This is a genomic window from Salegentibacter sp. 24, assembly GCF_004362395.1.
In the GTDB taxonomy this organism is placed as follows: domain Bacteria; phylum Bacteroidota; class Bacteroidia; order Flavobacteriales; family Flavobacteriaceae; genus Salegentibacter.
This window is the reverse complement of record NZ_SNWE01000006.1, coordinates 115,344-173,014: the sequence shown is the minus strand read 5'-3', so window position 1 is coordinate 173,014 and position 57,671 is coordinate 115,344. Positions and strand designations below refer to the sequence as shown.

General features: G+C 36.0%; 52 protein-coding genes (2 of these 52 cut by a window edge). 31 read left to right on the top strand and 21 right to left on the bottom strand.

Annotated features, from left to right (window positions below; translation table 11 throughout):
• The 3 genes in view from DET49_RS06180 to DET49_RS06170 are tightly spaced (at most 6 nt apart) and all read left to right on the top strand, a layout consistent with a single transcriptional unit that may run on beyond the window.
• Window positions 1–429: the 3' end of an MMPL family transporter gene (locus DET49_RS06180; RefSeq protein ID WP_133547224.1), read on the top strand. The gene continues 2,547 nt to the left of window position 1, outside the view; the window shows 429 of its 2,976 coding nt (coding positions 2,548–2,976); its start codon lies off the left edge, out of view; the stop codon is at window positions 427–429.
• 6 nt (window positions 430–435) lie between these two features.
• Window positions 436–2,097, top strand: coding sequence for a C45 family autoproteolytic acyltransferase/hydolase (locus DET49_RS06175; protein ID WP_133547223.1), 1,662 nt, complete (start codon window positions 436–438; stop codon window positions 2,095–2,097).
• The gene (locus DET49_RS06170) at window positions 2,098–3,354 is read left to right on the top strand and encodes a phenylacetate--CoA ligase family protein (RefSeq protein WP_133547222.1); all 1,257 of its coding nucleotides are present in this window, start codon (window positions 2,098–2,100) and stop codon (window positions 3,352–3,354) included.
• Between the two features lie 44 nt (window positions 3,355–3,398).
• Here DET49_RS06170 and DET49_RS06165 read toward each other — a convergent pair whose 3' ends face one another.
• Both DET49_RS06165 and DET49_RS06160 read right to left on the bottom strand, forming a co-directional pair.
• Entirely contained in the window at window positions 3,399–4,148 is a 750-nt protein-coding gene (locus DET49_RS06165; protein WP_133547221.1) for a C40 family peptidase, read from the bottom strand.
• Window positions 4,149–4,166: 18 nt separating this feature from the next.
• Window positions 4,167–5,348, bottom strand: coding sequence for an acetyl-CoA C-acyltransferase (locus DET49_RS06160; protein WP_133547251.1), 1,182 nt, complete (start codon window positions 5,346–5,348; stop codon window positions 4,167–4,169).
• 115 nt (window positions 5,349–5,463) lie between these two features.
• On the opposite strand from DET49_RS06160, the gene DET49_RS06155 reads away from it, so the two are divergent.
• A complete protein-coding gene (locus tag DET49_RS06155; protein WP_133547220.1) occupies window positions 5,464–7,509 on the top strand; it encodes an HD family phosphohydrolase in 2,046 nt (681 codons plus the stop codon).
• A 2-nt stretch (window positions 7,510–7,511) separates the two neighbouring features.
• On the opposite strand, the gene DET49_RS06150 is transcribed toward DET49_RS06155, so the two are convergent.
• Complete coding sequence (locus DET49_RS06150) at window positions 7,512–7,961, bottom strand: transcription elongation factor (RefSeq protein ID WP_133547219.1); 450 nt, start codon at window positions 7,959–7,961, stop codon at window positions 7,512–7,514.
• A 187-nt stretch (window positions 7,962–8,148) separates the two neighbouring features.
• On the opposite strand from DET49_RS06150, the gene DET49_RS06145 reads away from it, so the two are divergent.
• Window positions 8,149–8,802: a hypothetical protein gene (locus tag DET49_RS06145; RefSeq protein ID WP_133547218.1), complete on the top strand. Its 654-nt coding sequence runs from the start codon at window positions 8,149–8,151 to the stop codon at window positions 8,800–8,802.
• Between the two features lie 2 nt (window positions 8,803–8,804).
• Complete coding sequence (locus DET49_RS06140) at window positions 8,805–9,539, top strand: DUF3307 domain-containing protein (RefSeq protein WP_133547217.1); 735 nt, start codon at window positions 8,805–8,807, stop codon at window positions 9,537–9,539.
• On the opposite strand, the gene DET49_RS06135 is transcribed toward DET49_RS06140, so the two are convergent.
• Entirely contained in the window at window positions 9,516–9,923 is a 408-nt protein-coding gene (locus tag DET49_RS06135) for a glyoxalase (protein WP_133547216.1), read from the bottom strand. The two genes, DET49_RS06140 and DET49_RS06135, sit on opposite strands and share 24 nt — an antisense overlap.
• 185 nt (window positions 9,924–10,108) lie before the next feature.
• Between DET49_RS06135 and DET49_RS06130 the strand changes: the two genes are divergently transcribed.
• From DET49_RS06130 to DET49_RS06115, 4 genes are all read left to right on the top strand, one after another.
• Window positions 10,109–11,467: an NAD-dependent succinate-semialdehyde dehydrogenase gene (locus DET49_RS06130; RefSeq protein WP_133547215.1), complete on the top strand. Its 1,359-nt coding sequence runs from the start codon at window positions 10,109–10,111 to the stop codon at window positions 11,465–11,467.
• A gap of 9 nt (window positions 11,468–11,476) precedes the next feature.
• Entirely contained in the window at window positions 11,477–12,352 is an 876-nt protein-coding gene (locus DET49_RS06125; RefSeq protein WP_133547214.1) for a DUF72 domain-containing protein, read from the top strand.
• Window position 12,353: 1 nt separating this feature from the next.
• Complete coding sequence (locus tag DET49_RS06120) at window positions 12,354–12,767, top strand: NUDIX domain-containing protein (protein ID WP_133547213.1); 414 nt, start codon at window positions 12,354–12,356, stop codon at window positions 12,765–12,767.
• 125 nt (window positions 12,768–12,892) lie between these two features.
• Window positions 12,893–13,288, top strand: coding sequence for an acyl-CoA thioesterase (locus DET49_RS06115; RefSeq protein WP_133547212.1), 396 nt, complete (start codon window positions 12,893–12,895; stop codon window positions 13,286–13,288).
• Here the strand turns inward: DET49_RS06115 and DET49_RS06110 are convergent.
• The 6 genes from DET49_RS06110 to tsaD form a co-directional block, all read right to left on the bottom strand.
• Window positions 13,285–14,169, bottom strand: coding sequence for a class I SAM-dependent methyltransferase (locus DET49_RS06110; RefSeq protein WP_243729545.1), 885 nt, complete (start codon window positions 14,167–14,169; stop codon window positions 13,285–13,287). The genes DET49_RS06115 and DET49_RS06110 overlap by 4 nt on opposite strands.
• Window positions 14,170–14,472: 303 nt before the next feature.
• A complete protein-coding gene (locus tag DET49_RS06105) occupies window positions 14,473–15,561 on the bottom strand; it encodes an AI-2E family transporter (RefSeq protein ID WP_133547210.1) in 1,089 nt (362 codons plus the stop codon).
• A 12-nt stretch (window positions 15,562–15,573) separates the two neighbouring features.
• Entirely contained in the window at window positions 15,574–16,095 is a 522-nt protein-coding gene (locus tag DET49_RS06100) for a TrmH family RNA methyltransferase (RefSeq protein ID WP_133547209.1), read from the bottom strand.
• The gene (locus DET49_RS06095; protein ID WP_243729544.1) at window positions 16,095–16,688 is read right to left on the bottom strand and encodes a DUF4159 domain-containing protein; all 594 of its coding nucleotides are present in this window, start codon (window positions 16,686–16,688) and stop codon (window positions 16,095–16,097) included. Before DET49_RS06095 ends, DET49_RS06100 begins: the two co-directional genes overlap by 1 nt.
• Before the next feature lie 75 nt (window positions 16,689–16,763).
• On the bottom strand, window positions 16,764–17,474 hold the full coding sequence (locus DET49_RS06090; protein ID WP_133547207.1) for a 16S rRNA (uracil(1498)-N(3))-methyltransferase: 711 nt from the start codon (window positions 17,472–17,474) through the stop codon (window positions 16,764–16,766).
• 3 nt (window positions 17,475–17,477) lie between these two features.
• Window positions 17,478–18,500 (bottom strand): tRNA (adenosine(37)-N6)-threonylcarbamoyltransferase complex transferase subunit TsaD, encoded by a 1,023-nt coding sequence (gene tsaD, locus DET49_RS06085; protein ID WP_133547206.1) that lies wholly within the window; start codon window positions 18,498–18,500, stop codon window positions 17,478–17,480.
• A 162-nt stretch (window positions 18,501–18,662) separates the two neighbouring features.
• Here tsaD and DET49_RS06080 point away from each other — a divergent pair, with 162 nt between their 5' ends.
• The 4 genes from DET49_RS06080 (at window position 18,663) to DET49_RS06065 (ending at window position 25,333) form a co-directional block, all read left to right on the top strand.
• Window positions 18,663–23,000, top strand: a complete 4,338-nt coding sequence (locus DET49_RS06080) for a translocation/assembly module TamB domain-containing protein (protein WP_133547205.1) — start codon at window positions 18,663–18,665, stop codon at window positions 22,998–23,000.
• A gap of 78 nt (window positions 23,001–23,078) precedes the next feature.
• The gene (gene pfkA / locus DET49_RS06075; protein ID WP_133547204.1) at window positions 23,079–24,065 is read left to right on the top strand and encodes a 6-phosphofructokinase; all 987 of its coding nucleotides are present in this window, start codon (window positions 23,079–23,081) and stop codon (window positions 24,063–24,065) included.
• Between the two features lie 3 nt (window positions 24,066–24,068).
• Window positions 24,069–24,434, top strand: a complete 366-nt coding sequence (locus tag DET49_RS06070; protein ID WP_133547203.1) for a methylglyoxal synthase — start codon at window positions 24,069–24,071, stop codon at window positions 24,432–24,434.
• A gap of 17 nt (window positions 24,435–24,451) precedes the next feature.
• Entirely contained in the window at window positions 24,452–25,333 is an 882-nt protein-coding gene (locus tag DET49_RS06065; RefSeq protein WP_133547202.1) for a hypothetical protein, read from the top strand.
• Here the strand turns inward: DET49_RS06065 and DET49_RS06060 are convergent.
• Both DET49_RS06060 and DET49_RS06055 read right to left on the bottom strand, forming a co-directional pair.
• Window positions 25,330–25,713 carry a RidA family protein gene (locus DET49_RS06060; RefSeq protein ID WP_133547201.1) on the bottom strand — a complete coding sequence of 128 codons (384 nt, stop codon included), beginning with the start codon at window positions 25,711–25,713 and terminating at the stop codon, window positions 25,330–25,332. The genes DET49_RS06065 and DET49_RS06060 overlap by 4 nt on opposite strands.
• 17 nt (window positions 25,714–25,730) lie before the next feature.
• Complete coding sequence (locus DET49_RS06055) at window positions 25,731–28,457, bottom strand: putative LPS assembly protein LptD (protein WP_133547200.1); 2,727 nt, start codon at window positions 28,455–28,457, stop codon at window positions 25,731–25,733.
• Window positions 28,458–28,593: 136 nt separating this feature from the next.
• On the opposite strand from DET49_RS06055, the gene DET49_RS06050 reads away from it, so the two are divergent.
• The 7 genes from DET49_RS06050 to bshA all read left to right on the top strand — a co-directional run bounded on the left by DET49_RS06050 (window position 28,594) and on the right by bshA (window position 37,748).
• Window positions 28,594–29,694: an N-acetylmuramoyl-L-alanine amidase gene (locus DET49_RS06050; RefSeq protein WP_133547199.1), complete on the top strand. Its 1,101-nt coding sequence runs from the start codon at window positions 28,594–28,596 to the stop codon at window positions 29,692–29,694.
• A gap of 59 nt (window positions 29,695–29,753) precedes the next feature.
• The gene (locus tag DET49_RS06045; RefSeq protein ID WP_133547198.1) at window positions 29,754–30,710 is read left to right on the top strand and encodes an MlaD family protein; all 957 of its coding nucleotides are present in this window, start codon (window positions 29,754–29,756) and stop codon (window positions 30,708–30,710) included.
• Window positions 30,711–30,716: 6 nt separating this feature from the next.
• A complete protein-coding gene (locus DET49_RS06040) occupies window positions 30,717–32,054 on the top strand; it encodes a (Fe-S)-binding protein (RefSeq protein WP_133547197.1) in 1,338 nt (445 codons plus the stop codon).
• A gap of 85 nt (window positions 32,055–32,139) precedes the next feature.
• Window positions 32,140–32,931, top strand: coding sequence for a (Fe-S)-binding protein (locus DET49_RS06035; RefSeq protein ID WP_133547196.1), 792 nt, complete (start codon window positions 32,140–32,142; stop codon window positions 32,929–32,931).
• Window positions 32,932–33,101: 170 nt separating this feature from the next.
• Window positions 33,102–33,587, top strand: a complete 486-nt coding sequence (locus DET49_RS06030; RefSeq protein WP_133547195.1) for an ABC transporter ATPase — start codon at window positions 33,102–33,104, stop codon at window positions 33,585–33,587.
• Complete coding sequence (locus DET49_RS06025) at window positions 33,587–36,514, top strand: glycoside hydrolase family 3 N-terminal domain-containing protein (protein WP_133547194.1); 2,928 nt, start codon at window positions 33,587–33,589, stop codon at window positions 36,512–36,514. The genes DET49_RS06030 and DET49_RS06025 overlap by 1 nt, the downstream gene beginning before the upstream one ends.
• Window positions 36,515–36,614: 100 nt before the next feature.
• Complete coding sequence (gene bshA / locus DET49_RS06020) at window positions 36,615–37,748, top strand: N-acetyl-alpha-D-glucosaminyl L-malate synthase BshA (RefSeq protein ID WP_133547193.1); 1,134 nt, start codon at window positions 36,615–36,617, stop codon at window positions 37,746–37,748.
• 55 nt (window positions 37,749–37,803) lie between these two features.
• Here the strand turns inward: bshA and DET49_RS06015 are convergent, their stop codons facing one another.
• Complete coding sequence (locus tag DET49_RS06015) at window positions 37,804–38,304, bottom strand: hypothetical protein (protein WP_133547192.1); 501 nt, start codon at window positions 38,302–38,304, stop codon at window positions 37,804–37,806.
• A 140-nt stretch (window positions 38,305–38,444) separates the two neighbouring features.
• Between DET49_RS06015 and DET49_RS06010 the strand changes: the two genes are divergently transcribed.
• A complete protein-coding gene (locus tag DET49_RS06010; RefSeq protein WP_133547191.1) occupies window positions 38,445–41,363 on the top strand; it encodes an FAD-binding and (Fe-S)-binding domain-containing protein in 2,919 nt (972 codons plus the stop codon).
• A 1-nt stretch (window position 41,364) separates the two neighbouring features.
• Here the strand turns inward: DET49_RS06010 and DET49_RS06005 are convergent, their stop codons facing one another.
• Window positions 41,365–42,351 carry a GlxA family transcriptional regulator gene (locus DET49_RS06005; RefSeq protein ID WP_133547190.1) on the bottom strand — a complete coding sequence of 329 codons (987 nt, stop codon included), beginning with the start codon at window positions 42,349–42,351 and terminating at the stop codon, window positions 41,365–41,367.
• A gap of 176 nt (window positions 42,352–42,527) precedes the next feature.
• Here DET49_RS06005 and DET49_RS06000 point away from each other — a divergent pair, with 176 nt between their 5' ends.
• The 6 genes from DET49_RS06000 to DET49_RS05975 all read left to right on the top strand — a co-directional run bounded on the left by DET49_RS06000 (window position 42,528) and on the right by DET49_RS05975 (window position 46,722).
• Complete coding sequence (locus DET49_RS06000) at window positions 42,528–42,908, top strand: VOC family protein (RefSeq protein WP_133547250.1); 381 nt, start codon at window positions 42,528–42,530, stop codon at window positions 42,906–42,908.
• 11 nt (window positions 42,909–42,919) lie between these two features.
• Window positions 42,920–43,282 (top strand): nuclear transport factor 2 family protein, encoded by a 363-nt coding sequence (locus tag DET49_RS05995; RefSeq protein WP_133547189.1) that lies wholly within the window; start codon window positions 42,920–42,922, stop codon window positions 43,280–43,282.
• Between the two features lie 77 nt (window positions 43,283–43,359).
• Window positions 43,360–45,168, top strand: coding sequence for a VOC family protein (locus DET49_RS18570; protein WP_133547188.1), 1,809 nt, complete (start codon window positions 43,360–43,362; stop codon window positions 45,166–45,168).
• Between the two features lie 127 nt (window positions 45,169–45,295).
• The gene (locus tag DET49_RS05985) at window positions 45,296–45,730 is read left to right on the top strand and encodes a VOC family protein (protein WP_133547187.1); all 435 of its coding nucleotides are present in this window, start codon (window positions 45,296–45,298) and stop codon (window positions 45,728–45,730) included.
• Between the two features lie 8 nt (window positions 45,731–45,738).
• Entirely contained in the window at window positions 45,739–46,110 is a 372-nt protein-coding gene (locus tag DET49_RS05980; protein WP_133547186.1) for an iron chaperone, read from the top strand.
• A 3-nt stretch (window positions 46,111–46,113) separates the two neighbouring features.
• A complete protein-coding gene (locus DET49_RS05975) occupies window positions 46,114–46,722 on the top strand; it encodes a DinB family protein (protein ID WP_133547185.1) in 609 nt (202 codons plus the stop codon).
• 63 nt (window positions 46,723–46,785) lie between these two features.
• On the opposite strand, the gene DET49_RS05970 is transcribed toward DET49_RS05975, so the two are convergent.
• Window positions 46,786–47,580 (bottom strand): UDP-2,3-diacylglucosamine diphosphatase, encoded by a 795-nt coding sequence (locus DET49_RS05970; protein ID WP_133547184.1) that lies wholly within the window; start codon window positions 47,578–47,580, stop codon window positions 46,786–46,788.
• A 175-nt stretch (window positions 47,581–47,755) separates the two neighbouring features.
• Here DET49_RS05970 and aroC point away from each other — a divergent pair, with 175 nt between their 5' ends.
• Complete coding sequence (aroC, locus tag DET49_RS05965) at window positions 47,756–48,820, top strand: chorismate synthase (RefSeq protein WP_133547249.1); 1,065 nt, start codon at window positions 47,756–47,758, stop codon at window positions 48,818–48,820.
• Window positions 48,821–48,847: 27 nt separating this feature from the next.
• A complete protein-coding gene (locus DET49_RS05960; protein WP_133547183.1) occupies window positions 48,848–50,200 on the top strand; it encodes a dicarboxylate/amino acid:cation symporter in 1,353 nt (450 codons plus the stop codon).
• Here DET49_RS05960 and DET49_RS05955 read toward each other — a convergent pair.
• Together DET49_RS05955 and DET49_RS05950 are read right to left on the bottom strand one after the other, a co-directional pair.
• Window positions 50,197–50,610, bottom strand: coding sequence for a thiol-disulfide oxidoreductase DCC family protein (locus DET49_RS05955; protein ID WP_133547182.1), 414 nt, complete (start codon window positions 50,608–50,610; stop codon window positions 50,197–50,199). The two genes, DET49_RS05960 and DET49_RS05955, sit on opposite strands and share 4 nt — an antisense overlap.
• Before the next feature lie 2 nt (window positions 50,611–50,612).
• Window positions 50,613–52,799 carry an endonuclease MutS2 gene (locus DET49_RS05950; protein WP_133547181.1) on the bottom strand — a complete coding sequence of 729 codons (2,187 nt, stop codon included), beginning with the start codon at window positions 52,797–52,799 and terminating at the stop codon, window positions 50,613–50,615.
• Between the two features lie 46 nt (window positions 52,800–52,845).
• On the opposite strand from DET49_RS05950, the gene DET49_RS05945 reads away from it, so the two are divergent.
• Entirely contained in the window at window positions 52,846–53,511 is a 666-nt protein-coding gene (locus DET49_RS05945; RefSeq protein WP_133547180.1) for a uracil-DNA glycosylase, read from the top strand.
• 1 nt (window position 53,512) lies between these two features.
• On the opposite strand, the gene DET49_RS05940 is transcribed toward DET49_RS05945, so the two are convergent.
• The 4 genes from DET49_RS05940 to DET49_RS05925 all read right to left on the bottom strand — a co-directional run.
• Window positions 53,513–54,088, bottom strand: a complete 576-nt coding sequence (locus DET49_RS05940; RefSeq protein ID WP_133547179.1) for a hypothetical protein — start codon at window positions 54,086–54,088, stop codon at window positions 53,513–53,515.
• Between the two features lie 27 nt (window positions 54,089–54,115).
• Window positions 54,116–54,967, bottom strand: a complete 852-nt coding sequence (locus DET49_RS05935; RefSeq protein ID WP_133547178.1) for a substrate-binding domain-containing protein — start codon at window positions 54,965–54,967, stop codon at window positions 54,116–54,118.
• Window positions 54,964–57,018 (bottom strand): polyphosphate kinase 1, encoded by a 2,055-nt coding sequence (gene ppk1 / locus DET49_RS05930; protein WP_133547177.1) that lies wholly within the window; start codon window positions 57,016–57,018, stop codon window positions 54,964–54,966. The genes DET49_RS05935 and ppk1 overlap by 4 nt, the downstream gene beginning before the upstream one ends.
• Before the next feature lie 108 nt (window positions 57,019–57,126).
• On the bottom strand, window positions 57,127–57,671 hold the 3' portion of the coding sequence (locus DET49_RS05925; RefSeq protein WP_133547176.1) for a nucleoside phosphorylase. Its footprint extends 325 nt past the window's final position; only the last 545 of its 870 coding nucleotides appear in the window; the start codon falls outside the window, past its right edge; it ends in the stop codon at window positions 57,127–57,129.

Genomic DNA, 57,671 nt, shown 5'->3' with positions numbered 1-57,671 from the left:
TTTATAAAAAACAGGGAACGTTTTTTAAAGGTTTCCGAATATATAGGGAAGGATGATAAAATATTTATGTTGAATTCACCATATGGCTTACTGCCTGTATTTCTAAGTCTAAAGAATCCTGACAATGAATTCTTTGTTTTAGATACTAATAGAAAAAATTTAAATATCTCCAATAATACTTCTCAAAGCAATGTTAACCATCTACTTTTCAGTAAAGACTGGCCAGGTGATTTGAAGCAATATTCAGTATTTATTATAGGTGATCGTCCTTCCCAAGAAATCGCTTCTTATTTAAAAGAAAATATTTCACAAAATGCTGAGAAGGTGATTATTTTAAATGTAAAATTTGAAAATAGATGGCTCATCGATTTGAATTTTGAGATTATATACCGTCAGAATAATATTTTGATTTTTAAAAAAATGGATTAATTGAAAATGTTTTTTCTAAAAATATGGATCTTCCTTGGAGTTGTATTGCTCCTTAGTTCCTGTGGCATAAAGCGATCTATGAATCAACGTCCTGATATTTCAGGAATTGATACAATTGTCCATAATAGGACCAAACACAGCGAAACACACTATAGCATTGGGAAAAATTCTCTTTTCAAAAATGAATATGGAATATGGGAACTTTATGTTGAAGGTGATGCACTGGAACGAGGTGTAGTAATGGGAAGCCTTACCCGTGAATTGATGCATAAACAGGAGGATGCATTTATGGACAAGATTTATGAGTTGGTCCCCAAAACCGGTTATCGTAATTTTTTAAAAACGACTGTCGCTTGGTTTAACCGCAAAATGTATTTGCACGTTCCCGAGGAATACAAACAAGAAATTTACGGAATTTCTCTCTTTGGCCTTGAGAAGTACAATGATTTTGCCCCGGCCTATATCAGAATGCTCTATTTTCATGGAGCTCACGATATTGGTCATGCCCTGCAAGATTTAATGCTGGTGGGTTGTACCTCCTTTGCAGCTTGGGATAATAAAACTGAAGACGGACAATTACTGCTTGGAAGAAATTTTGATTTTTATGCCGGAGATGAATTTGCTCAGGAGAAAATTGCTGCCTTTATAAATCCTGAAAAAGGATATAAGTTTATGATGTACACCTGGGCCGGAATGGTTGGTTCAGTAAGTGGTTTGAATGAAAAAGGGATTAGTGTAACTATAAATGCAGGTAAAAGTAAAATTCCTTTTTTGGCCAAAACCCCTATTAGTTTAGTTGCCAGAGAAATTTTGCAATACGCTTCTTCTACAAAAGAAGCCATAGAAATTGCTAAAAAACGTGAGGTTTTTGTTTCAGAAGCAATTATGATTGGAAGCGCGAGTGAGCGTAAGGCTATCCTAATTGAAGTAGCACCTGGAAATTTTGGCGTTTTCAATGCTAAAAATTCTAATAAACTCGTTTGTAGCAATCATTTTCAGAGTGATGCTTTCAAAGAGGATAACAGGAATTTAAAAACGATAAGGAATGGTCACACACAATATAGGTTTGAAAAAATGCAGGAATTGCTTGCTAAAGAAGAACAATTAAATCCACGAAAAGCAGCTCAAATTTTAAGAAATAAAAAAGGATTAGAAGGTTCAAATTTAGGATTAGGCAATGAAATGGCAATAAACCAATTGCTAGCTCATCACGGCATTATTTTTAAACCTGAAGAGCGAAAAGTATGGGTTTCTACAAATCCCTATCAGCTAGGACTTTTTGTATCCTACGATTTGGTTAAGGCTTTTACGAATTTCGAAAATGAAAATTTTTCAGGAAGTGTAATGACAGAGGAAAGTATCCCTGAAGATCCATTTGTTAATTCGGATGCTTACCAGGATTACGAAAAATATCGAAAATTAAGTCGGGAAATTAGCAGAGCGATTTTGGCAGAAAGAAAGGTTTCTGAAGCCAATATCAGGGAACTTAAGGTTTTGAATCCCTATTTCTGGGAAGTTTATAAAATTGCTGGCGATTATTATTTTCAACAGGAAAATTATAAAAAAGCAGTAATTAATTATAAACAGGCCAAAAGGAGGGAGGTGACCACTGTTCCCGATGAAATATATCTAGAAAAAATGATAAAAAGATCTTACCGCAAACTCTAAATGACAAATTTTTACGAAATAAATGGAAATAAGGAATTGCTAAGACAACAATTGAATTACGTTGCCTTAAATTCTCCCTTCTATAAAAAGCATTTTTACGATAATAAAATAAACATTCAAGAAATAACTTCTTATAAGGAGTTCCGAAACATCCCTATTACCAGTAAAGAAGATTTGCAACATCATAATAAAGAGCTTTTTGCAGTTCCACAGGACGAAATCATAGATTACGTAACCACTTCGGGCACACTTGGAAACCCCGTAAGTTTCGCATTAAATGAAGCCGATCTGAACCGATTAGCAGAGAATGAACGTCAATCTTTTGAAATGCTTGGAATCAAGAAATCCAGTGTGGTTCAAATCACCACAACTTTGGACCGAAGGTTTATGGCCGGAATGGCCTATTTTTTAGGCTTAAGAAAACTCGGAGCAGGGATAATAAGAACCGGTAGTGGTTTGCCTGGTTTGCAATGGGAATCTATCGCTAGGTTCAAACCCGAATATCTGGTAGCGGTCCCATCATTTTTATTAAAGATGGTTGATTATGCAATCCAAAACGGAATAGACTATAAGAAATCTTCGGTTAAAACTGTAGTTTGTATCGGTGAACCGTTACGAAATTCTGATTTCAGCCTCAATTCTTTAGGTAATAGAATTAAAGAATTATGGAATATAGAACTATTTTCCACATATGCGAGTACAGAAATGGGAACCGCTTTTACCGAATGTAAATTTCACACCGGCAATCATAGTCTTACGGAACTTATTTTCGCTGAAGTTTTAGATGAAAATCACCAACCGGTAGCGGTTGGTGGGATTGGAGAGTTGGTGGTCACCCCCTTACAAGTTCAAACCATTCCTCTGGTAAGATTTGCTACCGGAGATATGGTGAAATTCTATGGGGAAAATTGTGAATGTGGTAGAAATTCCCTGCGAATTAGTACACCAGTAGGTCGTAAAAAACAAATGATTAAGTTGAAAGGTACAAGCCTGTATCCTCAACAAATAATTAATTTACTGACTGCTTTCCAATCTTTAAAAATTTTTGTGATTGAGGCTCGGCTCAATGAAACTAAGAATGATGAAATCTTGATTAGAATTCCGGATGACCTAATTGAAATATCAGCGCTTCAAGAGCATTTGCAATCAGGGTTAAAAGTAAAAGTGAAACTAAAAAAGACTTCCACAAAAAAAATTGAGGAAATGAAATTCTCAAAAGAAGGCCGAAAACCGAAACTGTTTCATGATTACCGGTAGCTTCAATTCTTCACACTTTCATCAGGTTAATTGACAATTAACTACTAAATAATTTTCTTAATTACACGTAATTTATGAGTGTGTCGTTTTAATTCTGTATTAAATATACCGGAATGGTCAATACGGTCAATACGAACTTTTCCATCCACGTGGATAATATAATTATCCTTCATCATAATTCCCACATGGTCTATTACCCCATCTTTATCATCAAAAAAAGCAAGGTCGCCGGCTTCACTTTCTTCAATGAAGCTAAGGGCCTCACCTTGTTTAGCCTGATCCACTGAATTCCGGTTTAATCGATAGCCATTTATTTTATAGACCATTTGCGTAAGTCCGCTGCAATCAATCCCCAAAGGTGATTTCCCACCCCAGCAATATGGACTATTCAAGTATAACAGGGCGGTTTTTACAATTTCTATTTTCAATTTTTCACCGGACACCGAATTTCCTTCAAATTGATGATTTAACAAACTTCTAGTATTTAAGGCTGATCCGATGGGGATAGTGATAAGGTGACCATTTTGATCAGTTACAAAATCGAATAAATCGGCGGAATAATAGGGGATGTTGTTTTCTAACTGGAAGTAGGTTTCTTCAGAAATTTTCAGCAATTGTTTATTTGAGATCCATGCCTCAAAATTATCGAATGCAACACGAATCTTGCTCCATTGAGCTCTTTCTTCAAGTATCTTAAAATGTTCACCATAAAGGACCTGGGATACCATTTCGCAATTATTAGATGTGCTTTCACGAAGTGGTATAATGCTTAAGGGGCAAATTCCGTATTGCATTCAATAAAAAATATAAAATTAAGAGTTTCTCTCTATGACCATTGCAGATGCACCACCACCACCATTACAAATTGCGGCCGCTCCTAATTTAGCATTATTTTGCTGCAGTACATTTAATAAAGTAATTAGAATTCTTACCCCGCTGCAACCCAGTGGATGACCAAGAGAGACAGCACCCCCGTGGATATTGGTGATTTTATCACTAATACCTAGAATCTTCATATTAGCCAGACCAACCACAGAAAAAGCTTCATTAAATTCAAAGAAATCTATATCATCCTGAGCAACACCTGCATTTTTAAGTGCTAAAGGTAAAGCTTTGGCAGGAGCCGTAGTGAACCATTTTGGTTCCTGGGCGGCATCCGCAAAACCCTTAATGCTTGCTAAAATCTCTAAACCTAATTCTTCTGCTTTTTTACGACTCATTAAAACCATAGCACCGGCTCCATCGTTAATGGTTGAGGCATTTGCTGCAGTTACGGTACCGTCTTTGCTAAATGCGGGACGAAGTGAAGTGATTTTATCCATTCTTACATTCTTAAATTCTTCGTCTTCTTTTATCACCAAAGGTTCTCCTTTTCGCTGGGGAACCTCTACCGGCACAACTTCATTATCAAATTTACCATCTGCCCAGGCTTGTGCAGAGCGCTCATAAGATTTAATGGCAAAAGCATCCTGATCTTCCCTGGAAAAATTATACTCGGTAGCACAAAGATCAGCACAAACCCCCATTGCATTGTGGTCGTAAGCATCTACCAATCCGTCTTTCTGCATGCCATCTTCCATCTTTGCCGGACCAAATTTCTGGCCTTTTCTATGATATAAATAATGTGGAATTAAACTCATATTTTCCATTCCGCCAGCAACAACTATAGAAGTTTGTCCAAGCATAATAGATTGTGCACCCTGCATAACGGCTTTCATACCGCTTGCGCACACTTTATTTACCGTAGTACATGGAACTGTATTTGGTATTCCTGCTTTTAAAGCTGCTTGTCTTGCCGGAGCCTGACCTACCCCAGCTTGCACAACATTACCCATCAAGACTTCCTGAACAAGCTCAGGTTTCAAATTAATTTTATTTAAAGCTCCTTTGATGGCTACAGCACCAAGGTCCGTAGCTTCTACTGTAGATAAGCTGCCTAAAAAACTCCCAATCGGAGTTCTTGCGGCGCTTACAATTACTACTTCGTTATTCATCATGTATGTTTTAGTTAATTCTTCTTTCGCGAATTTAGTGATTTTATAAGGAACTTAGCAAGAGCGCTGATTTGGAGGGTATTTTTTAGTACATTTGAGCAATAGCACGATTTGTATGAAGAAATTCGTAAATAACCTGTATAAAAACCAGGCATTATTTTACAAGGTATTTTTATTTGCCCTAACTGCGGTGCTAATTGTTTACCTACTTCCCAAAGGAGGAAATTTTAAATATGAAATTCCTAAAGGACAGCCCTGGCAGTATGAAAATCTATATGCCCCTTTTGATTTCGCAATTTTGAAATCGGAGGAAGAAATACAAGAAGAACGTCAACAAATTATTAGTAATCACATTCCCTATTTTCAATTTGACGAGAAAATTCCAAAGCAGGTAATATCTGAAGTTCCTCAAAAAGTTCAAGAAGTTTTTCCCGATAGTATTCTAAAAAATAAAGAAAATCAAATTATTGATTTTGTTAAAGAAACTTTAGAAGATGTATATGAGTTTGGTCTTTTACAGGCCAATAATCGAATAGAGGATAACCAGCTTGTTTATTTACGAAAAGGAAATGAAGCATTTGAAATTGCTTATAAAAATATTTTAAAACAGGACCAGGTACGGGATTTCTTAAATACTGAAATTGAAGAATCCAATGTATCTGAATTTGAGAACCGGTTATTAGAAGTTTTTTTTAATCTCATAAAACCAAATGTAAGTTTTGATAGTAGCTTAACTCAAAAGGAGCTACAAAGCAAACTGGACAATATCTCTTATACTCGTGGAAGTATTGAGCAGGGTAGTAGAGTAATTGCTCGCGGAGAAGTTGTTGAAGGCAATAAATATAATATTCTCAGATCACTTAAAAATGAATATGAATCCCAGGTCTGGAGTGAAGGCAATTACAAGTGGATTATTGTAGGATATAGCGTACTTGTTGCGCTTGCACTATTAATGCTACTCTTATTCATTCGAAAATATAGGCAGGAAATTTTTGATAATAATGTAAAGGTCACTTTTATTTTCTTTAATATCCTTTTTATGCTCTTGCTTACCAAAATGGTGGTAAATTTTAATATAGATTATGTTTATGTGGTGCCGCTTTGTATTCTCCCCCTTACCTTAAAGGCGTTTTTTGATGCCCGGCTAGGAATGTTTACCCACGTCATTACAGTTTTACTTTTAGGTTTTATAGTGCCTAATAGTTACGAATATATGTTTCTGCAAATTATTGCCGGAATAGTAACTATTCTAACGGTTTCAGAACTTTATAAGAGGGCAAATCTTTTTATTTCGGTAGGGCAAATTACCTTGGTATATATTATTTCTTATTTTGCTTTTACGGTTATCCAGGAAGGAAATATAGCCGATGTGGAAGCGGAAGTATTGCTCACTTTTTTACTTGGGGGTCTGGCAACCCTATTTGTTCAGCCTCTAATTTACATTTATGAAAAAATTTTTGGAATGGTATCAGATATGTCCCTACTGGAACTTTCAGATACCAATTCGAAATTATTGAAAGAACTTTCAGAAAAGGCACCAGGAACTTTTCATCATTCGTTAAATGTTGCAAACTTAGCCGAAGCTGCTGCTAATGAAATTAATGCAAATGCAATGTTGGTTAGGGTAGGAGCGCTTTATCATGATATTGGTAAAATGAAAAATCCGACTTATTTTTCGGAAAATCAAACTTCTGCTGTCAACTCTCATGATGAATTGTCGCCAAAGGAAAGTGCTCAGATTATTACAGATCATGTGATTAACGGGATTGAAATTGCCAAAAAACATAACCTACCAGACCGGGTGATCGATTTTATAAGGACCCATCATGGTACCACCACAGTGTATTTCTTTTTTATGAAAGAAAAGGAAAACAACGATAATGCGGTTGCTGATGATTTTAAATATCCCGGGCCTATTCCTTTTAGTAAAGAAACCGCCATTTTAATGATGTGTGATAGTGTTGAGGCGGCCAGCAAAAGCTTAAAAGAACCTACCGCTGGCGTAATAGATGGTTTTGTTGAAAAAATAATTAATAAGCAAATGAAGGAAGAACAGTTCTTGAATTCCAACATTACTTTTAAGGAAATACAAGTGGTGAAAAAAATCCTTAAACGTAAGCTTAAGAATATTTTTCACCTTAGAGTAGAATATCCGGAATAGGTTTAGCCTATTGCAGTAATTTTAACCTCTTTATTATTAAAACTAAAAGTATCACCTTCTTTTTTCCCTTCCATTTCCTTATAAATGGGAGCTTCAGTAGAAATTGCATAAACGCTGCTTCCATCCTCCATAGAAATTTCACCTATAGGTACTGATACAAAGTAATAGTTTCCACTGGTTTCCACTACGCTACCAAAACCTATGACTTCACTGTAATGGTCTGGATCTATTCGGCTTAAACTTTCTTTCATTTCTTGGGCATCGCTCAACCGGCCGGCATTTTTTTCAAAATCTCCCAAAAGTTCTCCCTTATTATCTTCGTCATAATCTGTTTTTACATCGTTGGCTTCCATGGATTCCTTTATAAGATCCATTTCCTTTTGATATCTTTCTATTTTTTTATTTACAGTGTTTATGCAATTTAAATAAAGTTCTTTTTTATTACTTACCATAGTATATTTTTTGATTTTTTTAAATTTAAATAACCTTTTAAGCCTAAAAGAATATTTAGCAAAAATTTAATATCGGTGCAATTTTGATTTAATAAGCCTATAGATTTATAATCACCTATTATAAGTTTTCAGACTTATAAAAGGCATATATAAGTCATTGAACTAATATTTTCATTATATTTGAAATATGATAGCCGTTATTACAGCCGATTTAATAAATTCTTCAAATTATACTGAAGTATTTCTAGATAATATTCTTAAAGATTTGAACTCAGAATTCAAAAAATTACAGCAGGACTATGCTAAAGGAGAAACTGATTTCAAAATCTACAGAGGCGATAGTTTTCAGGGAATTATTTCAAGCTACAAAGATTCTTTAAAAATCGCTCTAAAGTTAAAGAGCCTTATTAATAAGGTAAGGTTAGAGAAGCAAAAATCTTCCAGTACTTTTGGCGATGTAAAATTAGCCATCGGTATTGGCAGTTTTGATTATAAGGGAGATACAATAGCCGAATCAAATGGGCAGGCATTTCAATTTTCGGGCAGGACCTTGGATGAGATGAAAAATGGATCTAGAAGAATCCGGTTGAAAACCCCTTTAGAGAGTTTAAATTCTGAATTTGAAGCGAGTTTATTTCTGCTGGACGTCGTTATGGATAAATGGAGCCAGGCTTCTGCAGAAGTGGTTTATTACCTTTTAGAAGGTTTGAAAGAAACCGAAATTGCAGAAATTTTAAAAATTAGCCAATCAGCAGTTAATCAGAGAAAAAAAGCTTGTGGCTGGGAGGCAATCTCGGTTTTATTAAAACGTTTCGAAAATGTGACCTCCCAGAGTTTTTAATTATGGAAGAAAACATCCAAATCTTACTTCAACTAATTCTTGCGCACATTTTAACCGACTTTGTGCTGCAACCTGCTAAACTGATAAACCACAAAAGAGAAAAAAAGGAAGGATCGTGGTTTTTATACTTTCACTCTTTTTTAGCTGGATTGTTTACTTATCTTTTGTTGCAGGACTGGTATCTATGGTATATACCCATTGTAATTAGTGTAAGTCATTTTTTTATCGATTTATGGAAACTTCGGCATAAAAACGATAGTTTGAAACTGTTTTTACTAGATCAGTTCTGGCATATTTTAATTATAATCTTCGTATGGATTTATCTTATTGAAGGTTTCTCAAATTTGATTCCGTTTATTTCCGAAACATTTTCCAATCTGCAAGTCTTAGCTGTTATCACTGGTTATTTGATGGTAATTTTCCCTGCAGGATTTTTAATTGGAAAAGCGACGCAACGCTGGCATAATGAACTTGAATCAAATGGTGAAAGAAGTCAAAGCCTTGAAGCTGCGGGTAGATATATAGGTGTTTTTGAAAGAATCCTGGTATTAACCTTTATTCTTACTCAAAATTTTTCAGCCATAGGATTTCTTATTGCAGCAAAATCTATTTTACGCTTTAGCGATAAATCTGATGCAAGCGCAAGAAAACAAACGGAATACGTACTAATAGGAACCTTAATGAGTTTTGCGATCACTATACTTATTGGTCTTTTAGTACGCTACTTCCTCTTCTAAAAGTTGAATATTGCTCTGTAAACGCTCTTTTACAATATTCATCATACGCTTATTTAATGCTGAAGAATTCTTGATGTAAGTGGCATACTCGTCTAAAGTAAATTGTCCTATGATTATGCCCTTTAAACTATTCCTGAATTTAATATCCTTCTGGATTGCATTTTCAATATAAGCCAAGCGCTGATCGAGTTTTAATTCATAAAACTTGTTCTTGTGCTTTTTAGTATAATTTCTAAAAACTTCCAGCAGCAATTCATCCTGAAGTTTAGCGATAGGCCGTAAAGTTTTATTTTGAAATTGTTCGTCTAAACTCATGTTTTCTGAAACTCTGGCTGAAGGAATTTCGGGCCTAAGTTCTATTAATTGAAGGTCACGAAGTATCATAAAAACTAATTTTCTTAAATTTAAGAAACTTTAAACCTCAAAATTCGAGCCTCTTTAAAGATTTGTAAACTACTTATAAACATTGTGACGTTAAAATCATCTTAATCGGCCTGTCTAAGCCTATTCTTCTTTTTATCTTTAAATAGAAGCCCAAATAAGCAAAATATTAAAATCCTATTTAAAAAATGATAATTTCCAAAAATCCATATACGGGGGAAGAAATCTCCAGTCATCACGAATTAAATGATGCCGAAATTGAAAAATCAATAAAAAGAGCACATACCAGATTCAAATCCTGGCGTCAAACTTCTTTTTCCGAACGCAGTAAGTTAATGATGAAAGCCGCAAAGGAACTTAAAGATAATTCCCGTGAATACGCGGAAGTGATTACAAAGGAGATGGGGAAGCCGATCACACAGGCTGTTGCAGAGGTTGAAAAATGCGCCTGGGTTTGTGAATATTATGCTCAGAATGCTGAATTACAATTACAAAACGAAAAGATAGAAACTGACGCGAAAAGCTCTTATGTTGCTTATGAACCCTTGGGAGTAGTTTTGGCTGTTATGCCATGGAATTACCCTTTTTGGCAGGTATTTAGATTTGCTGCTCCTGCGCTGATGGCAGGTAATATCGCCATTTTAAAGCACTCCAGTAACGTGATGCTTTCGGCAAATAATATCCAGAAAGTATTTGAAAAAGCAGGATTTCCAGAAGATTGTTTTCAAAACCTGATCATCGGTAGTAAAAAAGTAGAAAATGTAATTCGTAATAGAAAAGTAAAGGCCGTAACCTTAACTGGTAGCGGTAGGGCAGGAAGTAGCGTGGCTTCCATTGCTGGGGAAGAAATCAAGAAATCGGTTTTAGAACTTGGAGGAAGCAATGCATTGGTTGTATTTAAAGACGCCAATATTGCAAAAAGCATCCAAACTTGTGTCCAGGCCCGTTTTCAAAATACCGGGCAAAGTTGTATTGCAGGAAAACGTTTACTACTCCATAAAGATATAGCTGAGAAATTTTTAAATGAATTTACCAAACAGGTTCGAAAATTGAAAAGTGGTGATCCAATGGACGAGGAGACTTTTATTGGAGTAATGGCTAAGGAGAGCCTTGCGGAAGATTTAGAAGATCAGGTTAAAGATTCAGTGAAAAAAGGCGCTAAAATAATTTTAGGTGGAGAAAGGGATGGTACATACTTCGAACCAACGATTATTACAGGTGCCAGAGAAGGCATGGCTATTTTCGATGAAGAAACCTTTGGTCCTGCAATTTCTGTAACCGAATTTAAAGATGAAGAAGAAGCGATAAACCTGGTTAATTCGTCAAGTTTTGGTCTTGGAGTTTCCATTTTTACTGAAGATGAAGATTTTGCAACTAAATTAATTCCCCGATTTGAGGATGGGGCTGTATTTGTTAATGAACTGGTTAAAAGTGATCCTAGACTTCCTTTTGGAGGAACGAAAATTTCCGGGTACGGTAGGGAATTATCGCATCACGGAATCAAAGAATTCACTAACAGAAAAACGGTTTACATTAACAAATATTAGTAGGATATAGTGAAATTTGGAAAAGTACAATGCCCTGAAAATATAGATTTCAGCCTGCCTAAAACGCATCCTGATACTATTAAAGTGCTTAATAAAGAAGGAAACAGAGATGGATTTAAAGATGTGCGCATTGGATGTGCAAAATGGAGCAGAAAGGATCTGAAGAATTTTTATCCAAGGGGTACTAAAAACGAACTTTCATATTATTCATCTCAGTTTAACAGTATTGAATTCAATGGTTCGTTTTACAGAATGTATCCAGAAGAACAGTTTAGGAAATGGTATGGAAAGGCAGATGCTGATTTCAAATTTTTTCCCAAGATTCCAAGACTGATAAGTCATATAAAAAGACTAAACGGAACAGACGAGTTGACCGATGACTTCATAAAAAACCTACTCCAATTGAAAGAAAAGTTGGGAATGGTTTTCCTACAAATGCGTAACGATTTTACGCCCAAGACTATGGATAGGCTATATGAGTTTTTTCAACATTGGCCTGATGAAGTGCCACTTTCTGCAGAATTAAGACATAAGGAGTGGTACGCAGATAAAAAAGCAGCGAATGAACTATACGAAGTTCTTAAAAGCAAGAATGTAACACACGTAATAACAGATACAGCGGGAAGACGGGATCTCCTCCATATGCGTTTGAGCAATACTACTGCTTTTATTAGATATAATGGCACCAATCATAGCTCAGATTATTCGAGATTAGATGGGTGGTTAGATAGATTGGAAGAATGGCAGGAAGAAGGGCTAGAGAATATTTATTTTTTTTTGCATCAGAATGTAGAGGAAGCATCGCCGTTACTCTCAGCCTATTTTATAGAAAAATTCAATAAAAGATTTAAAACAGATATTAAAATACCAAAAACTTTAAAGTAAAATGAAACAACAAGAAGTAGCAATAACCGTAGATAGTGTAGTTTTTTGTAATGCCAATAGTGAATTCAAAGTTTTGCTGATAAAAAGAAAAAAGGATCCCTTTAAGGATCATTGGGCTTTACCGGGTGGATTTATAAATGAATCTGAAGATTTGGAAACAGCCGCAAAGCGTGAACTTAAAGAGGAAACAGGGGTCGTGGTAAAAACTATGGAACAGGTAAGGGCCTTCGGTGCTCCAGGTCGTGATCCCAGGTGTAGAACGATTTCGATTGCTTTTGTCAGTCGAATATTTTGTGAAGAAAGTCTTAGGGCAGGTGACGATGCAGCAGAAGCTGCTTGGGTAAGTATAGAAAATTTACCCAATCTTGCCTTTGACCATGCTGAGATTATTGAAGCCGCAAAAAATTATTTGTAGATTTTATAAAATATGATGGCTTTTTTTATCAAAATTTAAAATAATCCAATTGATTTTAAAGCGCTGGTAAAAATTATAAAAGCCTTTATCAGGCTATATTTTATGCTTATTTTTAAAATAAAAATATGAGATTTCATACTAGAAAATGGATTAAACCAGAAGATTTAAATCCCAACGGAACTTTATTTGGCGGGAATTTGCTGGCCTGGATAGATGAAGAATGTGCTCTATACAGTATCATTCAGTTAGAAAATTCTAAATGCGTTACTAAGTATATGAGTGAGATAAATTTTCAACATTCTGCAAAACAAGGCGATATTGTTGAAATTGGAATTGAAGTATTGAAGTTCGGTACCAGTTCACTAACTCTAAAATGCGAAGTTAGAAATAAAATGACACGTCATACAATTATTACCATAGACAAGGTGATTATGGTGACCTTAGATGAAAATGGTAAACCCACACCTCACGGAAAAACCAAGGTAGAGTTCGTGAAAGATAGATTGCAAGAGCGTGCTTAGCATTTTTCACAAAATAACACAATCTTTTTATTATTTAAATTGGTGGTAAAAAATAGATATTTTTTACCACCATCTTTAATTTTAAATTTTTTCTTTAATACTTCAACCCTTTCAGGAAAGTTCCTTACAGCTATATTTGCTTTTAAATCTTTAAATTTTTTCTTTAGTAAACTCGGTTTATAATATTCTAAATCAAGTATTTTAAATTTCCTTCCAGGAAAGTTGACTTCATTTTCAGATGTATATAAATGAGAATTTTGGTGTAGCTTTATTGTTTGTGTTTGATAAGCTACCTCTTCAAAAAGTCCGCTTTTCATAATTGCAGAATTGGGTTCATAAAGAAAGTTTTGTGGTAAAGAAAAACTTTTTTCACCCTTTGTTCTATTTAGTCTTCCTTCAAATTTTTCCCAACCGGTTTTTGTGAAATTTAAAGTTTTAATTGCCGGTTCGAGAATCTTATCTTTTTTCAATTGCCACAACAATTCCTTTACTTCATTATTTATGGCAATAATATGAATTTCAGTTACAAATTTTAATTCTGAAATCCCAGCTTGTAGATCGAGCAGTGGGGATGTTTTTATAAAAATATTATTGCTCTTACTAAATAATAATTCTAAATTCCCAGGAACATTCGGTGAACACTCTGCTAGTCTAAAGACTTTTTCACCTGTATGGTCCCGTCTTGAAGGATCTACATAAATGTAGTCGAATTTTTGTTCTGAGTTCCTTAAAAAATCAATACTATCAATATTTTTAAAGAAAATATTATCCTTGCCCAAGCATTTTAAATTATGCGCAGCAATTGACGATAATTCTGCATTTAATTCACAATGTAGGACGCTTTTGAAATTTTCACAAAAATAAGAATCATCTATTCCCAATCCACCAGTTAAATCGATTAGGGATTCACCCTTGATTAATGAAGATTTGTATTTTGCGGTATGTTCTGATGAAGTTTGCTCTAGATTAATTTTGGGCGGATAGTAAATTTGGAAGTTTTCAAACCAGCTTGGTAATTTTTTCTCGGCCTTTTGTAAACCCGTTAATTGTTGTCCGAGTTCTGAGGAGGAAATATTGGCAAAAGGACTTCCGCTAAGTACCAAATCGGCAGGAGACTTTTTTAGATTTTTTCTTAGATACTCCTGAACTTTGGTTTGTAATAAAGCTTTATTCAAAATTAAAATTTAAAGGTCACGTGTAAGTCTCTTAACGATTTTGTATTCGCTTAAAGATTCCTTGGCGATTACTTTTAAAGCCGTGTAAAAAGGAACCGCCACCACCATCCCGGTAATTCCAAAAATGATTCCAGCAATAAGGATAATCAGAAAAATTTCTAAAGGGTGTGATTTAACGCTGGCACCAAAGATCATTGGTTGGGAGATCATATTATCTATAAGTTGGCAAATGGCATATCCCAACATGATATAACCTAATTTTGGTAAAATAATCATTTGAAAATCAGCACCTAAATTACTAGAAATTACAAAAAGCGCCATTAATATACCTGCAAAAAGAGGCCCTAAATAAGGGACCAGGTTTAGAAAAGCACAAATAAAGGCAATAGCAATTGGATTGTTAATTTCAAAAACGCTCAGTAAAACGGCGTAAAGCACGAATAGAACTGTAATTTGTAAAGTTAGACCTACAAAGTAACGAGAAAGGAGGATCTTGATCTTGTTAAAAACGCGTTGAAATTTCTTTTCATCTCCGCGATTTGCAAAAACCAAAATACTATTTAACATTAATTTGCTGTCTTTTAATAAAAAAAATGAAATGAAAAGTATAGAAAAAATGGCAATTAAAGTAGCCCCCAAAATGCTAAAGACATTATTTAAAAGTCTTGGAACGGCTGTAATATCAAAGTTTCGTACAAATTCACTCTGCTTAAGCCCTTCTATTATATTAATTTCCTCAATACCTAAATAATTATTTATTTGATTGTTTAGTTCATTGAGGTCACTTCGAAAAGCTTCCATATCTATTCGGCTAAGATACTGACTTTGTTCAATTACGATAGGAACGAAAACAAAGATGATTCCTGCGAAAATAGAGAGGACCAGTACAAGGACAATAACTACTGATAACTGATTGGGAATTTTTAAGTGTTGCCTTAGAAAGATTACAACTGGTCGTCCAACAAGGGAAATCACTGCCGCAATGGCGATATAAACCAGTACAGATTGGATTTCGTATAAAAAATAGAGCAAGAGGATAATTCCAATAATTATTCCTACAGCCCTAATAATCCCTAAAGTAATTGATTTTGAATTCACGTGGTAAATATATTATTTCTTAGCGAAATCAAATATTGTTTTTGATATTTCGTATAAGGCAATTCCAGTAGCTTGTGCAACATTCATGCTACTATTATTTCCAAACATATTGATATGCAAATGCTTATCTGCTATTTTTAACAAATCACTATTTATTCCTACAGCTTCATTTCCCAAAATTAAGATCATCTCTTTTTTCTTTTGGAAAAAATGAAAATGCTCCACAGCAGTACTAGTTGAAGTGATCTCCAGGGCAAAAATATCAGCGGACGCTTTTGACTTACCAATAAAATCAATCGCATCTTTAGCATATTCATGTTTCACAATTTTATGGGTGCTTCTGGATGTTTTTTGAAGTCTTCTGCTATTAAAGTTTGGTTCAATTCCTGAAAAAACAATCTTTTCTACATTAAAGGCGTCCGACAGCCGAAAAATACTGCCAATATTTGCTTCCCCTATAATATTATCTAAAAGGAGTATAACGGGAAATTTTTTCTTTGTGAATTTTTCGTCAAAATGTGAAAGCTGTTTCATTAATTTTCAAATACGTATTTTATGATATTAGCACCCATTTGTAAAGCTTTTAGTCGGATCTCTTCGGGATCATTATGAACGGCAGGGCTTTCCCAACCATCGCCAAGATCGCTTTCTACAGTGAACAGAATCATAAGTCTGTTTTTATCAAAAATACCCAAAGCCTGCGGCGGTTTATTATCGTGCACATGGATTTTAGGTAATCCATTTGGAAATTCAAAAGCAGCATTAAAAATAGGATGATTTTCAGGTAATTCTTCTAGTGTTTTATCTGGAAAGAGCTTTTTCAACTCTTTCATTAGATATTGCTGCATTCCGTAGTTGTCATCAATATGAAGAAAACCACCACTTAGTAAGTAATTCCTTAGATTTTCTACTTCTTTTTCATTAAAAATCACGTTACCATGACCGGTCATATGAACAAAGGGATATTTAAAAATATCTGAATCCCCTGGGGTTACGGTAACAGGCTCGGCAACTAATTTTGTCCCTAGGTTATTATTCGTAAAAGTAATAAGATTAGGTAAAGAAGTAGGGTTCGCATACCAATCCCCACCACCATTATATTTTAAAAGTGCAATTTCTTGCGCCATTGAAAACTGTATAAAACTAAAAAAAAGAAATGGCAGGAAATATATTTTCAAATTAGGCATTGTGTAAAATATGAATTAATCCTGATTTATAAGAGCCACAGTGTGGCATGCTACCAATGCAGCTGTTTCGGTTCTCAATCTACTATCACCTAAACTAACGGGTTGCCATCCTTTTGCCACCGCTAGTTTTATTTCATCAGCGGAGAAATCCCCTTCAGGACCAATAAGGATCGTGATTTTTTCTTTTGGGATAACCTGATTTTTTAAAGATATTCTAGGCATTCCAGCTTCACAGTGGGCTATAAATTTTTGCCCACTAGTTTCCGTCTCAATAAATTCTAAAAAGCTAATCTCCTTATTTATAATTGGCAGGGTATAATGTAGCGATTGTTTCATTGCACTTTGAAGAACTCTTTCATAGCGATTGAGCTTAATTGTTTTTCTTTCACTATGATGACAAATTATGGGAGTGATTTCCTGAATTCCAATTTCAGTTGCTTTTTCAAGGAACCATTCATATCGATCGTTCATTTTAGTGGGTGCTACAACCATATGAAGATGATATTTTTTTTCCTTATCAATTTCAACTTCAAATATACTGGCTGCGCATTGTTTAGGATCAGCTGATATAATTTTGGCTTTGAATAGAAAACCTTTTCCATTGGTGACACTCAAGGTTTCTCCAGCATTTTTTCTCAAAACTTTCGCAATATGGCGGCTTTCATCTTTGGAAAAATAAATTTGTTTATCTGTTCTTTGAATATCGGGATTATAAAAAAGTTGCATTGATTAAAATTTATATCTGGCTTCTGCGGTGATTGAAAAGTTTGAAAAATCTTGATTCAGGAATTTATAATGACCTGCAATAGCAATCATCGCAGCATTATCCGTAGTATACTCAAATTTAGGAATAAAGCATTTCCAATTGTAAAGTTTTTCAGCTTCCATCAGTGCAACTCTAATTCCACTGTTGGCTGAAACGCCACCAGCGATGGCAATTTGATTGATTCCGGTTTGTTTTACTGCCTTTCTCAATTTATCCATTAGAATTCTTACCAGAGAAAACTGAATAGAAGCACAAATATCTTTTAAATTTTCAGCAATAAAATCAGGATTCTCTTTAGTTTTTTTTTGAATAAAATAAAGTACGGAAGTTTTAAACCCGCTAAAACTAAAATTTAAATCAGGAACTTTTGGATTTGGAAAGGGAAAGCTTTTAGGATTTCCTTCCTGGGCATATCTGTCGATTAAAGGTCCCCCAGGATAAGGCAAGCCTAAAATCTTAGCACTTTTGTCAAAGGCTTCCCCAACGGCATCATCTGTGGTTTCTCCAATCACTTCCATTTCAAAATAATTGGAGACTTTTACGATTTGAGTATGTCCACCACTAATTGTTAAAGCCAAAAATGGGAAGCTTGGTTTTTTTGAATTTTCTTCCTCAATAAAATGGGCTAAAATATGTGCTTGCATATGATTTACTTCTATAAGGGGAACTCTTAACCCCAGCGACAAAGATTTAGCGAATGAGGTACCTACTAGTAAAGAACCCATAAGACCTGGCCCCCTGGTAAATGCAATTGCGGATATATCTTTTTTATCGATATTAGCCATAGCTATCGCCTGGTGAACCACAGGCACAATATTTTGCTGATGTGCTCTAGAGGCAAGTTCCGGAACTACACCTCCGTATTGTTGATGAACTTCTTGAGTTGCTACAATGTTAGACAATATTTTTCCGTTATGCAGTATAGCAGCTGCGGTATCGTCACAGGAAGATTCAATTCCTAAGATGTAAATATTTTTTGAAGCCATTGCGTTGTATGGGGCATAGAAATTGTTAATATTGTATACAAAGTTAAAATATAAAAGCGTATCAAAAAATTCTGGAAAATATTAACTAGGACAGTGGTTGCGCTGGTTTTACTTTTTGTCATTATTTTGATCGTTTTCTCCATACCTGTAGTGCAGACAGGTATGGCTAACCGTATTGCAACTTCAATTAACGAAAAGAATAACATTAATATATCTATAGATGAAGTAAGTTTAACTTATTTCGGTAGATTGAGATTTAATGGTATTTTGATTAAAGACCATCATAATGACACTCTAATTTATTCAGAAGAATTACGTACTTCTCTTTTAGGATTTTCGAATCTTCTTAATAACAAACCACATTTTGGAAATACTTATCTGGATGGTTTGAAATTAAATATGCGAAAATATAAAGGTGAAGAAAGGGATAACCTAGGCCTGTTCATTGAGAAATTAAGCGGCACTCCTACAGGAGATTCAACACAAGTTGAATTACTGGTTGATAGGGTGGAAATTAATGATGGAACTTATAGTTTTATAAATGAAGACAGCACCAATCCAGAACTCCTGATACTGGATAGTTTAAATATTCATGCAAGAGATCTTAAAATTAATGGTCCTGAAATCGCTGTCAATATTGAAGGCTTAAAGGGAATAGAAAAACGTGGAATAAAGATTGATAATTTAAGTACTAAGTTTTATTACAATCCAGAATTGATGGTTTTTGAAGATCTTATCTTGCAAACCCCACAGTCTTTAGTGAAAGCTGATCTGGAGTTTAACTACAATACTACAGATTTTTCTGATTTTGAAAATAAAGTTGAAATTACAGGAACTTTTAACGAAAGTATTATTTCCAGCTCGGATCTTCAAGCTTTTTACCCTGAATTTGGAGAGGATCAGATTATGCGGTTGGACACTGATTTTAAAGGCACTCTAAATGATTTTATCCTTCCTAATCTTGAGCTAACTGGTTTAGATCGAACTAGGGTGGCTGGAAATGTGAAGATAGAAGGTGCTTTTACTTCTGAAGGCGATGATTTTCGGCTTACAGGAAATTTTAGTGATTTTACAACTAACTACTACGATCTCGTAAATTTATTACCTGGTGATCTCCAGGGTAAACTTCCTGAAAGCCTGCGTGAGTTTGGCAGTTTGATGATGCAAGGAAATGCGATTGTGACTAGTTCCAATTTAGATGCCGATATACTTATTAACACCCAATTGGGATCGGCTGAAGCTGATGTAGTTTTAAGAGGTTTTAATAATTCGAAAGATGTAACCTACCAGGGAAAGCTGATTTTTGAAGAAGTGAATATTGGAAAACTTACCAATAATCAAAATTTAGGAAAAACCAGTTTCAATCTCGATATTGATGGTGCAGGGTTTAATGCTGAATCCTTAGACGCGGAATTAAAAGGTCAAATTTCTAAACTGGAATTTAACGGGTACGATTATCAGGGAATTCGTGTGATAGGCAACCTTAGAAATCCCGTTTTTAATGGGTTACTTATGGCTAATGACCCAAATTTAAAAATGGAATTTAATGGGTTGGCCGATCTCTCTGAAGATATAAATAACTACGATTTTGAAGCTTCCGTAGGATACGCAAATTTAAATGCGCTTAATTTTGTTTCGCGAGACAGCCTTTCTATTTTCAAGGGGGATATTATTATGAATATGAAGGGTACCAGTATTGATGATGCTTTCGGAGAGGTTTTATTGTTGAATACTTCTTATCAAAATCAGAATGACCTTTATTATTTTGACGATTTTAGTATTACTTCAACTTTTGAAGGACCCGTGCGAACCTTAAGTATAAACTCACCCGATGTTATAAGCGGGGAAATTAAGGGAGATTTCAATCTTTCAGAAATAAGGCCCTTAATTGAGAATTCTCTGGGCAGTATTTACACCAATTACCAACCAAGAACAATTACAAACGACCAGTATCTGGAATTCGATTTTGATATTTATAACAAAATTGTAGAAGTTTTTTATCCCAAAATTAATTTGGCTCCCAATACATTTATTCGAGGCCGTTTGGCTTCAGATGAATCTGAATTTAAGATGAATTTTCGTTCCCCAAAGATAGATCTCTTCGGGAATCTGATGGAGACAGTTAATCTTAATATCGATAATACCAATCCCATTTATAACACTTATTTTGAAGCAGACAGTGTTTCAACTGATTTTTATAATTTTTCTGAATTCAGTTTTATTAACGTAACTCAAAGAGATACTCTTTTTATAAGATCTGAATTTCAGGGAGGGGAACACAATGAAGATTTTTTCAACTTGAACCTTTTTCATACGATAAATGAAGAAAATAAATCAGTAATCGGTATCCAACGATCGGATCTCACTTTTAAAGATAATACTTGGTACTTAAATGAAGAAGAAAACAAAAGTAATAAGATAATTTTTAGTCTGGATTTGGAAGACATCACCATTGATTCCCTGGTGATGAGTCATAAGAATGAAGAAATAAGACTCAGTGGTGTTATGCGAGATTCTACCTACAAAAATTTCAAAATGGAATTCGATCAGGTTGATATTGGCAAGATTACGCCAGATATTGATAGTCTTCGTTTTGCGGGAACCCTTAATGGAAAATTGGATTTACTACAAGAAAACGGGGCCTATTATCCCAATACAAACCTGAACGTAGATTCTCTCAATATCAATGACAAACTTCTTGGGAATTTAGTTCTTGATGTTGAAGGAAATGAAACCCTTACCAATTACACGATAAATGCTAATTTAAGTAAGAATGGCAATGAGTCTTTAAATGCCGTTGGTACCATTGATGTAAGCGAGAAGGAGCCCACTATCGATATGGATGTTGATTTAAACGATTTAAATCTGGCGGCCTTTAGTCCCCTGGGAGGAGAAGTAATTAGTGATATTAGAGGTGCAGCATCGGGAAATGCCCGGGTTACCGGCAATTATAAAAATCCTGATTTTACCGGTGCAATTAGCCTGGAAGATGCAGGTTTAAAAATACCATACCTAAATGTAGATTATAATTTTGGTGATGATGCCGTTGTAAATTTGGATGACCAGGAGTTTGTTTTTGATGATGTTCAGCTTATAGATACAAAATATCAAACAACCGCAATGCTTAATGGTAGTATTGGTCATAAAAATTTCAGTGAGTGGTTCCTGGACCTGGATATTGATACTGATCGCTTTCTGGTTTTAGATACTGATGGTGATGAGGATGCACTTTATTATGGTACAGCATTCATAAGCGGAGATGCAGATATCATTGGCCCGACTGATCAGTTAGTCATAGATGTAACCGCTACTACCGAACGCGGAACTGTTTTTAAAATTCCATTGGATGATACCGAATCAGTGGGAGATAATTCTTATATTCATTTTTTAAGTCCAGAGGAAAAAGCTGCCCGTAAAGCCGGAAAAACGATTGAATTGCCCGAGGTAACCGGTCTTGAACTTATTTTTGATCTTAACGTTACTAATGATGCCGAGGTGGAAGTTGTGGTAGACCAAACCAGTGGAAGTACTTTAAGAGGTAGGGGATCCGGAAATCTCCTGTTGGAAATCAATACAAATGGTAAATTTAATATGTGGGGAGATTTTGTGGTATATGAAGGGGTTTATAATTTTAAATACGCAGGCCTTGTTCAAAAAGTTTTCAATGTGAAATCAGGAGGAAGCATCAATTGGAACGGAGATCCAACTGATGCACAATTAGATGTAAGTGCCGTCTATTCATTAAACGCTAATCCGGCAGTGTTATTGGAAAACCCCACGATCAACAGAAAAATTCCTGTAAATGTGATTATTAATCTTCAGGGAGAAATAGAACAACCTGATATTACCTTTGATATTGCTTTTCCCAATGCAAGCTCTGTTGTACGTTCCGAACTGGAATATAGAATGGATGATCGTGCCAGCAAGGAACTTCAGGCATTATTCCTTGTAACTCAAGGAGCTTTTTATAGTGAATTCGGGTTAAGACAAAATGCCATTACTGGAACACTTGCTGAAAGAGCCTCCAGCATTGTCAACGATATTTTTGCAGGAGAAGATGGTAAGTTTCAGGTGGGTGTGAATTATGTTCAGGGAGATCGTACACCAGATCAGCAAACCGTCGATCGTTTTGGATTAACACTTTCAACTCAAATTAGCGACAGAGTTATTATCAATGGTCAAGTGGGGGTTCCAATTGGAGGAGTAACAGAATCGATCATTGTAGGTGACCTTGAAATTGACTTTTTATTGAATGAGGACGGAACCCTTAGAGCTAAGGTTTTTAATAGAGAAAACAACATTCAGTTTATCGGTGAAGAAATAGGCTTTACCCAAGGTATCGGTTTGTCTTATTCCGTAGATTTCGACACTTTTAAGGAATTGATTAGAAAAATTGCAAGTACCGAAATTAAATCTTTGAACCAAGAAACCGAGTCGAAGGCCGTAACTCGCCCGGTAGCACCTGATTATATAAGTTTTCCTGATGAGGATTCCGATTAATTACAAACGACTAAAACTTGTTCTTTTTTCTTTTAAGGTAGCGACTGAGTTTGTAATTTTAGACGAGAAATTAAAATTATGACAAAAAGAATAAAACGAATTGGAGTTATGACTTCCGGAGGAGATTCTCCCGGTATGAATGCTGCAATTAGAGCTGTGGTTAGGGCCAGTGCCTATTACCGAGTGGAATGTATTGGTTTTATGAGAGGTTTTCAAGGCATGATAGAAGGCGACTATATAGATCTTGACGCACGTAGTGTACGTAATATCATTAATTTAGGTGGAACTTTTCTTAAATCGGCTCGTTCTAAAGAATTTTTAACCAAGGAAGGCAGAGAAAAAGCTGCCACACATTTGAAAAAGGTCAATGTAGATGCCATGATTCTCATTGGTGGCGACGGTACTTTTAGAGGCGGGCAAATCTTTAGTGAAGAACATAATATTCCTGTAATTGGAGTACCCGGAACAATCGATAATGATATTTTCGGAACGCATTATACCATTGGCTATGATACTGCTTTAAACACGGTAATTGAAGCTGTAGATAAAATAAGGGATACCGCAAGTTCCCATAATAGATTATTCTTTGTTGAGGTAATGGGAAGAGATGCCGGGTTTATAGCTTTGAATAGCGGAATTGGAGCAGGAGCGGAAGAGATTTTAATTCCCGAAGAAGACCTGGGGTTAGACCGCTTATTAAACTCCCTTGAACGCAGTCGTCGATCCGGAAAAACTTCCAGCATTGTGATTGTTTCTGAAGGAGATAAAATTGGAAAGAATGTTTTTGAACTTGCAGCTTACGTTAAAGAAAACCTACCCTATTATGATGCTAAAGTTTCTGTCTTGGGACATATTCAGCGTGGAGGAAGTCCTACTTGCTTTGATCGTGTTTTAGCCAGTAGGTTATGTGTAAAAGCGGTTGAACTTGCACTTGATGGCCAACGTGATATAATGGTGGGAATGATGAATAATGAAGTACAAGCCATAGAATTAGAAAAAGCTTTAAAAGTAAAACCAAGTATTAATAAAGATTTGATTCGCATTTCTGATATTTTATCTGTATAGAAAATGAAAACAGTTGCAATTATTGCTCATAACGGAAAAAAGGCTGAAATGGTTCAGTTTTTAAATAATCATAAGGAGGCTCTTCAGGCTAAGAATATTAAATTAATAGCAACAGGAACCACAGGAGCCAAAACAGAATCTGCCGGTTTTGAGGTAGAAAAGTTGCTTTCTGGTCCTATTGGCGGAGATGCGCAAATAGCATCCCGGATTGCTGAAGGGAAGGTAGATATGGTGATTTTCTTTAGAGATCCATTGGATAAGCACCCGCATGAACCTGATATTTTTATGTTAATGCGTTTATGTGATGTTCATGATATCCCGCTGGCAACTAATCCTGCTTCGGCTAAATTATTAATGAAGGCGTTTTAAATTTTTAATTTTTTTAATTGAAATTCCCAAAAACTTTTTTCATTGTTCTGGTCTGCCTGATACTTTCCTCCTCATCATTAAGTGCGCAAGCCAATCAGACAGAAGCTGCTATCTTTAATATTGGCATCGGTTCAATTTTTAGCGGAGTTGGGGCTTTAATAAATAAGAAACCTCAGCAAAAATTGGAAAGGGTTATTTTTAAGGGCATGGCTCAAGGTGCATTGGGGGGGTATCTTGTCTATGAAAGTAAAGTAATTGCAGGTCTGATTGCCAAAGAAAAAAATCTCATGTATGGCTGGCCTGCTAAAATTATAAATTCCGCTGGAACATCCATTATAGAAAATGCAGCTTCGAACCGTGATTTCTGGGAACAATGGAATTTAAATATAGGTTTTAACAGGATTGAATTCCATACGAAAGATCGTCTCCAGGTAAAATATAGAATACAACCTGTCGCTTTTCTTCTAACAACTTATATTGCTCTTCAGAATAAATTTGAACCTACTTTGAGTCTCAGAGTAGGCGAGTTTGTATTTTCGGGTAATACTTATTACCGGAGTGATAAAAATTCTTTTCTAGGATCTGCAATAGGTACATCAATATTATTGAACCCTGAAACTGGAGGTTTTAATTATGGAACTGTTGCTCATGAAATGGTGCACGTTTTTCAGTACCATGATTTCAATGTTTTAAATACTTACTTAAATACACCAATAGAACAATTTAAAGAAGGTTCCAGCTTTTTCCAGCAAATGGATAGATTATTCCATTATGATTTTAATGTGTTTATTTTTGCAGGTTTATATAAAATGGAACATTTCAAAAAAAACCAGAAAACCTTCGAAGGTTATTATTCCAATTATTTTGAGAAAGAAGCTTATTTATTTAGTGAGTATTAAGATTTTACTGCTATAGCACTAATCTCTACATTGACAAACTTCGGTAAATTAGCCACTTCTACGGTTTCTCGGGCGGGTGCGGTCTCCTTGTTAAAATAGGTGCCATAAACTTCATTTATTTTGGCGAAATTATTCATATCACTTATAAAAATTGAAGTTTTGATTACATTCTCAAAATCCATTCCTGCTTCGGTAAGAATTGCTTTTAGATTTTCCATAACCCTTACGGTTTCCAGTTTTAATTCCTTTGTTTCCAGTTCATTGGTTTCAGGGTTAAGTGCTATTTGCCCTGAAACATAAAGGGTGTTATCGATTAAGATAGCTTGGTTATAAGGGCCAATTGGTGCCGGTGCTTTGTCAGTCTTGATGATTTTTTTCATAAATGCTTTATTTTTATTTATAATCTACGGTCCGGTTCTCTACGTTTATCGTATTTGATGTCGCTTAATATAGATGATTTTATTCCGATAAAGAAATACCAGGATCTTCGCTCACTAAATGGTACCCAGTTGAAACTTAATCTCCAAGTATTGAGATCCCGCTGAAACCTTAATTGCGTATAAGTAAATCCTAACTCTTTTAAATCGTACCCAGAGGAGGCACCTACTACCCATTTTGGAGAAAGTTCGACATCCCCGGAAAACATAATAGAGTGGGAGGTGATTTCATTTTGCCTGGCCGAATTATTATAAGTCATCGTATAAGACATTCTCAAATCCCAGGGGATTTTGTAATTGTACCAATTATCGGTTCTCTCTTCTCCCTCTTCATCGGCAAATGGATCTTCTTCTTCGTAAAATTCACCTTCAAGATTGGTTCCTTTCCCAAAAAGGTCGTCTCTTCTTCCCCCTCCGCGATAGGTGTCATTATCTATGTCCTCATCCTCTTCTTCTTCGTTATCCTCTTCAAAATCTTTACTCGAAAAAGAATATCCAAAACTTACATTAGCATTGGTGAACCTAAAAAGACTTCCGCCATTATTTATATTGAGTTCATCAGTTCTTTGGTTATTATTGTTTAGTGCATAGATGTCTAAATTTCCTGCTACGTTAATATCAACTTTATCGCGTATAATAGGAATACTTCCTCTAAGGGCAATTGGAGAAAGCTTGGGTTCTCCAGGTTCCCCGGCCAGATTATAAGCTGTACTCATACTAAAATTGTTTAAAAGAGTAATTTTCTCAGGCTCTGTGGCCGTACTATCTTTAGAACGAACTTTAGCCTCCAGGGTGTTACTTATGCTTAGTCCAAGTGAACTGGAGAACCTATTACCGGGAGCTCCATATAAGGACCTTTCAAACCTCGAATAAGTTTCCATATTAGTTTCAATAGGATTTGCCGGATTTATACGCTCATAAGTATCGTAATATTCATCGAATGCAGGGTTTACATTATAACTTATATTGGGTCTTATAACGTGTCTTATAGCCTGTATTTTTTTATCATCTCCAAAGTTCTTTAGCCCATATAAAGTTGTACCAATACTAGCACCAAAACCATATGTTCTATAAGAATCGAACCCATTTACAGTGTCAATGACTACTTCATTATTAAATTCATCAAAAGATTGTTCGTAGGTTTTAAAAACCCAATTTTCTTCATAATTGGCATTAGCACTTACACTTAAATAATTAAACAACTTAAAATTGGTGCTTATAGGAATAGAATGTTGCGCCCCGTAATTGGCATCTTGGAACATTTCTGGTTTAAAGAACAATGAATCCGTAGTGGTGATTTGATTTTCAGCTCTAACACTGTACTGAAAATTAATATTCTCTATAATTCCTTGTTTCACACCTGTTCGTGGTGCAAAAGGGTAAATACGGGTCATACTAGCTTGTAAAGTAGGCAAACTCATATTTATGATTTGAGTTCGAGTATTCTGGCTATGTCTGGCTGCTACACTTAAATTAACCTGAGGTTCGCCAGGAAAAGTTTTGCTGTAGGATACAGATGAGTTTAAAGTATTTGTTAAGAAATTACCCGTATTCATTTGATTTACAGAATTCTGATAATAAGTACTACTTCCTAAATTTACAGAAGCATTAAACCTGGAATTGGGGTTTGCTTTGGCATCTTGATTATGAGACCATTGAATGTTATATTCAGTCCGTTCAGAATAATCGGGAAAGCCACGTTCGCTTTGATACTGGTTTTCATACCTCAATCTTACATTTCCCCGATAACGATAACGCTTGGCGTAATTGCTTTCAAGTCTCAGACCATAACTCCCGTTGGTATAATAATCTCCAAGTGCAAGTAAATCTACATAATCGCTTATCGCAAAATAATAGCCCCCGTTTTGTAGAAAATACCCGCGTTGGCTATCGCCGAAACTTGGTATTATAAATCCCGAGGTTTCTTCTTCAGTTAAGGGGAAGTATCCAAAAGGAAGCCCTAAGGGAGTAGGTACATCGGCTATGTACATATTAACAAGCCCGGCTACTATCTTTTTGTCCGGAACAAATTTTATTCTTCTGGCGTAAAAATAATAATCAGGATTTTCTAAATCTGTATCGGTTGTAAAGCGTACATTTTGCATAAAATAAACGGAATCATTCTCGCGTTTGGTGACCTCACCTTTTACATTAAAATTGGCCTGTTGTGTTCTGGAATTATACACCAGGGCTCTTTCCGTATCAAAATTAAAACGAATAGAATCAGGTTCTACTGTTTGACTACCCTGTACAAAGATCGGTTTTTGGGAATATGCACCTGTAGAATCAGGAATTCCATAGGCATAAACTTCATTTTTATTATTATCTATTATAATTAAGCCGGCATTTATCTGCATATCACCATAAATAATTTGGGCTTCATTATATAGATACATACGGTCTTCTTTCTGACTAATCCGCATATAATCTTTTGCCTCGTATTTTATCGCATCGGTAATGAGTTGATTTCCCTGCTGGGGAACTTGCAATGAATCCCCTAGTATACTATCGGTTGCCTTTATTGTTTCAGCAAGAGGTAAGGAGTCGCCAACGGTAACGAGAGTGTCTCTATCTTTGGCGTCTAGATTTAATTCTTTGTTATTTCCTATTTCCTGAGCGTTTAATAAAACGATAGGAAGCAGTATTAAAATACAGCAAAAAAGTATATTGGATATGTTTGTTTGCAATGCTCTAAGTGCTATTTTTGTAAAGAATGGCTTGCTTTTTGCAAATTCAAAATTACATATATTTTTTCAGCTTAGTTTTGAGATTTCCTGAAAAAAAGTAATTAAAATAATAAGCCTAAACTAGCGTTACCTTTTTATGAGAACGAACCTACTTAAACTTTTCGTATTTTTCCTTATTTTTCTTGTAAGCTTATCAAGTTTGTCTGCTGCTTGCGAAAAACCGCGAGACCGTTTTGTAGTGGTTTTGGATGCCGGCCATGGAGGTAAAGACCCAGGGAATATGGGTAATGGTTTTAAGGAAAAGGAAATTGCCCTGAATATTATTTTAAAAATTGGGGAAGCTTTAGAGAAAAAAGAGGGTATTGAAGTGATTTATACCCGGGATTCTGATGTTTTTATCCCTTTGGATAAAAGGGCGAAAATAGCCAATGACGCCAATGCTGATTTGTTTGTATCTGTTCATTGTAACTCGCATAATTCTCAGGCCTATGGTACCGAAACTTTTGTGTTAGGACTTCATAAAACCCAAGAAAATTTTGAAGTGGCCAAAAAGGAGAACTCGGTAATATTTCTTGAGGAGGATTACGAAGTAACTTATGGGGGCTTTAATCCTAATTCTCCTGAATCTTATATAGGAATGGCTTTGATGCAGGAAGAATATTTGAATCAAAGTATCCTTTTAGCTGATTATGTGCAGAAAAATTTCACTAATGAATTAAATAGAAAAAACAGGGGAGTAAAACAAGCTGGATTTTTAGTTCTTAAAAATGCAGTGATGCCCAGTGTGCTTATAGAAACTGGCTTTTTAACAAACGATCACGAAGGCCCTTATTTAAATAGTAATACCGGGCAAAATAAAATGGCGGCTGCAATTGTTGCTGCTATAGAGAAATACGCTAATAGTATAAATCTATCCAGTCTGGAAAATATTGGGAATGTTTCCTCAAATAATGTTAATTCAGAAAGTGAGATTTATAAGGACATTATTTTTAAAATTCAACTTGCCGCAGGTTCTAAACGTCTGGAAACTAAGTCTTATAATTTCAAAGGTCTACAAAATGTGGAGCGAGCCAGAGAGGATGGTATGTATAAGTATTATTATGGTGAGACTTCAGATTATCTTGAAATAAACAAACTTCACCACCAGGCTAAACAAAATGGTTATCCTTCCAGCTACATTGTTGCCTTTAAGGATGGCTCCAAGATTACAGTTAATGAGGCGTTAAAATCAAAGTAAATTCGCCCTACCTTTGTATTTTTATTTCTAAATTTGTGTTTATCTTAAAAAAATAGCTTTTGAAATTTACACGTGAAGTAAAAACTGCATTATTAGCAATTATTGCTATCCTCTTACTTATTTTTGGTTATAGCTTCTTAAAAGGTAAAAACCTGTTGGAATCCAGTAGGGTTTTTTATGCAGTCTATAATGATGTCGCAGGGCTTTCCCCTTCTTCAGCCGTTACTATAAACGGATTAAAAGTAGGGCAGGTAACGAAAATAAGCTTTCTTGATTCTCAAGGCACACTTTTAGTAAAATTTACAGTAGAAAATGATTTTAAGTTTTCAGAAAATAGTATTGCCCAAATTTATGGTGGTAATATAATTGGTGGAAAATCCTTAGCTATTCTTCCTAAATACCAAATGGGTGATATAGCAAAATCAGGGGATACTTTAAAAAGTGATACAGAGGAAGGTATTATGGAATTAGTAAACGATCGATTAACACCACTTCAGGAAAAAGTGGAGAATACTATTGTTAGTGCTGATTCTCTTGTTACTGCCATCAATAAGATTCTAAACGACAGTACGAGGCACAATATCAGAGACACCTTTGAAGACCTGAATGCTACTGTTTCTTCTTTTAAAGTTACCGCGAATACTCTGGAAGGTATTGTTGGTAGAAATTCGGATGAATTAGATAGAACCTTTACCAACCTAGATGAAATGACTACGAATTTCAATAATTTCTCAGATACCCTAACGCAAATGGATATCGGAAGAATTACCAATAACCTTGAAAAAGTGGTGGCAGATTTCGAAAATGTTTCGGATAAATTGAATAATAAGGAAGGTACTCTAGGAAAGTTAATTAATGATGATGGTGTATATAATAACCTGGATAATGCCACTAAACAGTTGGAGCAGCTTTTACAAGATGTAAAACTAAACCCAAAACGATACGTACATTTCTCAGTCTTCGGCAAAAATCCCGAACCATATCAGGAACCAGAGGTAGAGGATTCATTAAAATAGCCAACTATGCAAATTATTTTTCAGGTCTTATTTTTAATAGCCTTAATTGCTGGTATTAGCTTTTTTGCGCGTAATATTCGTCGATTATTAAGAAATATCAAATTAGGAAAGGCAATTGATAGAACTGATAATAAGGGAGAGCGCTTTAAAAAAATGGCAAGGATTGCCTTTGGCCAAAGCAAAATGGTAAAAAAGCCGGTTTCAGGTTTTCTTCACGTCATTGTTTATCTAGGTTTTATCATTATAAATATTGAAGTTCTTGAAATTATAATTGATGGTTTGTTCGGTACTCACCGCATCCTTTCCTTTATGGGTGGTTTTTACAATGTGCTAATTGCTTCCTTTGAAATTCTGGCCTTGCTTGTTTTAATAGGAGTTATCATTTTCTGGGTAAGAAGAAATATCTTAAACATTTATCGTTTTCTAAGCCGGGAATTGAAAGGTTGGCCTAAGAACGATGCCAATTACATTCTTTATTTTGAAATGGTACTAATGTTGCTTTTCTTGGTAATGAATGCTACAGATTATCAACTTCAGTTAAATGGAGCCTCTTATTATGCCAGTGAAGCTGGAATAACCGGTAGCTTTCCAATCAGCCAGTTTCTGTTACCTATTTTTGATGGGATGAGCAATTCTTCGCTAATTTTAATAGAAAGAGCAGCCTGGTGGTTACATATTTTAGGAATCCTATTTTTCCTGAATTACCTTTATTACTCTAAGCATTTGCACATCTTACTAGCCTTTCCAAATGTTTATTTTTCAAAACTTAAGCCTCAGGGAGAGTTAAACAACTTGCAATCGGTTACCGATGAAGTTAAATTAATGATGGATCCCAATGCCGATCCTTTTGCTGCTCCTGCAGAAGAAGACCAGGCAGAACCCGATAAGTTTGGTGCTTCAGATGTTTTTGACCTTAATCAAGTTCAGCTATTGAATTCATATACTTGTACCGAATGCGGAAGATGTACTGCAGAATGCCCAGCAAATCAAACCGGTAAAAAACTTTCTCCAAGAAAAATTATGATGGATACCAGGGATAGGCTGGAAGAAGTAGGAGAAATCATTAATACAAAAGGAAAATACGAAGACAATGGCAAACAATTGTTGGATGATTTTATATTAAGGGAAGAACTTTGGGCCTGCACTAGTTGTAATGCTTGTGTGGAAGCTTGTCCTGTAGGTATAGATCCACTTTCTATAATTATAGATATGCGTCGCTATTTGGTGATGGAAGAGAGTGCCGCACCAAATGAATTAGCCATTGCGATGACCAATATTGAAAACAATGGAGCTCCCTGGCCTTACAACCAGCAGGATAGACTGAACTGGGCAAAAGAAAATTGATTTTCTCTGATATTTAATAGAGGATTTTCTCATTTTTGAAATTACAAGACTGGAAAGTCTTTTTAATAATTAAAAGGAATTAGATATGGCAGAAACGTTAAAAGTACCCACAATGGCTGAATATATGGCTGAAGGTAAAAAACCCGAGGTCTTATTTTGGGTTGGTTGCGCCGGTAGTTTTGATGACAGGGCAAAAAAAATAACCAAGGCTTTTGTAAAGTTGTTACACGAAGCCGGGGTAGATTTTGCTGTTCTAGGTACTGAGGAAAGTTGTACAGGTGATCCTGCAAAACGTGCTGGAAACGAATTTCTTTTTCAAATGCAGGCAACTGCTAATATCGAAGTCCTTAACGCTTATGAAATTGAAAAAGTTGTTACGGCATGTCCGCACTGTTTTAATACTATAAAAAACGAATATCCTGCTTTGGGTGGGAATTACGAAGTTATGCACCACACGCAATTTTTGAAAGCCTTGCTAGAGGAAGGTAAATTAAAAGTTCAAGGTGGAAAGTTTAAAGGCAAACGGATCACTTTTCACGATCCTTGCTATTTAGGCCGGGGCAACGGGGAATATGAAGCTCCACGTGATTTGTTAAGAAAACTGGAAGTAGAGCTGGTTGAAATGCGCAAATGCAAATCCAACGGACTTTGTTGCGGTGCCGGTGGTGGGCAGATGTTTAAAGAGCCAGAACCTGGAAATAAGGACGTTAATATTGAACGTACAGAGCAGGCAATGGAAGTTAAACCTGAAGTTATTGCTGCTGGTTGTCCTTTTTGCAATACCATGATGACCGATGGAGTAAAAGGGAAAAATCAGGAAGCTAATGTAGCAGTAATGGATGTTGCTGAACTTATTGCAAACGCTCACGATCTTTAATAAATATTCGAAATTAATTTTATTATATTAAATAAGCTTGAGGTTTCTGCTCGGGCTTTAAGTATTTTACCTTTCATTTTTATGGAAAGAATCAAACGTTAAAAGCCCGATCTATACTTGAGACAAGAGCTAAATCAATTAGTTTTGTAAAAATATAATTTTAGCTATTTATGTTAGTACCATTCGAAAATCTACCTGATTCTTCAAGGGTTTGGATATATCAGGCAAATCGATCTTTTACAGCTGAAGAGCTGGAAGAAATTCAATCCCGTCTAGACCAGTTCATTACACAGTGGACTGCTCACGGAGCCGACTTGCAGGCTGGTTATCTTATAAAATATAAACGATTTATTATTCTATCATTAAACCAGGAGCTCAATGCAGCCACTGGTTGTTCTATAGATGCTTCCGTTCATTTTATTCAGCAATTAGAGAAGGAATTTGGGGTGGATCTTTTAGATAAAATGAATGTATCCTACAAACAAGGAGAATTCATAGCCTATAAAAGTCTAACCGATTTTAGAAAAATGGCTAAAGAGAAAGCGGTTTCCTCTAAAACCATTGTATTTAATAATCTTGTAAATAACAAAGCTGAATTTCTTACAGACTGGGAGGTACCCGCGTCTGAAAGTTGGCATAAGCGTTTTATTCATTAATGAAATTTACTTCCGCTCCGAAAGTCTTTTTTTTAGCCTATTTTTTACTTGCTTCCCTAGCGCTGTCTGCTCAAAACAATCCTTTACTGGCCGAAGATCCTATAGCACAGAAAGAATGGGTAGATAGCATTTATAATTCATTGAGCCTTCAAGAAAAAATAGGTCAATTGTTTATGATAAGTGTTTCCTCTGAAAGCGGCCAATCTTATATCAAGGAGGCTAAAAAGCAAATAGCTGAAGAACATGTTGGGGGCGTTATTTTCTCTAGTGGTGGGCCTCTTCGACAGGCAAAATTAACCAATGAGTTTCAAGAACTTTCCACAACACCTCTGCTTATTGGAATGGATGCAGAATGGGGGTTGGCTATGCGTCTTGATTCTACTTTTGCTCTTCCTTGGAATATGACTCTTGGAGCTATCCAGGATAATAATTTAATCGAAGCAGCCGGGGCGGCCATTTCACGTCATACAGAAAGATTGGGGGTGCATATTAATTTTGCACCCGTAGTGGATATTAATACCAATCCAAATAACCCGATTATAGGAAATCGAAGTTTTGGCGAGAATAAAGTAAACGTAGCCGAAAAATCACTGGCTTTTATGCATGGAATGCATCGGGAAGGCATGCTCTCCAGTGCTAAACATTTTCCTGGTCATGGCGATACAGATTCCGACTCGCATAAAACTTTACCCACTATTCCATTTACTAAAGAAAGGCTGGATAGTGTAGAATTGTATCCCTATTATCCATTAATCGTCCATGGGCTTACCAGTGTTATGGCTGGCCACTTAAATATTCCAGCACTTCAGGAAAATAATAAAACACCATCATCACTTTCAAGAGCGATTATCACTGATCTTTTAAAAGATAAAATGAATTTTAAAGGGCTGGTTTTTACTGACGCCCTGAATATGAAAGGTCTCACCAATAATAGCGAACCCGGAGATGCAGAGTTAAGAGCTTTTCTGGCTGGGAACGATATGCTTTTAATGCCTGAAAAAATCGATGTGGCTTCAGAAGTGTTAATAAATGCGTTTAAAAATAATATTATTTCTCCCGGAAGACTGGCACATTCTGTAAAAAAGATTCTTCAGGCTAAATATAAAGCAGGTTTGCATAAACAAAAAAAGCTCCGAGAAAATTTTCTTATTGAGGAATTAAATACCGTACGTGACGAAGTTTTATTGGAAGAACTTTATGAAAATGCACTTACCCTCATCAAGAACAATAAGGGTGTTTTACCTATAGAAAATCTCGCTGACACTAAGATTGCTTATGTAAATTTTGGAGATGCCGATGGAAAACCATTTTTAACAGAATTAAGGAAATACGCCAATGTTGATTGGGTTACTGCGCCGAGTCTTAATAATTTGCAGCAAAAACTAAAGCAATATGATTTAGTAATTTTAGGCTATCATAAATCAAACAGCAATCCATGGGCTTCTTATAAATTTTCCACAGCAGAATTGCATTGGATCAATCAAATTTCGACAGAAAACAATGCAGTTTTAAGTCTGTTTTCAAGTCCATATGCATTGAGAGAATTGCGCGGTGTAAACGAGCTGGATGGGATTCTGATAAATTATCAAAATCATCCTATTGCACAGCAAAAGGCGGCCCAATTAATTTTTGGTGCAATTGAAGCCAGGGGTAAACTTCCAGTAAGCATAGGGAATAATTTTCCTGAAGGGACAGGTTATCAAACAACTAATTTAAATAGGTTGGCCTATGGTACGCCTGAAAGTGTTGGTTTGAATTCCTATAAATTAAGTCGAATAGACAGTATAATTACTGAAGCTATTGAAAAAGAAATGACTCCCGGTGCCCAAATCTTAATAGCTAGAAAAGGAAAAGTTATTTATAATAAAAATTTTGGTTATCACACCTACGAAAAACAAATTCCGGTTTCAGATACTTCTGTTTATGATTTGGCCTCCTTGACAAAAATCTTAGCAACCTTACCCCTTATTATGGGGTTAGAGGAAGAAGGTATAATCAATTTTGACACAAAGTTAGGGGAAATGATGCCTGTTTTTCAGAATTCTAACAAATCGAATATACGGTTGCAAGATATGCTGATGCATTATGCTCGGTTAAAATCCTGGATTCCTTTTCATATTAATACAATTGACAGAAAAACAAGGTCACTTTCAAAACATTATTTCAGGGAAGTTGCTTCCGATTCATTCAATACCCGGGTGGCCGACAACATGTTTCTCAGAAATGATATGCAGGATTCAATCATAAATATTATTAAGGAGAGTGAGTTAGAACGCTCTTTAGAGTATAAGTACAGCGATTTGCCCTTTTATATCCTTAAATATTACTTGGAAGGCTACTATGGTCAGACCTTGCATAATCTAACTCAAAAAAAAATATATAAGCCTTTGGGAGCTACACATACAGGTTATTTGCCTTCTTCAAGATTTCCTTTAGAACAAATTGTTCCTACAGAAATAGATAAGCTTTGGCGCAAACAGCTTGTGCACGGGGAAGTCCATGACCAGGGTGCGGCTTTGCAGGGTGGAATTGGTGGACATGCTGGTCTTTTTAGCAATGCCAACGACGTAGCCAAAATAATGCAGGTTTATCTTAATAGTGGAACCTACGGAGGCAAAAGATATCTTAAGGAGGAAACCATTTCCAAGTTCAACACTTGTTATTATTGCGAACAAGATGTAAGGCGAGGGGTTGGTTTCGACAAACCACAGCTTGGTAGTTCGGGTCCAACCTGTGATTGTGTTTCTATGGAAAGTTTTGGGCATAGTGGCTTTACAGGCACCTTCGCCTGGGCCGATCCTGAAGAAGAAATTGTTTATGTATTTTTGTCTAACAGAACTTTTCCGGACGCTACCAATAGAGAATTGATTAGAGAAGATGTAAGATCAAAAATACAGGAAATTATATATGACTCTATAGATTATTAGCCGCTAAATTTTGGCCGATTTGCAAGAGAGAAATTAAAAAATAATAAAACCGGGCACTTACCCCCGAAAATATCCTCATTTAGTGAGTAAATCAAAGTTGATGAAAATAGCTATTGTTTGTTATCCTACCTTTGGAGGTAGCGGCGTGGTTGCGACAGAGCTTGGTCTAGCTCTTGCCAAACGCGGTCATGAAATACATTTTGTAACCTACAGCCAACCTGTTCGTTTAGATCAACTTTCTGCCAATGTGCGGTTCCACGAAGTACATGTGCCAGAATATCCACTTTTTCATTATCAACCATATGAACTTGCATTAAGTAGTAAATTGGTAAACGTGGTCAAACAATTTGGCATTGAACTTTTACATGTGCATTATGCAATTCCGCATGCCTACGCTGGTTATATGGCTAAAAAAATGCTTGCAGAGGAAGGGATAAGGTTACCTATGGTAACAACGCTACACGGCACTGACATTACTTTAGTAGGGAATCACCCTTTTTACAAACCTGCAGTAACTTTTAGTATAAATAACAGCGATGTGGTGACATCGGTATCTAAGAGTTTAAAAGATGACACTTTGAAATTTTTTAAGATTAGGAATATAATTGAGGTAATTCCTAATTTTATTGATTGCAGCAAATACGATAAAAAAGAATTTACCGATTGTCAGCGTGAAATGATGGCTGATAGAAAAGAAAAAATCATTACCCATATCAGTAATTTTAGAAAGGTTAAGCGTATTGATGATGTGATTAAGATCTTTTATGAAGTTCAAAAGAAGATAGATGCTAAATTAATGATGGTGGGGGAAGGCCCTGAAAAAGAAATGGCTGAGGATCTCGTAGATGAACTTCATATTTCTGATAAAGTTATGTTTTTAGGGCAAAGTCACGAAATAGACAAAATCTTATGTTTTTCTGATTTATTTTTATTGCCTTCAGAAAAAGAAAGTTTTGGGCTTTCGGCTTTGGAAGCTATGGTTAACGGCGTGGCTGTAATTTCAACCAACACTGGTGGTTTGCCAGAGGTTAATCAGGAAGGAATTTCCGGTTATTTAAGCAATGTTGGGGATGTGCAGGGAATGGCTGCTAACGCCTTAAAAATCCTTGAGAATGAGGAAACCCTGAATAAATTTAAAAATAACGCAAGAAAAATTGCAGAAAAATTTGATATAAAAAATGTGATGCCGCTTTATGAAGAGGTTTATGAAAAGGCATTACAAACTACTGTATAAAAAAAGAGGCTGTTTCTCAATAGCCTCTTTTTTTTCAATCTAATATTCTTTTAACTTAGAATTGGTATCTAACTCCAAGGGCGATATCCGGTGTGAATTCATTTAAGACATCATTATCACTAAAGAATCCAAACTCAGGTCTAAAATCTAGCGAAATCATTAAAGGGATATCAAAATTATATTCTATACCAATATCACCGGCAAGAAATAGATAAGTTCCGCTATCTTCATCGCGAAATTCTGGATTTGCATCAACTCCCAAAAGTCCGGCACCTGCACCAGCATACCAGTTAAATCCACCTTCAATATTCCAGACCCACTGGTAAAGTCCGGTAAATTTAAAGGCATCATAATCAGAATCATCACGCCATCCAAGATCCAGTTCCAGACGGTTGTTATCGTCTCCTAGAGCTCTTTGGTAGGAAATTTCGACTCCAACTCCATCACCGCCACCAAATCTTAGTCCTAAAGCATTATCTGAAATCGTTTGGGCTTCAGCTTGATTATAGAATGTGGCGCCGATAACAAAAGCGGCAAGTAAAAATAATTTTTTCATTGTTAGCGTTTTTTAGAATTGTTAGCAAATTTAAATGTTAAAACCTCATCCAAAACGCAAGTGAAGCTAATGTATTGTTAATATTGTTTAAGAATCTGTTAACCGCTTTTAGGGAATTTTTCTATTTTTAACCCAGCATTATGAAAGAAAAACTCAACCAATTATCCCAGCAAATTGATGGTCAGTTATTTGACGATAACCTATGGCGTTCAATCTACGCTACCGATGCATCTGTATATCGCGAAATGCCTTTAGCTGTTTGCTATCCAAAAAACGAAAATGATTTAAAGAAGCTTATTAAATTTGCAAAAGATAATAAAACTTCATTAATCCCTAGAACAGCTGGAACTTCATTGGCAGGCCAATGCGTGGGCGATGGGATCGTGGTAGATGTTTCTAAGCATTTTACCAAAATCATAAAAATTGATACAAGTGCCAAAACGGTATTGGTACAACCCGGTGTTATTCGGGATGATTTAAACAGGGTTTTAGAGAAATACGGGCTTTTTTTTGGTCCCAATACGTCAACATCCAATCGTTGTATGATAGGTGGAATGGTGGGCAATAATTCCAGTGGAACCACTTCTATTAAGTATGGTACAACCCGTGAAAAACTGATTTCTCTCAAAACAATTCTCAGTGACGGAAGTGAGGCAGAATTTAAGAACCTTTCTGCGGAAGAATTTTTTGAAAAATTAAAATTGGATAATTTAGAAGGCGAGATCTATCGTAACATTGATAAGCATTTATCCTCAGAAGAAAATAAAAAAGAGCTAATTGAGAAATATCCACCTAAAAGTTTACATAGAAGAAATACTGGTTATGCTATAGATGAATTACTTTATGCTGAAGTTTTTTATGAAGGTTCTAATGAGCCTTTAAATTTATGCAAGCTACTTTGTGGAAGTGAAGGTACTTTAGCCTTCATCACCGAAATTACTTTGAAACTGGATGATTTGCAGCCCCCCGAGGCAGCGATGATTGCTGCGCATTTTGACAGTATCGAAAGTTGTATGCAAGCCGTAGTTCCGGTAATGGAACATTCCCTATACACCTGTGAGATGATGGATAAAACCATTCTGGATTGTACCAAACAAAACTTGAAGTATAAGGAAAACCGCTTTTTTATTGAAGGTGATCCCAAAGCTATTTTAATGCTGGAAATAAGGGCTAATACAACCGGGGAAGTCCAGGAGCAAAGTCAGCGTGTGCTGGAAACATTAAAAGCCTCCAATTTAAGTTATGCCTATCCAGTTTTAATGGGTGGCCAAATCGAACTCGCGATGGAATTGCGCAAAGCCGGCCTTGGTTTGCTAGGCAATATCATCGGAGATAAAAAAGCTGTGGCGTGTATTGAAGATACGGCAGTGGCCATTCCATATTTAGCTGATTATATTGCAGAGTTTGCAGAAATCATGAAGAACTACGGGCAGGATGCAGTTTATTATGCCCATGCCGGAGCCGGAGAAATTCATTTACGTCCAATTCTAAATTTAAAGAAATCTCAAGATGTAAAACTCTTCAGGAGCATTACCACTGATGTCGCTAAGCTAGTGAAAAAATACAATGGTTCCTTAAGCGGAGAGCACGGAGACGGTAGGGTAAGAGCAGAGTTTATTAAAATGATGATTGGGCCTAAAAATTATCAGATGCTCCGCGATATTAAATTCACTTTTGATCCACATAATATTTTTAACCCTGGAAAGATCACTGATTCGGCGCCAATGGACACCTCGCTTCGCTATGAAGTAGATAGAAAAGAACCGGAAATTTCAACTTTGATGAATTTCTCGGAATCAGAAGGAATTCTAAAGCTGTCCGAAAAATGCAATGGCAGTGGCGATTGTAGAAAATCTTCTGAAGCGGGCGGTACGATGTGCCCCAGTTATCGCGCTACAAAGGATGAAAAAGACACCACCCGCGCCCGCGCCAATACACTTAGAGAGTTTTTAACCAATTCAGATAAAAGGAACCCATTTAATCACGAGGAAATAAAAGAGGCTTTTGATCTTTGTATTAGCTGTAAAGGTTGTAAAAGCGAATGTCCTTCTAGTGTAGATGTGGCTGCTTTAAAGGCCGAATTCCAGTATCAATATCAAAAAGAGAATGGCAAAAGTTTACGAAGCATAGCTTTTGCCCATAACGCCAGAATGAATAGTTTGGCCTCAAAAACTCCTGGAGTTGCGAACTTTTTCTTTAAAAACAGAATCACCTCCGGCATTGCCAAAAAGATGATGGGTGTTGCACCACAAAGAAGTTTACCAATTTTAGCAAAACAAACTTTAGCAAACTACTATCAAAGGAATAAAAGGCGTTTACAACCAGAGAATCCTATCAAAACAATTTATTTTTTTAATGATGAATTTACTAATTTCCTGGATTCAGAAATTGGAATTGATGCTTTAGAGTTATTATATAAACTCAACTACGGGGTAAAATTTGTAAAACACGAAGAAAGTGGTAGAAGCCATATTTCAAAAGGTTTCCTGGAAGAAGCAAAGCGATTTGCTAATAAAAACATCAATATTTTTAAGGATATCATCTCCGACGAAACTCCCCTAATCGGCCTGGAACCTTCGGCGATTTTGACTTTTCGGGATGAATATGTAAGGCTTGCAGATGAAAAAATAGATGCCGAAAAACTGGCAAAAAATTGTTTCATTATTGAAGAATTTTTAAAAAAGGAAATCGCCCTTGGTAATATAAAACCGGAACAATTTTCTACAGAGGAAAAAACTATTAAAATCCATGGTCATTGCCATCAGAAAGCTCTTTCCAATACGGCAGTGACTTTTGATGTTCTTAACCTACCTAAGAATTATAAAGTTAGCATCATTCCATCGGGTTGTTGTGGTATGGCGGGATCATTTGGATACGAAAAAGAACATTACAAGGTGAGTATGAATATTGGGGAACAAACTTTGTTCCCGGTAGTTAGAAAAGCCGCCGAGGAGATTCTCATTTCAGCAAATGGTACAAGTTGTCGCCACCAGATCTTTGATGGAACAAAACGCAGCGCTAAACACCCTGTGAGTATTTTAAGGGCCGCATTGGTTTAAATTAAACCGCGGTTCTCACGCGATTATATTTGTTCCGGTATTGTCCTGGGGATATGCCAGTGATTTTCTTAAAAGTATTGCGAAATGTTTTTTCATCCGAATACCCGACTTTGTACATTACGGCAACTATATTTTCGTGTGAAGATTCAAGGCTACGTTTGGCAGCTTCTACCTTAACCCGTTGTGTATATTGGCTAATAGTATTATGGGTAGCCTTTTTAAATCGGCGTTCCAGGCTTCTGCGGCTCATGGCGAATCGGTTGGAAAGGTTGTCTATACCTAATTTTTCCTGGAAATGGGCTTCAATATATTCCTGCACTCTTTTAATAGTAGGATCATCGTGACTTTTTTGACCTTCAAAAATTCGAAATGCAGATTGTTCCGATTTGTCTATATCAATCATAAAGGTCTTGGAAGTGAGGATTGCCATATCACGGCCTGCATATTTTTCAATTAAATAGAGGAGTAAGTTAAGATAAGAATAGGCGCCGCCACTGGTATAAATAGAGGAATCTTCAGTTATTATCTTATCGGCTACCAGATTGACTTTAGGGTAACGTGATTTAAAATGATCGGCATGAATCCAATGGGTTGAGCATTGCTTTCCATCTAAAAGTCCTGTTTCAGCAAGAAAGAATGCGGCAACACATAAACTGGCAATTTCAGTTCCATTTCTGTAATGCTTCTTGAGCCACGGTACAAATTCTTTATTCTGTTCGAGCGTAAGCTTAGGTTCATCATGGATTGCAGGAATGATAATAAGATCGGTTGTAATAATGTCAGCAATCATTTTCTCCGGCTTGACAGAAAAAAGTCCATTTGATTGCTCGGTAGGACTTGAAACTCCAACTAATTCAACTTCAAAAATCGGTTTTTTACCAACTTGTGACAAAAAACCATTTACCTGATTGAAAATCTGGTGCGTCCCAACAATATTGACCAAGCTTGTATGACCTCTGGGAATCAGGATTGAAATATGTTTTTTCATAGAGTTGTCAAATTAAGATTAACACCGATTGAATAATCTTTTGTTCTGGAATACAGTCGTTTAAATTACTAAATCCTAAGCAAATTTGTCGCAAATTCACCTAAAACTTGGCGTAATTCACCCACAATTTTTTGAGAAAAGCCTGTAACTTTATGATAACCAATAAAAGAAGTAAAATGTTTAAATACTCCACAGTCTTCAGTAGCTTTTCGGTAAACGATGTTCAAGTAGCCCAGGAATTTTATACAAATATGCTGGGATTTTCAGTAAAAAATAATCCTATGGGAATTTTAGAGCTTGAAATCCCTAACGCTAACAACATCTTTATTTACCAAAGACAAGATCACCAACCAGCCGTTTTTACTGTGCTGAATATTCCAGTTGAAAACATAGATGAAACTGTTGAAAATCTGGCTAGCAAAGGTATTCAATTTGAAGACTATGAAGGCCAAATTGCCACGGACGAGAAAGGAATTTTTCATAGTAATGGAAATGGGCCAAATGTCGCCTGGTTTAAAGATCCTGCAGGTAATATTTTATCAATTTTACAAGAATAAATCATCAAAAAATGGCAGCTAAAGAAAATTTTATAAAAGAATTCAATCAGGCTTTTGCAAATGGAGATATTCCTTTTATTCTGGATTGTTTGACCGAAAGTATTGAATGGGTAATGATCGGAGGCAATACCCACAGGGGTAAGGCCGCCTTTGAGATGGAAATGTCTAAGATGAAAGATTTTGAAATGATGGAAATGAAGATAGATAAAGTGATAACCCACGGTAAGTTTGCCTCGGCAAATGGTCGTTTCAAAATCAATGAAAAAGAGCAGGAGGAAACTTATGGTTTTTGTGATGTTTATGAATTTGATAGTTTTAAAGGCTTAAAAATCAAAAATATCACCTCATATGTAATCCTTCTAAATGAGAAATAATTCCTCCTTCAGTTTTATTGATTGCTTTCCCAGTATTTACCAATTGCAGAGAATCAACTGAATTAAAACTATCAATTATGAAAACGCAAAAAATAATTCCCAACCTATGGTTTGATTCTGGAAAATTTTCTGCTGAAAAAGCTGTTCGGTTTTATAAATCAATTTTTAAAAATGTGAAAATTCAAAGCATTACCCGTTATGGTAAATCCGGACAGGAATTACATCATCAAAAACCCGGTAGTGTAATGACCGTCAAATTTTCTATGGAAGGTCATGAATTTGTTGGTTTAAATGGTCCACCTTATTTTCAGTTTAATGCGTCTGTTTCCTTTTTTATGCTCTGTAAATCCGATAAAGAAATTGATAGGGTATGGAGAAAATTAAAGGAAAAGGGGCAGGTTTTGATGCCTTTAGCTAAATACGACTGGAGCCCTAAATATGCCTGGGTGCAGGATAAGTTCGGGATACACTGGCAATTAATGTTGGAGGAGTCATCTTCTACTTTGGAAAAAATAGTTCCTGCTTTATTCTTTACAGGTAAAAGCCATGGAAATGCCGAAGAGGCAGTACAATTTTATACTTCGGTTTTCAGAAATTCAAAGCTGGAAGGCATTCTAAAGTATACCGAAGAGGATAAAAACAATTATGCCCTGGGATCAGTTAAACACGCGCAATTTCAATTGGAAAATCAAACTTTTATGGCAATGGATAGTGGTGTGGAAAACAATTTCCCGTTTAACGAGGCGATTTCCTTTATTATCGATTGCCAAACCCAAGATGAAATCGATTACTACTGGAATAAACTCTCAGCGGTTCCCGACGCTGAGCAATGTGGATGGTTAAAAGATAAATTTGGGGTTAGCTGGCAGGTAGTGCCTTCAACGTTACTCAATAAAATGTTGCAGGATCCAGACAGCGAGAAAAAGGATCGCGCTATCGCTTCATTTATGCAAATGAAGAAATTCAACCTTCATCAATTAAGGGCTGATTTTGAGGGGCAAAAACAGGAAAAAAATAAAATTATGGAAAGAAAAGAATTTAGGGCTACAATTAATGCGCCCCGTGAAAAAGTGTGGGAGGTTTTATGGAGCGAGGAAACCTACCCAAAATGGACAGCACCATTTAGCGAAGGCTCCCGCGCGAAATCTGACTGGAAAGAAGGGAGTAAAGTGTATTTTTTAAATGCGGAAGGAGAAGGAATGGTGGCTTTAATCGATAAACGCAAAGATCCCGAGATTATGAATTTTAAACACCTTGGGATGATCGATAAAAATGGCAATGAAGACCTGGAAAGTGAAAAGGTGAAATCCTGGGCAGGTGCAATGGAAAATTATCGTTTAGAGGAAAAAAATAGGGCAACCCGCCTTATTGTAGATATGGATATGGACGATGAATACAAAGATTATTTTCTAAAAACCTGGCCAGAGGCATTAGAGAAATTAAAGGAATTAGCTGAAAACGACCACTCGATGCTACACCCGATAACTATTTCTACTAGCATTCATGCACCAATTGATAAGGTGTGGGAAGTTTGGAACGATCCCAAACATATTGAAAACTGGAATGCAGCTTCATCAGATTGGCATACCACCTCGGCAAGTAATGATTTAAGAAAGGGCGGAAAAATATCCAGTAGAATGGAAGCTAAAGATGGAAGTTCCGGTTTTGATTTTGAAGGTGTTTATGATGAAGTAAAACCTAAAAAACTCCTGGTCTACACACTTGCTGATGGCAGAAAAGTGGTTATAGATTTTAAAGAAAACAATAATAGCACCTTAGTACGGGAAAGTTTTGAACCTGAAAGTGCAAACAGCCGTGAAATGCAACAACAAGGATGGCAGGCGATCTTGAATAATTTCAAAATATATACAGAAAAGATAAAATAATTAAACAACCTTAATTTGCAATACGACTAATTTTTACCCACCTGATTTCAGAATTGAACAAATGAAAACAGGATGACGGGTCTTAAGTTTTTAAATAAGCATTAGAGGTATTTAAAACTAAATAATTATGGCAACATTAAATCCTTATTTAAATTTTAACGGCAACACCGAAAAAGCTTTTAACTTCTATAAATCTGTTTTTGGAGGTGAGTTTTCCAGTTTAATGCGTTTTAAAGATATGCCGCCATCTGGGGAAAATAGCGCAAAAGTTCCTCAGGAAAATAAAGAGTTTATTTTGCATGTTTCCCTCCCCCTAGGAGACAGTGTTTTAATGGGTTCCGATTGTATTGAATCTTTTGGACAAAAAGCAATTTTTGGCAGCAGCAATTATATTTCAGTAACTCCAGAGAATGAAAAGGAGACCCGCCGAATTTTTAAAGAACTTTCCGATGGGGGAGATGTTGAAATGCCGTTGGAAGAAATGTTCTGGGGAGATCTCTTTGCCAGTTTCACCGATAAATTCGGAATAAAATGGATGTTAAATTATGCACTTGGAAAATAATTGATCTAATGAAAGAGACATCTTTGGCGCTGAAGGTTGACGCTTATATTGAAGATTTTTCCGGTGAGGTAAAATCCCGGCTAATCAAATTGCGAGACCTAATAAAGGAAAAAGTTCCTGAAGTAGAGGAGGGGATTAGCTATGGAATGCCTTCATATAGATTAAATGGCAAAGCATTGGTTTATTTTGCCGGTTATAAAAACCATATAGGCTTTTATGCCACCCCCACAGGACACCAAAAATTTTCAACTAAATTGAAAAAATATAAACAGGGAAAAGGTTCGGTTCAATTTCCACTAGATCAGGAATTACCCCTTGATTTAATTGGAGAAATCGTCATTTTTAGAAAGAATGAAAATTTACATAAAACAAAAAATTAAACTATGAGAATTTCAATTTATCACCTGTTTCTGCTTTTTATAGCAGGACTGCCTGTTATAGCTCAACAAAATAGCAATGACAAAAATTTCTTACTGGATCATTTTGAAGAAACCTCTCAAAACCTTGAAAATGAAATCTCCGGACTTTCATCTGAACAGATGCATTTTAAGTCTTCACCTGAAAAATGGTCGATTAGCCAATGTATAGAGCATATTGTACTAACGGAGAAAATGTTATTTGAAATGAATTTTTCCGAAATGAAAAAAACAAACAATCCAGAACGAAAAGGGGAGGTAAAGATTATGGATAAAGAAATACTGGAAGTGATGGAAGACCGAAGTAAGAAATTCAAAGCGGATGAAAGTTTAATAGGAAAAGGTAAATATAATCATCCCTTAGAGGCTTTAACCGAATTTCAAGAACAACGGCGAATGGTGTTGAATTATATACAGCAAACGCCGCTTGAAACTTTCAGGAATCATATAACCGATTCCCCTTTCGGGCCTGTTGATGCTTATCAAAGCATGTTATTTATTGCAGGACATAGTGCAAGGCATACGCTTCAGATAGAAGATATCAAAGCTTCAGAGGGCTTTCCTGAAAAGGAGTGACACCTTATAAACTAATATGCTCTTCTACTTTTATAATTTGGAGAATAACTGCCCGCTAAATAATTACTTAATTACTGCAATGGCCGCCAACAGGTTTTTTTCAGATTGTTTTTTAAGCTGATGGTAATAAGAAAGATTCCATTTTTTATTTTCATATTCTAAAGCGCTTAGATTTTCTACCCAATCACCCGAATTTAAATAGAGACAGGTACCTTTCCTGTTAGTTTTTCGCACTATTATGGGTTGGTGAATGTGACCACAGATCACATATTTATAGCCCTTTTCAATGGCAAGATCTGAAACTGTTTTTTCAAAACTGGCTATAAATTTTCCGGCATTTTTAACACTGTCTTTAATTTTTTTCGAAAGGGAATATTTCTTTTTCCCCATTTTTATTAAAATCCAATTCAGTAAGCGATTTAGTATAATCAATAAATCATAGCCCCAACCCCCAAGTTTAGCGATCCATTTTGCCTTCTGTATACCTACATCAAACACGTCACCGTGAAAAAACCAGGCTTTTTTCCCGTCTAAATTGAGAACATACTTATCGGTAATGAGTAGATCCCCAATTTGGGTATCGCTGAACTTTCTCAGGAATTCATCGTGATTTCCTGTAATATATATGACCTTTGTACCTTTGGTGCTAAGGTCAATTATTTTTTTTATTACTTCAAGGTGCGCTTTTGGAAAAAAACTTTTTCTGAATTGCCAGATATCGATAAAATCTCCGTTTAATATCAGTTTTTCCGGCTGAATGCTTTCCAGGTATTCGCATAATTCCGTGGCATGAGATCCATAGGTTCCAAGGTGAACGTCTGATATGACTACTATTTCGGGTTTTCTTTTTCTGACCAATGTAATGTGGTTCTTAATTACAAATTACAGCAAAACAAAGCTTTACCTCCTTTAATTCCTTTTAAAGAATATTTACTAAATCATTAACATCACAGTGATTTGTTAACGTAATATTAAATCAACTTACATTTTCAAATATTGAATGAAAAAATTACATTTGTTCAAAATCACTAAAATGGCAGGAAATTCCTTTGGAAAATTATTTAAACTCACCACTTTTGGAGAATCCCATGGGCAGGCAATTGGAGGAATTATAGACGGGTGCCCGGCCGGAATAAAATTAAATCTCGAAAGCATCCAAACCGAGCTTAACCGAAGAAAACCTGGTCAATCGGCAATTGTAACTCAAAGAAAAGAACCGGACACCGTTGAATTTTATTCAGGAATTTTTGAAGGAGAAACCACCGGAACCCCTATTGGTTTTGTTATTAGAAATGCCAACCAGAAGTCTAAGGATTATTCACATATAAAGGATACTTACCGTCCAAGTCACGCAGATTATACATATGATGAAAAATATGGGGTACGGGATTATCGCGGTGGTGGAAGATCCTCTGCTAGAGAAACCGCTTGTAGGGTAGTGGCCGGTGCGGTAGCCAAACAATTTTTAAAGGATATTCAGTTTAACGCCTATACGGCTTCTGTGGGGGACATTGAAATTGACAAAACTATTGAAAACCTTGATTTCAGTCTGATTGAAACCAACGACGTACGTTGTCCTGATCCTGCTTCCGCTGAAAAAATGGAAAATTATATTAAGCAAATAAGGAAGGAAGGAGATACGGTGGGAGGCACCGTTCAATGTGTGATTAAAAATATGCCCAAAGGTCTGGGAGAACCTGTTTTTGATAAACTTCATGCGGAATTAGGTAAAGCAATGCTTTCTATTAATGCTGTGAAAGGATTTGAATACGGTAGCGGTTTTGAAGGCACCAAAATGAAAGGTAGTCAACATAATGACCTATTTAATGAGGATGGCAGTACTAAAACGAATTTAAGTGGAGGTATACAAGGCGGAATTTCCAATGGTATGGATATTTATTTTAACGTAGCTTTTAAACCTGTTGCCACCATTATGCAAAAGCAGGATACGATAAATAAACAGGGTGAAAATGTTGAAATGCAGGGGAAAGGGAGACATGACCCCTGTGTGGTGCCCCGTGCGGTACCGATCGTTGAAGCAATGGCAGCACTTGTGATCGCCGATTATTTTCTTCAGAATAAAAGTTCAAAAATTTAATTGATATAATCCTGAAATTTACTTAGCATGAAAAAACTTGCACTTCACTGGCAGATTTTATTAGGAATGGCTGCTGGTGTTATTTTTGCACTAATTCTAACCAATTTTACCTGGGGAGCGGAGTTTATTGGCGACTGGATAAAACCTTTCGGGAATATCTTCATCAATGCATTAAAGCTCATCGCGGTGCCTCTTATTCTGGCTTCTTTAGTAAAAGGAATTTCAGATTTAAAGGACATTTCCAAACTTTCTAAAATGGGGGCTCGAACTATCGGGATTTATATTTTCACCACTGTCATTGCCGTTTCTATTGGTTTGGTATTGGTAAATATTATTAATCCAGGAGGTGCGATAACTGCTGAAACCCAACAGGATCTTATTAGCAGTTATGAAGGGGACGCCTCGGGAGTAAAAGCGAATGCTGACAAGCAACGTGAGTCTGGGCCACTACAGGCTTTAGAAGATATTGTTCCTGAAAATATTTTTGCTGCAGCGGGTGATAATGCTAATATGTTACAGGTGATCTTTTTCGCGATTTTCTTCGGAATCGGACTTATCTTGATCCCAGAAAAAACTGCCAAACCAGTCAAGGATTTCTTTGATGGTTTTAATGAGGTGATTCTGAAAATGATTGATATTATAATGTTGGCAGCACCTTACGGTGTATTTGCTCTTTTAGCAGCTCTGGTAGTGGAGTCTCCAAGCACCGATCTTTTTGCAGCTCTTGCGATGTATGGTGTAACTGTGCTATTAGGTCTGGCTTTGATGATCGGATTTTACATTCTTTTAGTATGGATTACCACTAAGAATAAACCTTCTTTCTTTATAAACGGAATCGCACCAGCACAATTGCTGGCGTTTTCCACTAGTTCCAGTGCAGCCACTCTGCCTGTAACTATGGAAAGGGTAGAGGAACATATGGGTGTCAGTCGTGAAGTTTCCAGTTTTGTTCTTCCCATTGGAGCAACTATCAACATGGATGGTACCAGTCTATATCAGGCAGTTGCCGCAGTTTTTATTGCTCAGGCTTTTGGGATGGATTTAAGTGTTGGAGCTCAGCTGGGAATAATTGCTACCGCTACATTAGCTTCTATTGGATCTGCTGCAGTACCAGGAGCAGGTATGGTAATGTTGGTGATTGTACTTGCTCAGGCAGGAATACCAGAAGCCGGATTAGCTTTGATTTTTGCAGTTGACAGACCCCTGGATATGTGTAGAACTACTGTAAATGTAACCGGGGATGCCGCTGTAGCTTTAATGGTAGCTAAATCTGTAGACAAAATGGGACCACCTAATGTGAAGGAATGGGACAGCGATTATCATCCAGATAATAATGCTGAAGAAAATCAAACAGAAGAGAAAAATAAGGAAAAAGTTTAATCAAGAAATTTAGACTTTAGTTCTGGAGTGGGAATCATACAGGATTCTTTTTTGCCATACCATTTATAACGGTTGTTGGCCACAAAAGTATAGATACTATCCCGTAATCCTTCGGGAATAAAGCTTAAATTTTTAAACAATGAATAGCCCCCTGATAGTTCCCTTGAAATTTCCAGGGCCGCGGTGGATTTTCGGTAATAAGCAAGACCGGGATCTATAAGAACGATAGAATCTAATTCTTGTGGTTCCATCCCGCGTTCTTCCATCAGTTTTTTGCCGATCTCACTCTGTAAAGATGCAAAACGAAAGATATCCTTTTTGTCATGCTTTATTATAAAGGTCACTGCCCCATTACATAGGTTGCAAACCCCGTCAAATAGAATTATTTTTTTGTCTTGTGGAAGGTCCATTTTTATTTCTTTTTCATTTTTTGCACCAGTTCAAGTTTTTCTAAATCTACCTGAGTGGTAAACATGCCGTAGTTTATTATTGCTTTTCCTTTCTCAATTTTGTCTAAAGTACCTACAGATCGGCTATCTTCTAATCTCACTTTATCGCCAATTTTTGGAGGAATTTTCGGTTTATTGTCCTCCTGACGTTTTTTTTCGTTGATATTTTCCTTTTCCTCTTTTTTCTTTTTCCGAATTACATCGACTTTCTTTTTAACTTCTTGCTGAACTTTTTTCTCTTTTTCTTTTTGGATTTTTAATTGTTTGGCGGATTCTTTTTTCCGCTTGGAGTTTTCTATTTCCACAAACTTCAAAAATTCCCCTATAAGTTCTTTCTTCTTTTTATTCTGAAAATATTTTTCACTTAACTCATTTACTTTTTGCCCCATATAAATGAGGCGCTGATTACTGTCGTATAATTCCTGATAGCTTTCCAGTTTCTGTTGAATTCTACTATTAGTTTCTTCAAGTTTATCTTTTTCAAGAGCAGCTTTCTGTTCTTTATTTTTAAGAGAATCAGTAGTTTTTTGAAGTTTGGAACGCTCCTGTTGAAGTTTTGCGATACTTCTGTCAAATCTTATTTTACCTTTTTCAACTTTTTTCCTGGAACGGTTAATCAAACTATAGGGAATCCCATTTTTCTGAGCTACTTCAAATGTAAATGAACTCCCGGCTTCCCCAACTTGTAATTTATATATCGGCTCCAGGCTACTGGAATCAAAGAGCATATTGGCATTGCTCATATTAGGCATTTCATTTGCAAGCTTCTTAAGATTGGCGTAGTGGGTGGTTAATATTCCAAAAGACTCCTTTTCATAAAAAACTTCCAGGAAAGTTTCAGCTAAAGCACCCCCAAGTTCAGGGTCACTTCCCGTACCAAATTCATCGATAAGGAAAAGGGTTTTGTCATCACATTTTCGAAGGAAATAATTCATATTCTTGAGTCGGTAGCTATAGGTACTCAAATGATTTTCTATGGACTGATTGTCACCAATATCGGTTAAGATTTTCTCGAATAAACACATTCGGCTATATTCATGAACCGGTACCAAAATTCCGCTTTGGAGCATTAACTGTAACAAACCAACGGTTTTAAGCGTTATACTCTTTCCTCCGGCATTAGGCCCGGAAATAACTATTATCCTGTTATCTTTTGCCAGTTCAATACTTTGCGGATAAGTCTTTTCTCCTTTTCTCTTATTACTTAAATAGAGTAGAGGGTGATAAGCCTCTTTAAGTTGCAATTCTCGTTCTTTAGTGATTTTTGGCAGCAGACCATTAGTCATGTCAGCATATTTAGCTTTAGCTGCAATAACATCGATCTCACAGAGCAAACTCTGATAATCTATCAGCAGCGGCTTAAATGGCCTGAGTTTATTGGTGAGCTCTTTTAAGATACGTTTTATTTCTTCCTTTTCTTCATATTCCAGGTTATTAAGCTCACGGGTGTATTGATACGTAGCTTCTGGCTGAATATAAACAATGCTTCCGGTCTTGGAATTTCCTAAAATCCCACCTTTAACCTTACGACGGTGCATTGCCGTTACTGCTAAAACCCTCACATTTTCCACCACACTTTCCCGGATTTCATCTAAATAACCATAGGAATGATAAGTGGTGAGCGCTTTGGCAAAACTGGAATTAATTTGACCTTTAACCGAATTTATAGAGCGCCGAAGCGATTGTAAATGCGCAGTGGCGTCATCCTTCAGTTCACCAAATTTATTGATAATCGCAGCTATACTATCTACAATTTCGGTTGTATATTCGACCTCTGAAGTCGTTTCAAATAGACAAGGATAATATTCTTCGAATTTTTTAAAAAACTTGATGTGGGTATTGACGGTTTCTGAAAGGCTTAAAATTTTTCTAAAACTTCCAATTTCCAGTATGGAATCTTCTATTTCAAGGGTTCGTAATTCATTTTTTATAGCATCGAATCCATGATTTGGAATTTGGCTTTCCCGGGTTTTAGAACTTACGTACTCATTGGTTTGATGAAGGCTAAAAAGTGTTTTTTTTCCCGTTTTATATGGTTGGAGTTCTAGAGCTTTTTCTTTACCGGGTCCTGTAATGCACAAATCGGAAATTTGTTGACAAACAACCGGGAACTCAAGGTCTATAAGGCTTTTTGGTGCAATTTTAATCATAAATAAATTTCCCTACTTTTGAGGTCTTGCAAATTTACTTAATAAAATGAAGGTAGCTATACACCCCGGATGGAAAAAAGAACTGGCTGAAGAATTTGAGAAAGAATATTTCAAAAAATTGGTTGAATTTGTAAAGGACCAGTATGCAGTTTATACTTGTTTTCCCAAAGGCAATGATATATTTTCAGCTTTTGATCATGCTACATTCTCCAACACTAAAGTAGTGATATTAGGACAGGATCCTTATCACGGACCAGGGCAGGCCAATGGACTCTGTTTTTCGGTAAATGAAGGGATGAAATTACCGCCTTCGCTTCAGAATATATTTAAGGAAATCGAGCAAGATTTAGGAAAGAGGGTGCCGGAATCAGGGGATTTAGAACGATGGGCAAGACAGGGGGTATTATTGCTGAATGCTACTTTAACCGTAAGAGCGCACCAGGCAGGATCACATCAAAATAAAGGTTGGGAGCAATTTACAGATAGGATTATCGAAATTATTTCAAAGGAAAAAGAACATGTTGTCTTTTTGCTTTGGGGTGGTTATGCAAAAAAGAAAGGTGTTAAAATTGATTCCTCAAAACATCTTGTTTTAACGAGTGGTCATCCTTCTCCTTTAAGTGCTAACCGTGGTTACTGGTTCGGAAATAAACACTTTAGCAAAACAAATAAGTATTTAAAAGACCACGGCAAAGATCCTATTGATTGGTGATTTAAAATCGGAAACCAATATTAACATTGAATTGACCTACAATTGTCGGAGAATCTTCACTGAGTAGATTTCTACCGATTCCAGCGCCTAGGTCTAAGAAAAAGCCACCACTAGAAACAAATTTACCTCCAACGCCAAATCCAAGCGCAAAATCCGTGTAATTTTCGTTTTCATAATAACCACCATCGGGACCACTGATATAACTATCTTCATACTCACCGCTGGATAACATTCCAAAACCGTGAACATAGAATCCACGGGCATAATTATCTCCAAAGAAATATTTATATTTTCCAGTTAACGAAAAATCTTTATAAAAAGCATCAGCAACATCTTCGCTGTCTTTATCTAAAGCCTGAATAAAAGCTTCTATGGACCAACTGGAGTTTTGGTCTATAATGCGTTCATAAGTGAGATCAATAGCACCAAAAGCTACCAGATTAAGGGCCCCAATACTCAATTCATTTTGAGAAGTATCTCTTTTGTCAGGAGTCCCATTTTGAATTATTGTATCCTTTTCCTGTGCAAAAGTTAATGTTGAAAGAAATAAGAACAGAGGTAAAATTAATTTTTTCATTTAAATGAGATGATTGATGAATAATGCCTACAAATTATAAATAAATTCGGAAGATGGCTGTTTTTTTGAGATTAAATTAAGCTCTAATAATTTGTCCTGTACTTTCTCTATCTCATTGTCCGTAATTTGCTCCTGACTCCAATGGGTGATATTCAGCCAATTTTGGATATCTTCTATACGCTGATCATACTTCTCAGCTATTTTTTCGGCAATTTTAGGAAGATCCTTAAAACGTCTGGTTTCCCTATTTAAAATTTCAAGCATTATTTTAAGTCTTTCGGAATCATTTTTTAAGCTTTCGTTTCTGGCGGCGATGACAAAACACGACCAGGGAGTGGGACAATCGGCTAGCCTTCTAAAGGTATGGTTGTCCACCAGGGGTTTGGTTGTAAAATGTTCCCACATAAAATACTGTGCATTATCCTGGCTCAGCGCTTTTACTGCCCCATTGAGATCTTTTACAATTTCGAACTGGAGATCATCGATTCCCCATTGATGATTTTGGGCATTTACATAAGCCATAAGATGTGAACCGCTGCCTTTTCTGCTAATAGCAGCTCTAGTATTCTTAAGTTCCTCAACCGATTTAAATTTAGAGCCAGCAGCAACGTGAATTCCCCAGATCAAAGGAGAGCCAATATAGCTTTGCACAATTTTACTTTCGTTACCGGAAATTATATCTTTTAAAATACCTTCTGTTAAAATTACAGCAACATCAATTTCTCCAGAGCGCAAAGCTTTATTCATTGCTCCGGTTCCACCGGGAAAATCTTTCCATATTACATTTAGACCACGTGTCTCAAAACGTTTTTCCTCTATGCATAAATGCCACGGAAGGTTAAAATGTTCTGGTACACCACCTACTTTAATTGTTTTCATGAGTTATGTTTTTCCTTTAAATAATTGTAAATCTCATATTGTGATCTTATCGGTTTTTCGTTACTGGGCTTATCTACATATTTATTTTTTTCATCGGATTCCTGGATTCTGGCCTTTACATTATCGTTTAACTGAATCTCAAGGATATCTTTAAATTCCTTGACTAAATCTTTATCTAGGATAGGAGAGAGTACCTCTATTCGACGAGAAAGATTTCTTGTCATCAAGTCCGCACTTCCAAAATATAATTTTTCATCCCCTGCATTTTCGAAGATGTAAATTCTTCCATGCTCTAAAAACCTGTCAACAATACTGGTAATATAAATATTTTCACTTAAACCATCAATGCCCGGTATTAAGCACGTAAAACCGCGAATCAATAATCTAATTTCCACTCCAGCATTACTTGCTTTGTATAGTAGTTCAATTATTTCAGGATCCTCAAGGCTATTCATCTTAGCAGTAATCTTGGCCTTTATTCCTGCATGAGCGTTATCAATTTCATTATAAATTAATTTTACAAATTCCTGCCGTGTAGAAAAGGGTGAGATCAATAGATTTTTCTCTCGTGGTATTATCAATTCTCCTTCTAATACCTTGAATAATCTTGCTAATTCTTTTGTAATTTGCTTGTTTGATGTAAAAATAGCGTGATCGCAATATATCTTTGAAGTTTCACTATTAAAATTACCCGTCCCGATATAAGAATAGTCAATTAAATCCTCTCCTTCCCTTCGCTGCACCAGCATAATCTTGGAATGGACCTTGATTTTGGGATACGAGTAAATTACATTTGCTCCTTTTTTCTCGAATTTTCGACCCCAAACGATATTGTTTTCTTCATCAAACCTGGCCTTAGCCTCTACGAAAACGGTAACCTGTTTTCCATTTTCCAAAGCTTTTAATAACAGGCTGGTCAATCTGGATTCATCGGCAACACGATATAGAGAAATTTTTATGGCCTCTACATTTTTATCATAAACTGCTTGTTCTAAGAAATTCTCTACATAAGCGAAAGACATATAAGGAAAGTGCACTGCCTGATCCTTTTGAGAAATACTTTCAAAATAATTAGTTGATCCCTGTAAAACTTTATGCTTAATATCTGGCATTGAAGCATAATGAAGCTCAGGGTTATTGGTTGGGTCAGGGAAAGAAAAGAAATCATTGAAATTGTGATATTTCCCACCTGGCATCATATCAATTTTACCAAGCCCTAAAAGCTTTCTAATCTTCTTTTGAAGAGAATTAGGCATTTGCGCATCATACAACAAACGTGTAGGCTGCCCGTCAGTTCGCTGTGCAAGGGAATTATATATTTTTTCGGCCAAAACTCCTTCATAAATATCTTCGATATATAGCTCAGCATCCCGGGAAAGTTTTATTTGATAAACACCATCAATATCATACTCATTAAAAATGGGACTTATCTGACTCCTAATAACTTCGTCTAAATAGGTTATTGAATGATCTTCACCTGTACCCTGCAAATTAACAAACCTTCCACAGGCATCAACAGGAATATTCACAATTCCAAGCTTCTCTTTATCGGAAAAACTCACAACCAGGTACAATTCAGCATTTTTTAAAAACAGTTCATTTTCCTGCTTAAGGTCTATTACTTCAGGCTGAATATGATCTTTTATATTTTTATGAAAATAATTTAATGCAAATTTATTTTGGCGCGGATTAAAATGAGCTGCATCTATCAAGTGAATTCCATTTTTGGCTAATTCCGGGAGAATTTGCCTTTTATAGATCGATCCAAATTTATGCTGCTGAAGTTTAACCTCTTCAATGATCTCTTTTGTAGTTTTGGTTGGCTTTAAAGCAAGTTTTTTACGAATACTTTTTTCCACTCTTTTCATCTGTCTAAGCTGCGAAACTCTTACCCTGAAATATTCATCTAAATTTGAAGAGAAAATGGCTAAAAAACGAATCCGCTCGTAAAGCGGATTAATCTTATCTTCAGCCTCCTGCAAAACTCTGGCATTAAAACTGAGCCAGTTAAGGTCTCTGTGCCTTAAAGGGATTTCTTGTGGTTCTTGCATTATTGATTAGTGGTTTAATCAAAAATACAAATAAGGGCAGAGGTTTGCTTTTAATTTTGTGTTAAATGCTTACTTACTAAAGTATAAAATACTTCAAGTTATAAAATCTTATTTCACTAATCTTCCTAAAGTATATGCAATCAGTTCGTCAACCGCTTTTGTGGGATTTTCAGAGAAAGTTCCAGCTGGCCGATTAGCAATTATTGCATTCATAGAAATTGCATTATGTCCTAGTAATCTTGATAAACCGTAAATAGCGGAAGTTTCCATCTCAAGATTGGTGATTTTTTTATTATTGAATGAAAATGAGGCCAGTTTATCATTCATTTTATCATCCTGAAGCGCTAAACGTAAAATTCTACCCTGTGGCCCATAAAATCCAATATTAGTTCCCGTAACACCTTTATGAACATTATCAGATAACATAAGGGTCATGAGGTTTTCACTTCCTTTGACTACATAAGGCGCAGCTTTTTTCTCAAACCAGTTTAAGTGCTTACTAAAAACTTTAGCAAATTCTAAATCTTGAATATGCTCGCTCTGGTAGAAATGAAGAAGCCCGTCAAAACCAATTGCGCTTTCACTTATTAAAAAAGAATCTACTGGCAAATTCTCCTGAATGGAACCGGTGGTACCAATCCTAATAATATCTA

Excerpts from the sequence above, each read along its gene's own strand:
- DET49_RS05950 (WP_133547181.1), bottom strand. The coding sequence starts at position 52,799 with ATGATTAAAATTGCACCAAAAAGCCTTATAGACCTTGAGTTCCCGGTT.
- DET49_RS06070 (WP_133547203.1), top strand. The coding sequence starts at position 24,069 with ATGAAAACAGTTGCAATTATTGCTCATAACGGAAAAAAGGCTGAAATG.
- DET49_RS06050 (WP_133547199.1), top strand. The coding sequence starts at position 28,594 with ATGAGAACGAACCTACTTAAACTTTTCGTATTTTTCCTTATTTTTCTT.
- DET49_RS05960 (WP_133547183.1), top strand. The coding sequence starts at position 48,848 with ATGAAAAAACTTGCACTTCACTGGCAGATTTTATTAGGAATGGCTGCT.
- tsaD (WP_133547206.1), bottom strand. The coding sequence starts at position 18,500 with ATGGCTTCAAAAAATATTTACATCTTAGGAATTGAATCTTCCTGTGAC.
- DET49_RS06140 (WP_133547217.1), top strand. The coding sequence starts at position 8,805 with ATGGAAGAAAACATCCAAATCTTACTTCAACTAATTCTTGCGCACATT.
- DET49_RS06035 (WP_133547196.1), top strand. The coding sequence starts at position 32,140 with ATGGCAGAAACGTTAAAAGTACCCACAATGGCTGAATATATGGCTGAA.
- DET49_RS06145 (WP_133547218.1), top strand. The coding sequence starts at position 8,149 with ATGATAGCCGTTATTACAGCCGATTTAATAAATTCTTCAAATTATACT.
- DET49_RS05955 (WP_133547182.1), bottom strand. The coding sequence starts at position 50,610 with ATGGACCTTCCACAAGACAAAAAAATAATTCTATTTGACGGGGTTTGC.
- DET49_RS06015 (WP_133547192.1), bottom strand. The coding sequence starts at position 38,304 with ATGAAAAAATTATTTTTACTTGCCGCTTTTGTTATCGGCGCCACATTC.
- DET49_RS18570 (WP_133547188.1), top strand. The coding sequence starts at position 43,360 with ATGAAAACGCAAAAAATAATTCCCAACCTATGGTTTGATTCTGGAAAA.
- DET49_RS06100 (WP_133547209.1), bottom strand. The coding sequence starts at position 16,095 with ATGAAACAGCTTTCACATTTTGACGAAAAATTCACAAAGAAAAAATTT.
- DET49_RS06115 (WP_133547212.1), top strand. The coding sequence starts at position 12,893 with ATGAGATTTCATACTAGAAAATGGATTAAACCAGAAGATTTAAATCCC.
- DET49_RS06175 (WP_133547223.1), top strand. The coding sequence starts at position 436 with ATGTTTTTTCTAAAAATATGGATCTTCCTTGGAGTTGTATTGCTCCTT.
- ppk1 (WP_133547177.1), bottom strand. The coding sequence starts at position 57,018 with ATGCAAGAACCACAAGAAATCCCTTTAAGGCACAGAGACCTTAACTGG.
- pfkA (WP_133547204.1), top strand. The coding sequence starts at position 23,079 with ATGACAAAAAGAATAAAACGAATTGGAGTTATGACTTCCGGAGGAGAT.
- DET49_RS05940 (WP_133547179.1), bottom strand. The coding sequence starts at position 54,088 with ATGAAAAAATTAATTTTACCTCTGTTCTTATTTCTTTCAACATTAACT.
- DET49_RS06155 (WP_133547220.1), top strand. The coding sequence starts at position 5,464 with ATGAAGAAATTCGTAAATAACCTGTATAAAAACCAGGCATTATTTTAC.
- DET49_RS06165 (WP_133547221.1), bottom strand. The coding sequence starts at position 4,148 with ATGCAATACGGAATTTGCCCCTTAAGCATTATACCACTTCGTGAAAGC.
- DET49_RS06030 (WP_133547195.1), top strand. The coding sequence starts at position 33,102 with ATGTTAGTACCATTCGAAAATCTACCTGATTCTTCAAGGGTTTGGATA.
- DET49_RS06000 (WP_133547250.1), top strand. The coding sequence starts at position 42,528 with ATGTTTAAATACTCCACAGTCTTCAGTAGCTTTTCGGTAAACGATGTT.
- DET49_RS06130 (WP_133547215.1), top strand. The coding sequence starts at position 10,109 with ATGATAATTTCCAAAAATCCATATACGGGGGAAGAAATCTCCAGTCAT.
- bshA (WP_133547193.1), top strand. The coding sequence starts at position 36,615 with ATGAAAATAGCTATTGTTTGTTATCCTACCTTTGGAGGTAGCGGCGTG.
- DET49_RS06080 (WP_133547205.1), top strand. The coding sequence starts at position 18,663 with ATGGCTAACCGTATTGCAACTTCAATTAACGAAAAGAATAACATTAAT.
- DET49_RS06170 (WP_133547222.1), top strand. The coding sequence starts at position 2,098 with ATGACAAATTTTTACGAAATAAATGGAAATAAGGAATTGCTAAGACAA.
- DET49_RS05945 (WP_133547180.1), top strand. The coding sequence starts at position 52,846 with ATGAAGGTAGCTATACACCCCGGATGGAAAAAAGAACTGGCTGAAGAA.
- DET49_RS05985 (WP_133547187.1), top strand. The coding sequence starts at position 45,296 with ATGGCAACATTAAATCCTTATTTAAATTTTAACGGCAACACCGAAAAA.
- DET49_RS06160 (WP_133547251.1), bottom strand. The coding sequence starts at position 5,348 with ATGAATAACGAAGTAGTAATTGTAAGCGCCGCAAGAACTCCGATTGGG.
- aroC (WP_133547249.1), top strand. The coding sequence starts at position 47,756 with ATGGCAGGAAATTCCTTTGGAAAATTATTTAAACTCACCACTTTTGGA.
- DET49_RS05935 (WP_133547178.1), bottom strand. The coding sequence starts at position 54,967 with ATGAAAACAATTAAAGTAGGTGGTGTACCAGAACATTTTAACCTTCCG.
- DET49_RS06060 (WP_133547201.1), bottom strand. The coding sequence starts at position 25,713 with ATGAAAAAAATCATCAAGACTGACAAAGCACCGGCACCAATTGGCCCT.
- DET49_RS06095 (WP_243729544.1), bottom strand. The coding sequence starts at position 16,688 with ATGGCGCAAGAAATTGCACTTTTAAAATATAATGGTGGTGGGGATTGG.
- DET49_RS06150 (WP_133547219.1), bottom strand. The coding sequence starts at position 7,961 with ATGGTAAGTAATAAAAAAGAACTTTATTTAAATTGCATAAACACTGTA.
- DET49_RS05975 (WP_133547185.1), top strand. The coding sequence starts at position 46,114 with ATGAGAATTTCAATTTATCACCTGTTTCTGCTTTTTATAGCAGGACTG.
- DET49_RS05995 (WP_133547189.1), top strand. The coding sequence starts at position 42,920 with ATGGCAGCTAAAGAAAATTTTATAAAAGAATTCAATCAGGCTTTTGCA.
- DET49_RS06040 (WP_133547197.1), top strand. The coding sequence starts at position 30,717 with ATGCAAATTATTTTTCAGGTCTTATTTTTAATAGCCTTAATTGCTGGT.
- DET49_RS06090 (WP_133547207.1), bottom strand. The coding sequence starts at position 17,474 with ATGCAACTTTTTTATAATCCCGATATTCAAAGAACAGATAAACAAATT.
- DET49_RS06010 (WP_133547191.1), top strand. The coding sequence starts at position 38,445 with ATGAAAGAAAAACTCAACCAATTATCCCAGCAAATTGATGGTCAGTTA.
- DET49_RS05980 (WP_133547186.1), top strand. The coding sequence starts at position 45,739 with ATGAAAGAGACATCTTTGGCGCTGAAGGTTGACGCTTATATTGAAGAT.
- DET49_RS06005 (WP_133547190.1), bottom strand. The coding sequence starts at position 42,351 with ATGAAAAAACATATTTCAATCCTGATTCCCAGAGGTCATACAAGCTTG.
- DET49_RS06135 (WP_133547216.1), bottom strand. The coding sequence starts at position 9,923 with ATGATACTTCGTGACCTTCAATTAATAGAACTTAGGCCCGAAATTCCT.
- DET49_RS06025 (WP_133547194.1), top strand. The coding sequence starts at position 33,587 with ATGAAATTTACTTCCGCTCCGAAAGTCTTTTTTTTAGCCTATTTTTTA.
- DET49_RS06120 (WP_133547213.1), top strand. The coding sequence starts at position 12,354 with ATGAAACAACAAGAAGTAGCAATAACCGTAGATAGTGTAGTTTTTTGT.